Below are 57,671 nucleotides of genomic sequence, written 5' to 3' on the forward strand. Positions count from 1 at the left end.
TTGCGCCAGAAGCCGACAATGGCAGCGTGCGCTTCTTCGACCGAATCGGTGATCAGCACGCGGTCCAGGTCGTCAGGAGAGATGACACCCGCAGGCATCATGGTGTCACGAATGTAGTGTTCGAGGTTCTTCCAGAACACTCCCCCTGGCTCATCGAGCAACACAATCGGCACGGGCTCTGCCTTACCGGTCTGCTGCAACGTGAGCAGTTCAAACATTTCGTCGAGGGTTCCGAAGCCGCCGGGAACGCAAATGAAACCGGTCGATTCCTTCACCAGCATGAGCTTGCGAGTGAAGAAGTACTTCATCGCAACGTGCTTCGGGTCTTGTCCGATGATCTCGTTGGCCTTCTCCTCGAACGGCAGACGGATCGAGACACCGATCGACATGTCAGGGCCCGCACCCTCGGCTGCGGCCTGCATGATGCCGGGGCCAGCACCGGTGACGACCATCCAGCCGTCGCGCGCGAGGGCAGCGGCCGCATCGTGGGCGGCGCGGTAGGCGGCAGAATCTGGCTGCGTGCGAGCGGAACCAAAAATCGTCGCCTTGGCAACGTCGTGATACGGCGCGAAGAGTCGGAAAGCGTTGCGCATTTCGATGAGCGATGCCGACGTGATCTTGAGGTCGAGACGGTCGGTGTCGTCCGTGCCGAGCTGCAGGCCTGACGTCAGGATGCGGCGGATGAGCGTGCGGTTGTTGGAGATTCCCGCGTCACCGATGAGACGATCGATGTCGTCAATGAGTTCAGGTGTCAGGTCGTTCTCAGGGATATCCGTCGTGCTCATGCCTCCACCCTCTCACCCCCCAGGTGGCGAAGGGGTGAATGCTAGGGCGCGAGCGCGTCGATGAGTTGCTCAGCAACCCAGGTGAATTCGGTCGGCGCGAGCTCATGGGGTGCCGCGACCGCAACCGTGTTGGTTCCGTCGGTGGCAAAAATGCCCATGTTGCCCTCTGCGACAAACGGCATGACGACCTCCGCGGCTTCGCCGTTCGCGATCTGCACCGGCACACCCTTGCCCCTGATGACGCCGTCGTCGAAGGCGACGGCTCCTCCGGGTACGACCGTGACGCTGAACATCAGCTCGACACCCAAGCTCTCCGGATCGGAGCTGGGCATCGAGAAGGTGCAGAAGTTGCCGAGCGTTGCATAGAGCGGGGCCAGGAGCGATGAGTCTGCCGTGTCTTCGACCACCAGCGTGATCGGCGAGCCGTCGGGCGGAACGAGAAGCTCGGCAAGATCCGCGCAGGCAATGGGCGGTCTCGCCCATGTCGAAGCCGTCGCCTGCGGAACCACGGGTTGCGGCAGCGCGTCGCCGCGCTCCGCGGCTTGCGTAAGAAGGCCTTGAATGATGGCAGGGTCGTCGCTGGTCAGGCTTCCGAAGGTGACCATCGAGTACCAGCCCTGCGAAGTGAGCATGGTTGCTTCGCAATTGTTTTCTACACACTGCGCGGCATCAACGACAGAATCCGGTGCCGCTACCACGGGAAGGGCCGTCAAGACGACGACGGCGCCGAGATACATGTCGTCGGCCCACCATGTGCATTTCACGCCGCCAAGCGCTTCTTCTTGCCCAACCGACCAGTTCACGCCGAGGTCTGTCATGGCATGGTCGAAGGCAGTGGCCAGCTCGATGTTAGAGAACGCGTTCGTGCAATCGCCGTTGAACGCGTAAACCGGTTCGGTGTCGGTGGGCGACGGTGTGGGTGATGCGCTCTCCGATGGGGCGCTCGTGGTGGTGGGCGCTGCAGAGCTCGTGCTCGGTGTCGGGCTCGATGCGGGCCCGCACGCGACCAGTGACAACATCGCGACGAGCGCCGCCCCACTCCACACCAGTTTGCGCATTCGACTCACTCTCCCGAGTTAGACGAAAGTATGCGCGCTAGGGTGCAAGCCCGTCAATGAGTTGCTCTGCTACCCATCCGAAATCTGACGCCTCAGCATGCATCGCGACCTCAATCGCAACGGTGTTCGTTCCGTCTGTCGCAAAAACAGCCGAACTGCCCTCGTAGATGATTGGCATCAAAACTGCGGCGGCCTCGCCGTTAGTAATTTCCAGCGGCGTGCCTTTACCGCTGATGACTCCAGCGTCGAATGCGACGGCGCCTCCCGGCACGACGGTAACGGTGAAGCTGACCTCATTACTCGTGCCGTCCGGATCGGGGTTGGGCATAGAAAAGTTGCACTCCTTGCCGAGCAGATCATAGAGCGGCCGCAGGAGTGAGTCGCGCTTCGGGTTCTCGCCCTCGTTTGTGATCGGCGAGCCATCGGGTGCGGCGATCAGCACTCCCAGGTCGACACACTCAGGAGTCGGCCGTTCCCACGTCGCCGTCGTCACTGCAGGGATCACCGGCGCCGGCAGCGCATCGCCGCGGTGTGCTGCCATTTCGAGGAGAGACTGAGCAACGCCCGCCTCTTCGCTGGTCGCGCTCCCGGAGACGGTTATGGAGTACCACCCTTGCGCTGTGACCATGGTCGCTTCACAGAAATATCCGCCTGAGCATTCCACCCCTTCGACGACCTCGTCCGGAACAACTGCCGCAGGTAGCGCCGTGAGAACCACGATGGCACCCAGCTTCCCGTCGTCCGACCACCAGGTGCACTTCAAGCCTCCGTACGATTCCTCTTGACCGATCGACCAGTTCACGCCATGGTCGACCATCGCGACACCGAAGATCGCACCGAGTTCAGCGTCGGAGAATGCGTTCGTGCAGTCACCGTTGAACGAGTTGGTCGCGACAGCGGCGGTCGACGACGGCGTCGGTGACGCGCTCTCAGATGGCGCGCTCGTGGCTGTCGGCGCCACAGAACTTGCACCCGGTGCGGGGTTCGGTACTGGCCCACACGCAACCAACGACAACACCGCTAGGACGGTTCCGATACCCCACAAGCTTCTTCGCATAGCCAAATCATAGGGTCAACGGAACCGTTTGCGTGGGAATGAGAAAAGGGCGGTGTCAGCATGAGCTGACACCGCCCTTTTCAGACCTACTAAGCCCCGAACTGTGCGAGGGCTTCAGCCACCGGCATCGGCGTCTTGACGCCGGTGCGGCGGTCCCAGACCTCGACCTCACGGTCAGCCGCACCGCGGCCGACGATGATGATGTGGGGCACACCGAGCAGCTCGGCGTCGCCGAACTTCACACCGGGTGAGACCTTGCCAGCGCGGTCATCGATAAGCACTTCGCGGCCAGCGCCCTCGAGCGCAGCGGCAACTTCTTCGGCCAGTTCGAACGCCAGCGCGTCACGACCGGTCGCAACAACCTGCACGTCGAACGGCGCGATCGACTCGGGCCAAATCAGGCCGCGGTCGTCGTGGTTGAGCTCTGCCAGCACCGCGAGAATACGCGTTACGCCGATACCGTACGAACCCATCGTGACGGTCGTCAGCTTGCCGTTCTCGTCGAGCACCTTGAGGCCCAGCGATTCGGCGTACTTGCGGCCGAGCTGGAAGACGTGACCGATCTCCATGCCACGCTGCAGCGTGACGGGGCCGGAACCATCGGGAGCTTCGTCGCCTTCGCGCACGCTGGCGATTTCAACGATGCCGTCGGCGGCGAAGTCACGACCGGCAACCAGCGAGTGCACGTGCTTCTCGTCGATGTTGGCACCCGTGATCCAGGTGGTTCCCGGGGCCACACGCGGGTCAAGGAAGTAGCGGATGTTCGTCGCAGACTCCTCACCGAGCAGCGCGCCCTGCGGCGTCCACGGGCCGATGTAGCCCTTGACCAGCAGCGGGTTCTTCGCGAAGTCAGCGTCAGTAGCCTGCTCGACCTCGGCGGGTGCGAAGGCAACCTCGGCACGCTTTTCGTCAACCTCACGGTCACCGGGAATACCGACGATAACGATCTCGCGCGTGCCATCGAGGTGCGTGAGTGCCAGCACGACGTTCTTCAGCGTGTCAGCAGCCGTGTAGGTTCCGTCAAGCACCGTGTTGGTGTGTGCGACGAGCGTCTCAATCGACGGCGTGTTGGGCGAGTCGTAAATGACCGGCTCAGGCAGGCCCTCAATCGAACGGGGCTCGGGTGCGAGCGTCGCAAATGCCTCAACGTTGGCGGCGTAGCCACCGGCAGAGCGCACGTAGGTGTCTTCACCGATCGCGGTCGGGTGCAAGAACTCTTCTGAACGCGAACCACCCATGGCACCAGCGTCAGCCTGCACGATCGCGTACTCGATGCCGAGACGCTGGAAGATGCGCTCGTAGGCGTCACGCTGAGCCTGGTATGACGCGTCAAGGCCCGCGTCTGACGAGTCAAACGAGTAGGCGTCCTTCATCGTGAATTCGCGGCCACGCAGGAGGCCAGCACGCGGACGAGCCTCGTCGCGGTACTTGTCTTGGATCTGATAGATCGTCAGCGGCAGGTCTTTGTACGACGAGTACAGGTCTTTCACCATCAGGGTGAAGGCCTCTTCGTGCGTCGGCGCGAGCAGATAGTCGGCGCCCTTGCGGTCTTGCAGGCGGAACAGTGCGTCGCCGTACTCTTCCCACCGACCCGTCGCTTCGTACATGTCACGCGGGAGCAGCGCCGGGAAGTGCACCTCAAAGGCACCGGCGGCGGCCATCTCCTCGCGGATGATGTTCTCCAGCTTGCCCTTCACCCGAAGGCCAAGCGGCAGCCACGCAAAAATGCCTGGCGCCTGTCGACGGATGTAGCCGGCGCGCACAAGAAGCTTGTGCGAGATGGCTTCTGCGTCAGCAGGATCTTCACGGAGGGTGCGGACAAAGTAATTAGAGAGTCGTGTTACCACCCCTCAATTCTAGGGCGCGCGGTCGCATCAGCCGAACGCGTAGCCTGAATACGACGAGATTGTGAAAGGTTCTGACGTGACGACGATCCTGCTGACCGGCTTTGAGCCCTTCGGAAACGACACCGAAAACCCATCTGGCGATGCGGTTCGGCTTGTCGCCGAGACCTGGCAGGGGCCGGAACAATTGGTCACCGCCGTCCTTCCGGTCACCTTTGCTGGCGCCGGGGCGCAGCTTCGCGAGCTCATCGCCGAGCACTCCCCTGACCTCATCATGGCGACGGGTCTTGCAGGCAACCGCGCCGCCCTCAGCTTCGAACGCGTTGCCCTGAACCTCCGCGACGCGCGCATCCCCGACAACGCGGGCGATCAGCCGGTCGACACCCCCGTGGTTCCGGATGCCGCGAGCGCCCTCTTCGCGACGCTCCCCGTCAAGGCGATGACGCGCGCGGTCGCCGACGCGGGCGTGCCAGCCGAGCTGTCGCTCAGCGCCGGAACCTTTGTCTGCAATGACGTCATGTTCCAGGCGATCGATGCCGCCGGCCACGCCCGCGCTGGCTTCATTCATGTGCCATGGGCCGACGGACAAAAGCCCGCTCCAACGCCGACTCTGCCGTTGGCAGATATCGCATGCGGTATCGAGGTGGCCATTCGCACGGCTGTGGGAACCACCGATGACCTCGCCGTCGCGGGCGGAACCATCAGTTGAGAACGGCTTAGTCGGCCGCCGGAACCACGGTGGTCGTCATAACCAGGAGCTGCGGGTCGGTGAGATCGAGGGCGACCGTGATCTTCTCGAACACATCGAGGCTGTCGACGTGTGTGCCACCGCAGAGGAAGTGCGCTTCTCCTGCCGGCAATGCGCAATGCCATGTGCGACGGTCGGCGATCGTGTCACCTTCGGTTTCGATCCAGGAGCGGCCGGATGAAGCCACCCATGCGGCGAGGAGGTCGTTGATGCGTGCGTCGCGGTCGGCAAGCGACGCCGCCAGGTCATCGGGACGGAAGCCCGCCTTACGCAGGCTCTTGCCGAGGCGATAGGTGTCGACGCTGCCATCAGGGTGAATCTGGCTCGATGCTCCCGCGCGTGCTTCGAAGTTCGGGCTGCCGAGTGGGTCCACCCCGGGATCCTTATGCCACAGGTCAGCGAGCGCGGCATCAAGGGCAAGGGAGGCGAGGTGGCACGCGGTGTGTCCGCGGCTCAGCCCGGCACGCAGCTCTGCGTCAACGGATGCCTGCACCATGGTTCCAGCCGGCCATGCGACGGGCTCAGCGATGAGGTGGCCAACGTGCCAATCCCAGCCGTCGGTTCCACGCTTGACCGGAATATCTTCGCCAACCGCGAGCACACCCGCGTCATCAATGGCCACCATCACGGTGCTGAAAACGCGCACTGTGGTTCCGTCGGCGCTCAGCGTTCCGGTGTCTCCTGGCTGATCCGGCCAGGTGTGATCGACCGGATGAAACGGTGTCTGCGCGAGGATCACGACGGATCCGTTGCCGAGCGCTCGCACATCGGCGACGGTGGTTTCTTCAATGAGAGCGCCGGAAGGAAACGTGACGGTGGTGGGTTGCATGCGTCCATCTTCACACTACGCGCGCCATCGGGGAACAAAGGAAGGGCCGCTCCCCCGTGCCTGGTGGAGCGGCCCAGACCAAGCCTGCTGCGCTTGGTCGGTCTGTGTGCTTAGAGTGCGCGCAGGATGTCTTCGACGCGCGCCTTAGCGTCGCCGAACAGCATCGAGGCGTTCTCGCGGAAGAACAGCGGGTTCTGCACGCCCGCGTAACCGGCGGCCATCGAACGCTTGAACACGATCACGTTCTTGGCTTCCCACACGCGCAGCACCGGCATACCCGCAATCGGGCTCGACGGGTCTTCTGCGGCGGCGGGGTTGATCGTGTCGTTGGCGCCGATAACGAGCACGACGTCGGTGTCAGCCAGGTCGTCGTTGATCTCGTCCATTTCCAGCACGATGTCGTAAGGAACCTTCGCCTCGGCGAGGAGCACGTTCATGTGACCGGGCAGACGCCCAGCAACCGGGTGAATACCGAAGCGCACGTTGATGCCCTGATCGCGCAGCTTCTGCGTGAGCTCGGCGACCGGGTACTGTGCTTGCGCGACAGCCATGCCGTAGCCAGGCGTGATGACGACGGAAGACGCACCCTTGAGCATCGCGGCGGCGTCGTCGACGCTCACTTCGCGGTGTTCGCCGGTCTCCTCTTCGCCGTCCTTCTTGGGAGCTGCGATACCGAAGCCACCGGCGATGACGGAGATGAAGGAGCGGTTCATGGCCTTGCACATGATGTACGACAGGTATGCACCACTGGAACCAACGAGGGCACCGGTGACGATGAGCAGGTCGTTGTTGAGCAAGAAACCAGCGGCAGCTGCTGCCCAACCGGAGTACGAGTTCAGCATCGACACGACGACGGGCATGTCGCCGCCACCGATCGAGGCGACCAGGTGCCAACCCAGGGCGAGTGCCAGCACCGTGACAACGATGAGGAGCACGAGCGACGGGTCGATGACGTACCACACGGTGAGCGCGATGAAAGCGACCAGGGCACCGACGTTGAGCACGTTCTTGCCAGGCAGCATGAGCGGCTTGGACGACATCCGTCCGGAGAGCTTGCCGAACGCAACGATGGAACCGGTGAAGGTGACGGCACCGATGAAGACACCAATGAAGACTTCAGCGTGGTGGATATCGCGTAGCGCACCGGTGTAGTGCGGCGGCTGCAGGTGGCCGTTCCAGCCCACGATGACGGCGGCAAGACCGACAAAGCTGTGCAGCAGCGCGATGAGCTCGGGCATGCCCGTCATCTCGACGACGCGTGCACGCCAGAGGCCGATGATCGCACCAACGACGATGGCTGCAACAAGCAGTCCGATGCCGAGGATCGAGGGGTTTTCCGTCTGGAAGGACACCCACATGGTGGCGGCCAGAGCCAGCGCCATACCGATGATGCCGAAGCGCACACCGTTCTTGGCGGTCTCGTGCTTGCTGAGGCCAGCAAGGCTAAGGATGAAGAGTAGGGCGGCAACGATGTACGCGGCACCCGCGACGGCTGCGGCCGTCGAAGACAGGGATTCAAACACGAAAGTATTCCTTGTTCTGGCGGTGCCGGGTTAGCGCTCTGAGCGGGGGTCGCGGGAGAACATTGCGAGCATGCGCCGCGTCACCGCGAAGCCACCGAAGATGTTGATACTGGCCAACAGCACGGCTGTCGCCGCCAGAATCTGCACCAGCAGGTCGTCGGTATTGAGCTGCGTGATCGCACCGACCACGATGATGCCGCTGATCGCGTTGGTGACACTCATGAGCGGCGTGTGCAGGGCGTGCGCGACCTTGCCGATCACGTAGAAGCCGATGACTACCGAGAGCATCAGCACGGTGAAGTGCTGCGGCAACGGTGCGGGCGCAAACGCGTTCACGAGGAACAGCGCGGCAATACCTGCGGCGATGAAGCCGGTCTTTGCGCCTGCGCTCATCGTCTTCTTGACGGCAGCGGCCGGAACCTCGGTGGCTGCTGCAGCAGCAGGTGCGGCCGACACGTTGACGGGCGGCGGCGGGAACGTCACGGCACCGTCGCGGGTGACCGTCACGTTGCGCTGAACGACGTCGTCCCAATCAAGCGTGAGCTGACCGTCCTTAGCGGGCGTCAGCAGCTTCATCAGGTTGACGAGGTTCGTGCCGTACAGCTGCGAGGCCTGGGTAGGCAGGCGGCCGGCAAGATCCGTGTAGCCGAGGATGATGACGCCATTTTCGGTGACAACCTTCTCGCCTGCCACCGATCCCACGACGTTTCCGCCGGAGCCAGCAGCCATATCGACGATGACGGAACCAGACTTCATCGATGCGACATCGGCTGCGGTGATCAGCACGGGAGCGGCACGCCCCGGGATCTGCGCCGTGGTGATGATGATGTCAACATCAGCGGCCTGCTCGGAGTACAGCTCCGCAGCACGACGGTCATACGCCTCGCTCGTCGCCTTCGCGTAGCCATCGGTGGACTGCTCCACCTCAACTTCGACGGGCAGGTAGGTGCCACCGATGGACTTGACCTGGTCGGCGACCTCGGGGCGCGGGTCGGTGGCGCGCACAATGGCGCCGAGGCTCGATGCGGCACCAATCGCGGCAAGACCGGCAACGCCGGCGCCGGCGACGAGCACCTTGGCGGGCGGAACCTTGCCAGCAGCGGTGACCTGGCCGGTGAAGAAGCGTCCGAACTCGTGCGCTGCTTCCACGACGGCGCGGTAGCCGGCGATGTTGGCCATCGAGCTCAGCACGTCCATCGACTGGGCGCGCGAAATACGGGGAACGGAGTCCATCGCGAGAGCGGTGACACCGCGAGCGGCGAGGGCCGCGAGGAGTTCGGGGCTGAGCGCTGGCGCCAGGATGCCGACGAAGACAGCGCCGGCACGCATCTGGTCAATCTGCGCCTGCTCGGGAGCGGCGACGGCAAGCACGATGTCAGCACCCCACGCATCAGCCGCAGACACGATGCGCGCGCCAGCCTTCTCGTAGGCGGCGTTAGCGAAGCTCGAGCGCTCCCCTGCACCGTCGGCCACGGATACGTCGTATCCGAGACCGGCCAACTGGGTCACCGTAGCGGGCGTGGCGGAGACACGTGTCTCTGCGGGCCCCTCGGCAACAATGCCGATGATTGCCATGTTCTCTCCATCTCCGCAGCACTGCGGACGAACGATTCGCCTTCGCGAAATTCAACAGGGCGCCGGAGCGCCGCACAACGCCTTGTAGGCGCGGTACCCGGAAATCCGGGCGAATGTCGCTGGGGATGGAGCGACTCTGGGAACAGTAGCCGCTTTTCCGGTCAGAAATCCTCGATTAATGACCATTTTGAGAAATAAGTTCCCTAATTCTTTCGGAAATGGAAATATAACCAAGCGAGCGCTTGGTTGCGATCAGGGAATGTCGTCGGAACGAGCCACTCGCTCGACGGAGGGCGATTAGCCCGTCACGACCTGCGCGGTTCCGATCGACGCGTCTGGGCCCATTTCGTCGGCAATACGACGGGCCTCTTCGATGAGGGTGGCAACGATCTCAGACTCGGGAACCGTCTTGATGACTTCGCCCTTCACAAAGATCTGTCCCTTGCCGTTGCCGCTGGCAACACCCAGATCAGCTTCGCGAGCCTCGCCCGGGCCATTGACAACGCAACCCATCACGGCCACGCGAAGCGGAACCGTGACATCCTTCAGACCTTCGGTCACCTGATCGGCGAGCGTGTAGACGTCGACCTGGGCGCGACCACACGATGGGCACGACACGATCTCCAGCTTGCGCTCGCGCAGGTTGAGCGACTGCAAGATCTGCAGACCGACCTTGACCTCTTCTGCGGGCGGCGCAGACAGCGAAACACGGATCGTGTCTCCGATGCCCTCGGCCAGCAGAATGCCGAACGCGGTAGCCGACTTGATTGTGCCTTGGAAGGCGGGGCCCGCTTCGGTGACACCGAGGTGCAGCGGCCAGTCGCCCCGCTCAGCAAGCTGACGATAGGCCTTGACCATCACAATGGGGTCGTTGTGCTTGACCGAAATCTTGAAGTCGTGGAAGTCGTGCTCTTCAAATAGCGATGCTTCCCATACGGCGCTCTCCACGAGAGCCTCAGGCGTCGCCTTGCCGTACTTCTCCAGCAGGCGACGGTCAAGCGAACCCGCGTTGACTCCGATGCGCAACGACACACCCGCGTCTTTTGCGGCCTTCGCGATCGCGCCGACCTGGTCATCAAACTTGCGAATATTGCCGGGGTTCACGCGAACGGCAGCACACCCCGCATCGATCGCCTGGAAGACATACTTCGGCTGGAAGTGAATGTCAGCGATCACCGGAATCTGGCTCTTCTTCGCGATGATGTGCAGCACATCAGCGTCGTCCTGGCTGGGAACAGCCACGCGCACGATCTCGCAGCCAGACGCCGTGAGTTCGGCAATCTGCTGCAGGGTGGCGTTGATATCGGTGGTCGGCGTCGTCGTCATCGACTGCACGCTCACCGGGGCGTCGCCGCCGACAAGAACCTTGCCCACGCGAATCTGACGTGACTTACGTCGGGGCGCAAGAATTTCACGGGCGGTGGGGATTCCGAGATTAACTGCTGGCACGTGACCAGCCTACGCCGAACCGGGTGAGTGAGCGCTGAACAACGCTGAGCAATGCGTCGTCTTATTGGCACGGCGACCCGCATTCCTCTGGTAATCTCGCCCCATGATCGCGAACCTTTCCTGGTGGCCCGCCTCCTAGGCGGTGCGTTCGCGATTCTTCGAAGAGACCGTCCCCAATGGGCGGTTTTTTTGTCTATGCCGCCGTGAACAGGAGCAAGAAATTCATGTCTGGCCTGATGAACGCCCTCCCCGTCGACGCGCCGTTTGTGCTGTTGGCGCGGCAGGGGTCTGACGATGTTGAACTTCTCACTGGCGACGTTGTCGACGTCGATCTCCTCGGCGACATTCCGCTGACGGCAGCAGACGGGACCATGCGGCAAGTGTTCGCGATGGTTCCGTACCGCCAAGTGCGTGAACGCGGTTTCGAGGCGCACGATGACGGGGCGCCGCTGCGATGCCTCCTTGTTGCTGACCACCAGCACTTCGGCCGCGCCGATGCCCTCGAGAACCTGCCGACCGCACCGATCGCCCTCACCGACGCGGGCTTCGACATTTCGGATGAGGATTACGGCGACATCGTGCGTCAGGTGATTCGCGACGAAATTGGTCGTGGCGAAGGCGCCAACTTCGTCATCCGTCGCGACTATATTGCCGGTGTCGAAGCCGACCCCCGCATCGCGGCGCTCACCTGGTTCCATGCTCTTCTTGAACACGAGCGCGGCGCCTACTGGACCTTCGCTGTCGTCACCGACGACTACATCGCCGTCGGCGCCAGCCCCGAAGCACACGTGTCATCGCAGGGTGGCGTGGTGACCATGAACCCCATTTCGGGCACCTTCCGGCACCCCGCGGGCGGCGCGACGAAGGAAACCCTCTCCGAGTTCCTGCGCTCCACGAAAGAGACAGAAGAGCTCTTCATGGTCGTCGACGAAGAGCTGAAGATGATGAGCGCCATCTGCAGCGACGGTGGCCGCATCACCGGGCCACACCTCAAGGAGATGTCGCGCCTGACGCACACCGAATACATGTTGCGTGGCTCCAGTCGCCTGGACCCGCGCGATGTGCTGCGCGAAACGATGTTTGCGCCGACGGTTACCGGCTCGCCGATGCAAAATGCGTGCGCCGTTATTCGCCGCCACGAAACCTCGCCGCGCGGGTACTACTCGGGAGTCGCCGCACTCTTTACCCCCAATGCCGAGGGCGGGCACGACCTAGACGCGCCGATTCTAATTCGCACCGCCTACATTCAAAACGGCCGCCTGCGGGTACCCGTCGGTGCAACACTCGTGCGCCACTCCTCCCCCGAGGGGGAGGTCAGCGAAACGCATGGCAAGGCTGCCGGTGTGCTCGGCGCGATTGGCGCGATCGCCCGCGACACCCCCGTCGACCCTGATCAGCCAGCCGAGCGCCCGTCGCTCGCCGCTGACCCGGAGATCGCGGAGCTTCTCGAATCGCGCAACGAGCGGTTGGCACCGTTCTGGTTGAACGCGCAGTCGGCGGCTGGCGGTTCTTTCACCGGAACCTCGGTGCTGGTTGTCGACGCAGAAGACCGCTTCACGACGATGCTGGGTCACCAGTTGCACCACCTCGGCCTCGACGTCACGATCACGCCGTGGAGCGACGTCACTGACGACGCTGTGCGGGCAGCCGATCTCGTCGTTTCCGGTCCCGGCCCCGGCGACCCGCGCGATGGTTCCAGCCCTCGCATTCAGCGCATGCGCGAGGTTGTTGCGTTGCGCCGCGCCGAGGGTGCGCCGCTCGTCGCGGTGTGCCTCAGCCACCAGATTCTTGCCGACCAACTCGGCATCGATCTCGCACCGCTCGCGTCGCCCCACCAGGGCGTGCAGAAGAGCGTTGATGTGTTCGGTGAGCAGGCCACGATTGGCTTCTACAACACCTTCACCGCACGCGTCGCCCCGGGCACCGCGACGGTCGGCGACATTTCGGTGTCGGCCGATACCGCGACCGGTGATGTGTATGCGCTGCGCGGCCCGAAGGTCGCCTCCGTGCAGGGACACGTGGAATCGATCCTGTCGAAGGACGGCATCCACACGCTCGCACGTCTCGTGCGCTCAGCCCTCGCGTAACTGTTGGGGCGCCGATGAGGGCGCCCCAACAGCCTGCTTAAAACAGCTGAACCGGGTTGACGATGTCGGCGATGAGCAGCAGCGCTCCCATGCCGACGAGTGCGATCACGACAACGAAGGTGAGCGGAACCAGCTTGGTGGCGTCCACCGGCTTGGGCGCAGGGCGGCGGAACAGTTTCGCCCACCCGCGCTTAATCGCGTCCCAGAGCGCCACGACAACGTGACCGCCGTCGAGCGGCAGCAGTGGGATCAGGTTGAACACGAACAGCGCAATGTTCAGCGATGCCACCAGGCTCAGCACACCGGCAACACGCGTGGCAATCGGCGCATCGATCGCAGCAACTTCACCCGCAATGCGACCAACGCCAACAACACTGATCGGGCCGTTCGGGTCGCGCTCTGAGCCGGTCACGAGATCAACGGCCGTGTTGTAGAGCTTTACGGGCAACTCGACCATGATGCCGGCGACGGCGCCGACGTTCGAGACGGTCTGCTCAACGCCCGCCGAAAGCGGCTGCTTCGTGAGCACCTGTGTCGGCCCGAAGCCAACGAATCCGACGTCAACCATCTGCGTGGTTCCGTCTTCAGCCGTCACGATATTTCCGTCTGCATCAATCGCGGGGCGCTGCGCCAACATGGGCGTCACGATCAGGGTGAGCTGTTCCGCATCCTCGCTTGTGCTTGCGGGGCGCGTGACGCTGAACTCCAGGTCGGTGCCGGGGTTGTCACGAATGATCGTGGAAATTTCAACAAAGGTGGAAACCGGCTCGCCGTCGATCGCGGTGATCGTGTCGCCTGGCAACAGGCCGGCAGCCGCGGCGGGGGAAGCCGGGTCGCTCGGTGTGCACTCGGTCTGCGTGGACGATGCCGGGATGACGCACTCGTTGATCGTGGCGACGGTGTTGCTGGATTGTTGAATGCCGATGCCGCTCAGGATGACCGTGAACAAGACGCCAGCGAACAGCAGGTTCATCAGCGGGCCGCCCAGCATGATGATGACGCGCTTGTAGGTCGGCAGTTTGTAGAAAACCCGATCTTCGTCGGCGCCGATGGTCTCGTCGTTGGCGTCACGAGCGTCTTGCACCATGGTGCGGAAGAAGCCACCGCCGGCTTTTCCGGTCTTCGCGTCGCCAGCAGCCGGTGGATACATGCCCGCCATGGAGATGTATCCGCCCAGCGGAATCGCCTTAAAGCCGTACTCGGTCTCGCCGATTTTCTTCGACCACAGGGTCGGGCCGAACCCGATCATGTACTGCCCGACACGCACGTTGAAGAGCTTCGCGGGCGCCAAGTGCCCGATCTCATGCAGAGCGATGGATACGGCGAGTCCAACGACAATCACGAGGATGCCGATAATGAAGGCGAGCACAGTCACACGCCGAGGCTACAACGCTCACCTTTGTGACAGCCGCAAGGTGGGATGATTGATACGACATGTCTACCGACACCCCTACTTCGAACCTGCCTCCCGTCCTGCGCCCGGAAAACCCACCGCAGCAGGACCTCGGAGCCTTCGCCGAGCGTTTCGCCATCCGCACGATCGGCGACCTTGCCGACCGCACATTCTCCGGGCTGACCTTGGCCACGGCGGATCTGCGCTCAGGCGAGATCTTTGTTGCCATCAACGGCGTGAATGCGCACGGTGCATCATTCGCTCAGCGTGCCGCCGACACCGGCGCGATCGCTGTCGTGACCGATGAGGCCGGTGCCAGCATTGCCGCACCGAGCGGCCTCCCGATTCTCGTCGTGGATGACCCGCGGGCACTTCTCGGCGACATGAGCGCCTGGGTTTACGGTACGGGCGCGGATGACGCATTGCCTGTGCTGTTGGGAACCACCGGAACCAATGGCAAGACGAGCGTGTCACACCTGTTGGAGGGGATCCTGCGTCAGCTGGGCGTCACCTCCGGTCTGTCGTCAACCGCCGAACGCCACATCGCCGGACAGGTCATCGTGTCACGTTTGACGACACCCGAGGCGAGCGAAATGCATGCACTGCTCGCGCTCATGCGGGAGCGTCACGTTGAAGCTGTCGCCGTCGAAGTCTCGGCACAAGCGCTCAGCCGCCACCGCGTCGACGGCCTCATGTTCGATGTCGCCGGGTTCACCAACCTCAGCCACGATCACCTCGATGACTATGCCGACATGGAGGAGTACTTCGAAGCCAAGCTGGCGCTCTTCCACGCAGATCGCTCACATCGCGGCGTCGTCAGCCTTGACTCCGCGGCCGGAGCCGAAGTTGTTGCGCGCTCCGAGGTTCCGGTCGTCACCGTCGGCACCCCCCTCATCGCCGCCGACCCCGACGCTGCGCGTGCCGCACACTGGGTTGTCGATATCGTCGCTGAGCACCAGCAGGGCACGACCTTCACCCTCACGGCACGCGACGGTCGCTCACTGACCACCGTTGTTCCGGTTATTGGGCCACACATGGCGGCGAACGCGGGTCTTGCCATCGTGATGCTGTTGGAAGCCGGTTACGACTGGGATCGCATTGTGGCGGCCCTGCAGCGTGACGGCCGCATCACGGCGTACCTCCCCGGACGCACCGAGCTCGTTTCTGGCACCACCGGCCCCGCCGTCTACGTTGACTTTGGCCACTCCCCCGATGCTTTCGAAAAGACCCTCGCGGCCGTGCGCCGGGTGACACCCGGCCGTGTGCTTATGCTGTTTGGCGCTGACGGTGACCGCGATGCAACCAAACGTCTCGACATGGGTCGCGCCGGCGTGCTCGGTAGCGACATTCTGGTGATCACCGACCATCACCCCCGGTTCGAAGACCCGACGAGCATTCGGGCGACCCTCATTGCAGGTGCCCGGCTTGCACAGCCGGACGCCGAGATTCATGAGTTCTCACCCCCGGAAGACGCGATCATTGCGGCCGTCGGTATGGTCGGCGAGGGCGACGCGATCCTGTGGGCCGGCCCCGGTCATCAGGATTATCGTGACATCCGCGGTGTCCGCACCCCCTACTCGGCCCGCGAGTTGGCGCGACGAGCGTTGCGCGACGCGGGGTGGCCCGTTGGTGAACCCACGTGGCCCGTCCCCTACCAGGACTAACGCTGGCTACGGCTCGGCAGGCCAGGCGTTACCCGCGAGCGGCGATACGCTCATCGGCGGCGCGTCGGGCCCAGGATTCCGTTTCGGCGAGGCTTTCGCGCGTGAGTTCGTCTGGCGCCTCGTGCGCATCGACAACGGCCGCAATGGTATCGACGATGTCGAGGAACCCAATCCTCCCGGCGTGAAAAGCGTGCACCGCTTGCTCGTTTGCCGCGTTGTACACCGCAGGGAAGGTTCCGCCTGCGCGTCCGACGTCCTTCGCAAGGGCGACGGCTGGGAAGGTTTCGTGATCGAGCGGTTCAAACGTCCACTGCGTGGCCTTGGTCCAGTCAAGCGGAGTACCGACACCGCTGATCCGGGTCGGCCAGTCCAATCCGAGTGCAATCGGCAGGCGCATGTCGGGTGGTGAGGCCTGGGCCATCGTGGAGCCATCTGCGTACTCGACCATCGAGTGCACGATTGACTGCGGATGCACGACAACCTCGATCTTGCCGTATGACACGTTGAACAGCAGGTGAGCCTCGATGACTTCGAGGCCCTTGTTGACGAGCGTCGCGGAGTTTGTCGTCACGACCTTGCCCATATCCCACGTCGGGTGTGCGAGCGCCTGCTGCGGGGTCACCGTGGCAAGTTGCTCGCGCGTGTAACCGCGAAACGGACCGCCAGAAGCCGTCACGACAAGGCGACGCACGTCGGAGGGCAGGTTGCCCTTTAGGGCCTGCGCGAGGGCGGAGTGTTCGCTGTCAACCGGTACGATCTGCCCTGGCTCCGCAAGAGCGGTGACGAGATCGCCGCCGACGATGAGAGATTCCTTGTTTGCCAAGGCGAGAGTCTTGCCCGTTTCGAGCGCAGCAAGGGTCGGCCCGAGACCCACGGAACCGGTGATGCCGTTGATGACAACATCGGCATCCACGTCGCGGATGAGCTGTTCGGCGTCAACCGCACCGAGTGCGGTATCTTCAACACCGAACTCGTCTGCTTGCGCGCGAACGCCCGCTGCGTTGCTTCCGGCTGCCAGACCCACGACGTCAAAGCGCCCCGGATTGGAGCGAATGACGTCGAGGGCCTGCGTGCCGATAGAGCCAGTGGAACCGAGAATGATGACGCGACGCATGTCGCCCACCCTACGCGGCTGAGGCGACTACTGCGCGGACGGCGTTGCCGTTGCGAGGATGTCGACGACGAAGATCAGCGTTTCTTTCGCGAGCTCGTGGTCTGGGTTGGCACCGTATCCTGCGGCAGGCGGAACCACCACGAGAACCTGCGAACCGACCTTGTAGCCCTCGAGAGCCTGCTTGAAGCCCTCAACGACGCCGGTCGTCGGGAAGGACGTCGGCACAGCGCCTCGGCTCCACGAGCTGTCAAACTCGGTACCGTCAGACCACTTGACGCCCATGTACTGGACGGTGACCGTGTCACCGGGCGCGACGACGTCGCCGTCGCCCTCCTTCAGCGTGGCAAGCTTCACCTCGGTGGGAGCGTCGCCTTCGGGAACAGTGACCGTCGGCGTGCCGTCTTCAGCGAGCGTGACGATCGGCATGCCCTCAACGGCAGGCTGTGCTTCGCCCCATGCCGTGGTCGGGGTAATGCCCTGAATGTCGAAAATCCAGATGTATGCGGGGCGATCAGTGCTTGCCGGCGTGGTGACCGCGATGCGCGATCCGACCGTCGCGCAGCTAATAGCCTGCGCCATGCCGGTTTCGGCAACGATCGACTGCAGGATCGGGTCGCTCGTCCAGCCAGCCTCTGCGATCTTCTCGCCCGTTGAGGCGTCGAAAATCGTCTGAGCAACGTCAACGAGCTGACCGTATTTGATCTGCTCGCCGTCACCCTCGACAGTGACCACACGTTCAATGTCGGCGACCTCGAGCGGTGCCGTGAACGTTACCGTCGGCTCCTTCGAGATGTCGGTGTCTACCGTGACTGCTTCGATCGCCGGACCGCTCTCGTAGGCCGCACCACACAGATCGGTGGCGGGATCAACAGCGGTCGATTCGCCTCCGGCCGAGGTCTCCGTCGGCGTCGGAGTGGGGTTGCCACCTGACGATGAGCAACCGGCAAGGGCCAGAGCTGAGATCAGCAGAGTGGGAGCGATGAGGGAGAGTCGAGCGCGCACGGGTTTCCTTTGCAAGACAGACGAAACCACTATTGTGTCGTATACGGCTATGCCTCGCCTGAGAGAATGTCGTGGTCAGCCAGACACCGTCACACCCGCATGCCCGAGGCGGCATGCGGCGCGTAGTAAACTCGCTTAGTGACTTCTGACGAGCAGGAACCCGAATCGACTCCCACTCCGTCGAAGAACCGCCCGACTTTCATGTACTGGTTCGGTCGCGCCATTCTTACGCCGCTGGCCCGCTTCATCTACCGCCCGCGCATTGAGGGCAAAGACAACGTTCCGCTGACGGGCCCGGTCATCTTCGCGAGTAACCACCTGTCGTTCATCGACTCGATCGCCATTCCGGTGGTTGCTCCTCGTCCCGCACACTTCCTCGCGAAGTCCACGTACTTCGAAGGCACCGGCTTCAAAGGCTGGGCGCAGCGTTCGTTCTTCACCTCAATCGGCGCCATTGGTGTGCGCCGCGGCGCTGGTCAGGCCGCGCTCGACGCGCTTGATCAGCAGCGGCAGCTCCTGGAAGAAGGCCGCGCCGTCGCACTGTACCCGGAGGGCACACGCTCGCTGGATGGCCGCCTGTACAAGGGCCGCACTGGTGCCGCGTTCTTGGCGCTACAGACCGGAGCCCTCGTGGTTCCCGTCGGACTGATCGGCACCGACAAGGTCATGCCCAAGGGCGCCAAGATGCCCTCGCTGAAGGAACGCATCACGGTGAAGTTCGGCGAGCCGCTTGATCTCTCATCTCATGGCCCCGCGACCAGCGGTAAAGCGCGTCGTACGGCAACGGACGAGATCATGGCGGCCATTCACGCCCTGTCAGGTCAGGAGTTGGCTAACCAGTTCAACGAGGTTCCTGCAGCAACACCGATCGAACGTATCAAGCAGGTTCTCCCCCACGAGCGCCGATAGGCGCACGCGGAGCCAGCCGTTCCGCGGCAGCGTCAGCCGACGACTCGCACGACTGAGTCAGCCGACGGCCTGCACGACTAAGTCAGCCAACGACTCGCACGACCGAGTCAGCCGACGGTGACGGTTGGTACGTGACGCACCGGAAAGTTCACGCTTGACGCGATGAAGCACCATTCATTGGCGTCGTGATGCGCTGCGATGGCATCGCCAATCATGGATTCGTCGGCAACCGTCACACGCGGATGCAGCACCACTTCGCTGAAGTGACCACCGTTGCCCTCTTGCACCATGGTTCCGGTTGCTTCATCGCGATAGCTGGTGACCACGACGCCTCGTGTCACGCACGCGTGGAGATAGCTCAGCAGGTGGCATTCGGCGAGCGCCGAGATGAGCAGGTCTTCTGGATTCCATTTCGCACTGTCGCCGCGGAACGGGCGATCTGCGGAAGCGAGGACATCGGGCTTGCCTGCGACTTCGAGGGTGACGCTACGCGCATAGTCACGGTAGCCGCTCGTGCCTGACCCGCTGTTGCCCGTCCAGGTTGCCGTTACTGCGTAGTGGTGCTCAGCCATGCGCCTAGTTTGGCACGACGCGCGCGTTAGGCTTGATGTCGTGTCTGAAACTTTTGCCGTAACCGAAGCTGTTGAACTTGCCGTTGTGGAACGGAGCGGATTTGTTGAGTCGCGTCATGCGGGCTCAGCCGTTGTGCTCTCGCCCGATGGCGAGATCGTCGCGTCGTACGGCAACATCGATGCACCAGTATTGCCGCGATCAAGCATGAAGCCGCTGCAGTCGCTGGCGTGCGCGACGGCGGGCTTGGAGCTCACCGGCGAAGCACTCGCACTGTCGACGGCATCCCACTCCGGAACCGACCGCCACGTTGCCGTGGTGCGCTCCATGCTGCAGTCGGTGGGTCTGACCGAGGACGACCTCGAGTGCCCGGTCGCCTACCCCAGTGACACCGACACATACGCACACATGTTGCGCGACGCACTGCCGCAGGCACGCGTACGGATGAACTGCTCGGGCAAGCATGCCGCGATGCTGATGACGTGCGTGGCCAACGAGTGGCCGACGGCTGGATACCTTGACCCGCAGCACCCGCTCCAGGTTCACACCAGGGAACTTATTGAACGCCTCACCGGCGAGAAGATGACGATCACCGCAGTCGACGGCTGTGGCGCACCCGTGTACGGCATGAGCCTGCACGGTCTGGCGCGTGCTCTGCACCGCATCGGCACGGCGAGCGAGCGTTCACCGTTTGCCATGTACCGCTCAGCCGGTGCGCTCGTTCGTGCTGTGCGCGAGAACCCGTGGGCGATTTCCGGTCCTGGCCGCGATGACGCGATCGTGATTGAGACGCTCGGTGTCTTCTCTAAGGTTGGCGCCGAGGGCGTGCAGATCATGGTCGCCCCGAACGGTACCACCGTGGCGCTGAAGATGATCGACGGCAACCCGCGCGCAAACGCGATTGTCGCTGCGACGCTCCTTGCGCGTGCCGGAGCCTTCACTGACGCGCAGATCGCTGAACTCGAAGCGGCCTTGAACCTCGATGTCTTGGGAGCCGGCCACCCGGTGGGCCGCATCCGCGTCACGGCGGTCTGAGCGTCGGTTTTCTGCAACGGTGGACGGGCATGTCGTGTGTGCGTCCGCCGTTGTCCGTTAGGCATGCAGCCGTACCCGCCGCGGCCGCGCCCCACTGCGAAACACCCACCATCGTCCCGGGCGCGCAAACGGAGGCGTCGCACGCTCCCCGGTAAGCATGCGCACGTCTGCCAGACACTCCGCTGCAACCACAAGCGTTCCGGTGTTTCGCAATAGCTCCAGCGTCGCCCACGCGCGCTGAAACTGTTCCGGATCGCCCAGGAAGATCGTGTGGTCGAGCGCTTCTTGCGTGATCGCGGCCGCATCGCCGACCGAGACGAAGTTCCATCCTGTTCCCCACGCTTCGCGAAGCGCGTTGACGCGTTGTTGCATACCGCGTGCCACAACGCCAATCGGGCCACGGCGAGGGTGAAATATCGGGGCAGGGTCAGGATGTGGTTCTGCCTGGCGCGGGTCGCATACCGCGAACTGCACCTCAGCACCCGCCATCAGTGCACGACCGGGAGGTTTGCGCGGATCATGGTCGGTTGAGCTTCCTCCTGCCGCAATGTGGTCAAGCTTGCTGGGAACAGCGAGCAGCACGCGGCCGGGAAGCAGATCAGCGATCCGCGAGAGCACACCCGAGGCGCGTTGCGCTGTGAGAACCCATGTTTGTCCTCTGGAGCCTGCCGCCCGCACCAACTGTTCCACGCGTTCGCTTGCTTCACGCGAGAACGGCTCCGGCCATGCAGCGAGGGCCGAATCGACGTCATCCCAGACCACAAGCGTGGCCGGCAGCATCGCCAGCTCATCGAGGCAATCCCACGCCAGCTCCGCGTCGGAGGGTATGCGGACCGTGTCGTGGTGGCTCTGTACCAAGAGCTCGACGAGGGAAGTCTTGCCGCTCCGTGGGCCTCCCAAGACCCACCAGCCGCGTTCCACCCCGGGTTCAATCACAACCGGGACGCGGCGGAGGTTCTCCGTGTCATCTGCCACGCCGACCGCGATCCCCCTGGCCGGTGTCGGAAGGTCAGCGACCGCCACACGCGGCGGGAGCGGATCCCACCACGACTCCTCTTTTACCGGAGCCGGATACCGCTCACTGAGGCGAGCGATGTCGTCAGCCGTGCTCAGCGCGCTGCGGAACCGCTGGGGCGTAGCGTCGGCCGCACGCCGCACATATGCCACGCCTTTGCCCTCTCCGCCTCCGCTGATTTGGGCCGCATCGTCAGTACCGATAATGGTGCGCGCATCTGTCGAATCCGTCACCCGTAACGCGATGCGTAGCGGCGTATTTGCCAGCGTCGCATCGCGAATGGTTCCGGCCGCGCGCTGAGCACCGAGAATGAGGTGCATCCCCAACGCGCGACCACGGGCGGCGATGTCGGTAAAGACCGCGTCAAGTTCGGGCAGTTGTCGAAGCATGGCAGCAAACTCGTCGACGATGATGACGAGCCGCGACAAAATGACGCGCTCGTCGGTGATATCGCGCGCGCCGACGGATGCGATCGCCTGCTCACGACGACGAATCTCGGCCTGCAAACTGAGAACGGCACGACGAGCCAGCGCACCGTTGAGGTCGGTGAGTACCCCGGTGACATGCGGCAGCGCGAGCAACGGATCAAAGGCGGTACCGCCCTTGAAGTCGGCAAGCAGGAGAGTCACCTGATCAGGCGGATACGCCGCGCACAGCGCGAGCGCCCAGCTCACCAGCAGTTCGCTCTTACCTGAGCCCGTGGTTCCGACCACGACAGCGTGCGGTCCGTCCGACACAATATCGAGTGTCGTCTGAGCACTCCCCGAGCGGCCAATCACCACGGGCAGTTCGCGATGCGCCGCACCGGGGTGCTGAACCAAATCCGCGAAGTGCACGACGGGCTCACTCCCCCGCGTGTCTTCCGCTTTGCCTGCGAGTACCGCGGCAACCGCCAACGCCTGTTTCGCCGAGATCGCCTCGGCGCGAACGTCATGCTGCAGTGAATCGCGGCTGACCGTGCCACGCAGATCAGCGTCCACATCGATCACCGTGCGGCAGCCGGCTGGCAGCGCATCCGCTTGACGACACCACCCCATCGACAGCGCCGAAGGTGGCGGGTCGTTGGCTGCCACCGCGAGCACGCGCTCGGCGTTCGAGTACCGCACGTGCGGTAGCTGCGTCATCCACTCCTCGGCGTCCTCTCCGAGCACAAGCCGCAGCCTGTCGGGCGCGTGAGTGCAGCACACTTGCAGGACGAGGGCGCGCAAGACGGCCTTGGCAACCAGCGGGTCCGCGCGCACGCATATTCCTCCGTCCAACGGCAGCACGAGCGGTGCGCGCTCCAATGTCATCGCGTAGGCGCGAAGGCGCTGTGCTTCTTCACCCTCGACCCCGCGCGCGACGTCTAAAGCCACACCCATGGTTCCGGACCCCACGACCACCGTGCCCTCGCGTTGCGGGTGCACGCGCCATAACTCCTCTTCGTGGGTCGTCAAGCGCGCCACGTCAGGGTGGGTGTGCCACCGTAACGCACGTTCGGCCTCATGCTGCGCATCAATGTGCACCGTAAGGTCGGCAGACGCGCGCCGGATCTCCTTGCGGTAGCGGCGCGCGTCTGCACGCTTGCCGCGGGCGGCATCAAGCATCGTCGCGACCAACATCACGGGCCCGAGCGCCGCGAACATCAACGCAATGACCGACTGCGTGAGCGCGTACATGCCGAGGCCGCCGAGAATCGGAACCACGGCGGCAGCGAGCGGGATCGCCGAGCGCTTGCGTGGTTCAGGCGGCGCGGGAAGGGTGAGCGGTGCCTGTGCGGTCGGCTGAGGCGACGTCAGAACATAAGTCATGCCACCATCGTGCGGCGCGTGGCCGAGCGGTGTCGGGAAAATTCTCCGCCGGCGGAGAAACCGTGGGACTTACGCGGTTGTGGAGGAACGAGTGACGTCGACGACGATGATCGTCACGTTGTCACGACCGCCATTTTCCAGCGCAGCATGCAGCATCGCGTCAACGGCATCGCGAGGGTCAGGGTTCTGCGCGAGGAAGTGGCCGATCCCGTAGTCGGTGAGTTCTTTCGTGAGTCCGTCAGAGCAGATCACGAAGCGGTCGCCATCAACAATTTCGACGCGAACGTAGTCGGGTGACACGCTTTCACTCGGCCCGACGGCACGAGTAATGACGTTGCCGTACGGGTGGTTCTCTGCCTCTTCTGCGCTCAGGCGGCCGGCTGCCATCAGCTCTTGCACAACAGAGTGATCCGTCGTGAGCTGAGTGAGTCCGCCGTCACGAAGCAGATAGACCCGGGAGTCACCAATGTTGAGGGTGACCCATGACTCGGTGGCAACGTCAGTATCGAGGTAAATACCGGTCAGCGTTGTTCCGGTGCCTTCATCGGTCGTTTCCGGATGCGCCGCAATGTCAGCAACAGCTTTTGTCAGGGCCTTTTCGATCGTGATGGGCGATACTTCACCCTTTTTCACCATTGCACGCAAGCGATCGACGGTGCTGGCACTGGCAATCTCACCACCGATGTGGCCGCCCATGCCGTCGGCGACGACGAACAGCGGAAACGCGGTGAGGAAGGCGTCTTGGTTTGACTCGCGTCGGCGACCCGTGTCTGTGGTTCCGTACCACGACAGCGTGACCGCATCGCCACTGGCGAGCGTCAAGCTCTGGGTTGCGGTTGCGTCAACGGCGTTGGCCACGGCCGAAACCCCCATACTTTGTGTTGCCAGCGCGGGACTGCACCGGTCTCCCCATCCTAAAGGACACGCCGCTATCGCGTTCGTAACGACGTGGAGATTGGGGAGAGTTTGTTGCTAGGCAGCAACGAGTTGCCACTCGGGCTCGGCCGCTCGCAGTTCGATGCGGTGCAGCGACGCCCACTTCAAGAGCGCCTCGGGCGATGAAATCTCCGGCCCGGATTCAGCCAGCGCGCGTACAAGCGCACCCTTCGCGTGCTTATTGAAGTGGTTGAGTGCCCGCACCTGCCCACTTTCGGTGCGGCTCACGACGCGGACGAACGCGGAATTCGTCTCAGCAGGCACGGGGCCGAGCGCGACGTACGCCTCGCTACGAAGATCGAGCACAAAATCGGGGTTCGCCGCGGTCAGCGCAGCCGTGATCGGCTCACGCCAATGCTTCTTCATCGGCGCTAGCCCTGGAAGGCGAATACCAGCGCCCAATCGATACGACGGAATGTCGTCCCCGGCGCCGACCAGACCAAAAGGTGCCGAATGAATCATGACGTTTTTAGCCAGCCAGGCGCGGGCCCGGCTGTCGAGGGTTTTCGCGTCGAGAGCATCGAAGAGCACACCCGTGTAGCGATCCATCGCTGGCATCGTTGGCGCCGTCCACAGCGCAGCATTTGTCGCGATCTCCCCCAGTTGCCTGGGCGACAGCTTCAGGGTCCGCGCTGCTTGGGCTTCATCAGCACTCAGCGCGACGAGCGCGTCGATGACGGCGCGACGAGATGGTTCCAATTCCGAAAGCCGCAGACCCGAAAGATCAAGTGGGGCGCCGGAACCATCCGGGCGCTTGGTCTCGGAGGGCGGAAGAAGAATCAGCATGGCTTACCTTGTGATGCAAGAAGCCGCCCACCGGAATTCCGGCAGACGGCTTCTTGACTAGTCAATTAGGAGACGAGTGCAGCGTGACCCGCGACAATCGTGACGGTGGAGCCCTCCATGGAGAGGAATCCGTCCTTCGCAGTTGCGGTGACCTTCTCGCCGGCGGAGGTGGTGATACGCACCTGTCCCTCAGCGAGAATAGCCAGCACAGGCTCGTGGCCGGTCATGAACCCGATTTCGCCTTCGACGGTCTTGGCGACGACGAGCGAAGCCTCTCCCGTCCAGACCTCCGCGTCAGCAGAGACGAGGCTCACGTTGAGGGCCATCTCAGCCGTTCTCCTTCTGGATCTTCGCCCACTGCTCTTCGACGTCGGAGATACCACCGACGTTGAAGAATGCCTGCTCGGCTACGTGGTCGAACTCGCCCTTCACGATGGCATCGAAGGATTCGATGGTCTCCTTGATCGGAACCGTCGAGCCCTCAACACCGGTGAACTTCTTCGCCATGTAGGTGTTCTGCGAGAGGAACTGCTGGATGCGACGTGCACGCGAGACAACAATCTTGTCTTCTTCCGAGAGCTCGTCGACACCGAGGATGGCGATGATCTCCTGCAGTTCCTTGTTCTTCTGAAGGATCTGCTTAACCGCAGTTGCAACGCGGTAGTGGTCGTCACCGATGTAACGGGGGTCGAGAATACGCGACGTCGAGGTCAGCGGGTCAACGGCCGGGTACAGACCCTTCGACGCGATCTCACGGCTGAGCTCGGTCGTTGCGTCGAGGTGGGCGAACGTCGTTGCCGGCGCCGGGTCGGTGTAGTCATCAGCAGGAACGTAAATTGCCTGCAGCGACGTAATCGAGTGACCGCGGGTCGAGGTGATGCGCTCCTGGAGCACGCCCATCTCGTCAGCAAGGTTGGGCTGGTAACCCACGGCCGAAGGCATACGACCCAGCAGGGTCGAGACCTCGGAACCGGCTTGCGTGAAACGGAAGATGTTGTCGATGAAGAGCAGAACGTCCTGGCCCTGCACGTCACGGAAGTACTCCGCCATCGTCAATGCCGACAGAGCAACGCGCAGACGCGTTCCCGGCGGCTCGTCCATCTGGCCGAAGACAAGGGCGGTCTTGTCGAAGACGCCTGCTTCTTCCATTTCGTGGATCAGGTCGTTACCCTCACGGGTACGCTCACCAACACCGGCGAACACGGACACACCACCGTGGTCCTGTGCGACGCGCTGGATCATTTCCTGGATGAGCACGGTCTTACCGACACCTGCACCACCGAACAGACCGATCTTTCCACCCTGAACGTAGGGGGTCAGAAGGTCGATGACCTTGATACCGGTCTCGAACATGGTGGTCTTCGACTCAAGCTGGTCGAAGGCGGGTGCCTTGCGGTGGATGCCCCAACGCTCGGTGACCTCGATGGTCTCGCCGGGTGCGAGGTTCAGAACCTCACCCGTTGCGTTGAACACCTTTCCCTTGGTGACGTCACCGACCGGAACCATGATCGGCTCACCGGTGTCGCGCACCTCCTGGCCGCGGACAATGCCGTCGGTAGGCTTCAGGGCGATGGCACGAATAAGGTCGTCACCGAGGTGCTGCGCAACCTCGAGCGTGATCTCAGTCGACTCTTCGCCGATCGTGATGGTGGTCTTGAGTGCGTTGTAAATGCCGGGAATCGAGTCGTGCGGGAACTCGATATCGACAACCGGTCCCGTAACGCGTGCGACGCGCCCGACGACCGCAGTCTGAGCTGCCGTGGCGGTGTCAGTCATGGTCTTCTCTTTCGTGATGGTCTTTAGGACGCCAGAGCGTCCGCGCCGCCGACGATCTCGGCGATCTGCTGCGTAATCTCTGCCTGGCGCGCGTTGTTGCGGAGGCGGGTGTAGTCCGTGATGAGCTTGTCTGCGTTGTCACTTGCCGACTTCATCGCCTTCTGCGTGGCGGCGTGCTTTGCAGCAGCCGACTGCAGGAGCGCGTTGTAGACGCGGCTCTGGATGTAGACAGGCAGGATCGAGTCGAGAACCTGGTCAGCGTCCGGCTCGAATTCGTACAACGGGTACACCTGAGTCGACGCAGCTTCTGCTTCGTCGGCCTCCACGATCTCCAACGGGAGAAGGCGGACGTTCTCAGGCGACTGCGTCATCATGCTCACGAAGCGGTTGTAAACGAGGTGAATCTCGTCGACGCCGCCGTCAGCGTAGTCCTTGCGGAACGAGTCGAGGATGGCTGCCGAAATCGCTTCGGCAGTCTCAAACGCGGGGTTATCAGTGTCGCCAACCCAGTCGGCTTCCCAGCTCATCTTACGGAACTGGAAGTAACCGACGGCCTTGCGACCAACGAGGTAGTAAACCACCTCGCGGCCCTGGTCCTTGAGCATTTCAGCGACCTCGAGAGCCTCACGGAGGATCTGCGAGTTGAACGCGCCGGCCAGGCCGCGGTCTGCCGTGAAAACCACGACCGCAGAGCGGCGGATCTGCTCGGGCTCACGAGTCAGCGGGTGATCGACATTGGAGTTAGTGGCCACGGCGGAAACGGCACGCGTCACGGCTCGCGCGAAAGGCGAGGCCGCGCGAACGCGGGCCATGGCCTTCTGGATGCGCGAAGCCGCGATGAGTTCCATCGCCTTCGTGATCTTCTTCGTGGTCTGAGCAGAAGAAATCTTCTGCTTGTAGACCCGGAGTTGAGCGCCCATTATCGTTTCTTTCCGCCCGGCTTACGCCCGGCGACCCTTGACGATCTGCTCCTGGTTCACGTCTTCAGCAGAAGCAGCGTCGTACTCTTCACGGCCGAGACCGTCAATTGCCTGACCCTTGCCACCGTTGAACTCAAGAATGAACTTGTCTGTGACCGTGTTGAGCTCGTCGACCGTTGCGTCGTCGAGAACGTTCGTCTCACGCAGACGCGTCAGGATGTCGGTGTTACGACGCACGTAGTCCAGAAGCTCGCGCTCGAAGGGAAGAACGTCTTCCACCTCGACCGTGTCCAGCTTGCCGTTCGTGCCCGCCCAGATCGAGACAACCTGCTCTTCAACGGGGTACGGCGAGTACTGAGGCTGCTTCAGGAGCTCGGTGAGGCGAGCACCGCGGTCGAGCTGACGACGCGATGCTGCGTCAAGGTCAGATGCGAACATGGCGAATGCTTCGAGCGAGCGGTACTGAGCCAGCTCCAGCTTCAACGTTCCGGAGACCTTCTTGATCGACTTGACCTGAGCGTCACCACCAACACGCGAAACCGAGATACCAACGTCGACCGCGGGGCGCTGGTTAGCGTTGAAGAGGTCCGACTGGAGGAAGATCTGGCCGTCGGTGATCGAAATCACGTTGGTCGGAATGTACGCGGAGACGTCGTTTGCCTTGGTCTCAATGATCGGAAGACCGGTCATGGAACCTGCGCCCAGCTCGTCAGAGAGCTTTGCACAACGCTCGAGCAAGCGGGAGTGCAGGTAGAAGACGTCACCGGGGTAAGCCTCGCGGCCCGGCGGACGACGAAGGAGGAGCGAAACGGCGCGGTAGGCTTCAGCCTGCTTCGACAGGTCATCGAAGATGATCAGGACGTGCTTGCCGCCGTACATCCAGTGCTGACCGATGGCGGAACCCGTGTAGGGAGCCAGGTACTTGAAGCCGGCCGGGTCAGACGCGGGAGCTGCGACGATCGTCGTGTACTCCATGGCGCCAGCCTCTTCCAGCGCGCCCTTAACGGAGGCGATGGTCGAGCCCTTCTGGCCGATTGCGACGTAGATGCAGCGAACCTGCTTGTTTACGTCACCCGACTCCCAGTTGGCCTTCTGGTTGATGATGGTGTCGATCGCGATCGCGGTCTTACCGGTCTGGCGGTCACCAATGATGAGCTGACGCTGGCCACGGCCAACGGGGATCATCGCGTCAATTGCCTTGATACCGGTCTGCATCGGCTCGTGTACCGACTTACGCTGCATAACGCCAGGAGCCTGAAGCTCAAGCGCACGGCGTCCTTCGGATGCGATGTCGCCGAGGCCGTCGATCGGCTGACCCAGCGGGTCAACGACGCGGCCAAGGTAGCCGTCACCGACGGGAACCGAGAGGACTTCACCCGTACGGGTAACTTCCTGTCCTGCCACGATGCCCGCGAACTCGCCGAGCACAACAACACCGATCTCGTTCTCGTCCAGGTTCTGGGCGAGGCCGAGGGTGCCGTCGCCGAAGCGAACGAGCTCGTTAGCCATGACGCCGGGCAGGCCCTCAACGTGGGCGATACCGTCGGCAGCGTCAACGACGGTGCCAACCTCGGTCGCCGCAGCGCCTGCGGGCTCGTAGGCGGCGACAAAATCTTTCAGCGCGTCACGGATGACGTCGGGGCTGATGGAGAGGTCTGCCATTGTCTTCCTTCGTTTTGTGGGGCTTCACGCCCCGAAATTCTCCGCTTTCGCGGGAAGTCGTTTAGCCTGCGAGCTTCTGGCGCAGGTCCTCGATGCGCGACGAAATCGTGCCATCGATGACGTCATCGGCGATCTGCACACGCAGGCCTCCGACAACGGCGGGGTCGATTACGACGTTGAGCGAAACACGCCCGCCGTAGCTCTTCGACAGAGCAGCCGTGAGGCGCTCTTGCTGGTCAGCGGACAGTGCGGAAGCCGACGTCACCGTGGCGACGACACCTCCACGCTGCTGAGCGACCAGACCCATTGCGTGCGAGAGCATTGCGCGCACACGACGACCACGCGGGTTCTGAACCAGCGCCGAAACGATGGTCGTTGTCGCGTCGCTTGCCTTGCCAGCAATGAGCGTGCTTACCAGCGTGCCCTTTGCATCGTTTGCACCGAGGCGCGAGCCAAGAGCAAGTTCAAGGTCGGGGTTGTCTGCGATGAGTCGCGTCACGGAGAAGAGCTCCCCTTCGATGTCGACTCCCTCTGCGGCGCGCGATGCCGCGCGCACGGCGAGGTCTTCGATACCTGCGACGAGATCATCGGCGTTCGACCAGCGCTGCGATACCGCTGCGTTCAGTGCAGCAACCGTTGCCGGCTGAAACTGCGCACCGAACACGGTTGCAACGACCTGCGAACGCGACTCGACCGAAGCCGTGGGGTCAGCAAGCGCTCCGCCCAGCTGCTTCGAGGATCCGAGCACGTTGGCGGCTGCGAACAGCTCGCGTGCGGTGTTCAGATCAACGGTCTGCGCGTCGAGAGCTACTGCTGACGCCGCGAGTGCCTGAGTGGTAGCGCTACCCATTATCGGGTTGCCTTCTCAGAAGCCTCGAGGTCAGCCAGGAAGCGGTCAACCACGCCCTGAGCCTTCTTGTCGTCTCCGAGCGTTTCGCCGATGACGTTACCTGCGAGGTCAAGAGCGAGCGTGCCGACCTCGCTACGGAGCGAAACGAGAGCGGTCTGACGCTCTGCCTCGATCTGCGCGTGAGCCGTGGCCTGGATGCGAGCTGCCTCAGTGGAAGCTGCGTCCTTTGCCTCTGCAACGATCTTCTTGCCGTCTTCGCGTGCAGCGTCGCGGATGTCTCCCGCTTCCTTGCGCGCGCTAGCGAGCTGAGCCGTGTACTCCTCCAGCGCGGCTTCCGCCTGGCGCTGTGCTTCGTCTGCCTTGGCAATGTTGCCCTCGATGGCAGCCGAGCGTGCGTCGAGCAGCGCGGCCATCTTCGGGAGAGCAACCTTCCAAACAACGAAGAGGATGATCACGAAGCAGACGGCCGACCAGATGATGTCGTACCACGCGGGGATCAGCGGGTTAGGCGCTGCTTCCTCTGCGGCTAGGACAAGAGCGTTAAGCATCCTGTCTCCTTACCTGTCTGAAGTCGAGTGAATTACGCGGCGAAGATGAAGTGCGTGGCGATACCGATGAAGGCGAGCGCCTCGGTGAAGGCGATACCGATCCACATCATGACCTGCAGGCGACCCTGCAGCTCAGGCTGACGTGCAACACCCTCGATCGTCTTGCCGACGACGATACCCACACCGATAGCGGGGCCGATTGCCGCGAGGCCGTAGCCCACGGTCGAGATCGAGCCGGTAACTTCAGCGAGAACCGTAGTTGCGTCCACGGGGTTTTTCCTTTCGTTGGGAGGAACGGCTTATGCCGCTCCGCTCAGTGCTCTTCCGCGACTGCGAGCTGGATGTAGACCGCAGTCAGGATCGTGAAGACGTACGCCTGGAGGAAAGCCACCAGGATTTCAAAGAGGGTGTATGCGAAACCGGCTGCCAGCGTACCGACACCAAGAATCGGGAACCATGACCCTGCAGAGAAGAAGAAGAAGTGCGTCGCCGCGAAGAACAGGACGAGCATCAGGTGACCGACGATCATGTTCATCAGAAGACGCAGCGTCAGCGTGACGGGGCGGATGATGAACGTCGAGATGAACTCGAGCGGCGTCACGATCAGGTAAAGCGCCTTGGGCACACCGGCCGGGAACAGCGAGTTCTTGACGAAGCCCAGCGGGCTCTTCTTGATACCCGCGTAGATGAACGTCACGTAGGAGATCACCGCGAGCAGCAACGGAACGGCGATGATCGAGGTTCCGGCGATGTTCATGAAGGGGATCACACCGGTGAGGTTCATGAACAGGATCATGAAGAACATCGTGGTGAGGATCGGAAGGAAGCGGTTGCCGTCCTTCTTACCCAGGAGGTCGTGCGCGATGTTGACGCGCACGAAGTCAAGGCCCATCTCGACAATCGACTGGAAGCGGCCGGGAACGACGCGCATCTTGCGAGTGCCAAGAACCAGCAGCAACACGACAACGGCGGTCGCGAAAAACTGGATCAGGTGAATGCGGGTAATAACCAGCTCACCGATTTGGAAGACCGGCGCAGGGAAGAATTCCCAAATCGACGGTGAGTGGAAGCCATCGCCTTCAGCGGCGGCAGCGGCGATAAGACTCGCGGCGTGGTTCAACGGTGCGGCTCCAACTTCGGGGCAACATACATGTGCTGCGACGATGGGTGAGACTGGATCATCCCGGCTCAGGTCGCGTGCAGAGCACTGCGCACAGCCGAGGGGAACTCTCCTACCCTAGCAATACTTCGTAATTCTCACGAATCGAGAGCAAGATTATTTAGGGTCATTTGACGGGGAATCTGACCCGTCAATTTCTTCTCGCTTTGAGTCATGCGGCGTGTCGTTTTGTTCGCCCGCTTCCTCAAGCGTTTCTGGCAGTGCAATCTCAATCGGGATGCGCATTTTCTGCATGACAACGACGTCGACGATGAGCGATGCGAGTACGGTCACGACGAGCGCAACGTAGAAGACTTGGCTGTTCAGCCACGGCTGATCCTTGATCAGGAAGAACCCGACAAGGAAGATCACGAACTTGACCAGCCAGCCACCCAACACAATGGCAAAGAACAGCGTGGCGTACAGATCGGTTCCGTTCCACCGGTTGGCGATCAAGATCGACGCCGCGGTAATAGCAAGAAACACGAAGCCAAACAGCACGCCGACGACGGCGCTCCACATGCCATCCTGCGATGCGATCAGGTAGCCGACGACGCCGGCGATAACGGCGATGACAGCGTTGACGATGCCGCCAACGATGAGGGTCATTCGCAGAACGGGGTTACTCGCTACGGGTGCGGGCGTGGTCATGAGGCGTCCTCCATGTCGGGCGCGAGGGTTGGGCGGCGGCGCGACGGAATGATTGTCACGACGAGGCAGGCAAGGATTCCGACGACGCCGAAGATGACGCCAACCCACCACAGCCCCGGCCAACGTTCACGGGTCGCAATGTACATAAGCAGCACAGACAGGCAGACGACTGCCGTCCATGCGTAAAAAATCAGCACGGCTTCCATGGCGGTGTGGCCATGATCAAGCATGCGGTGGTGCAGGTGCTTGCGGTCGGGTGCGAATGGCGATTTGCCTGCCTTCAAACGGCGCAAGATAGCGAGGCCGAAGTCGGTGAGCGGCAGCATCACGACGACGATCGGCAACAGAATCGGAATGAATGCACCGAGCAGCTGCGACTCCCCCAGCCGGTCATCACTGATGGCGTCGCTGAGCGCCTCGGGGTTTGCCTCACCCGTAATCGCAATTGCACTGGTTGCCATCAAGAGGCCAAGTAACAGCGCACCGGAGTCACCCATGAACATGCGTGCAGGGCGCCAGTTCAGTGGGAGGAAGCCGATGCACGCACCGATGATCGCGGCGGCGATGAAGGTCGCGAGCGATGAGTTCGTCGAGGTGCCAAAATCGCGCACGAACATGTAGGAGTACAGGAAGAACACGACGTTCGAGATCAGTACGACGCCCGCAACGAGGCCGTCGAGACCATCGATGAAGTTGACCGCGTTCATGACGACGACGATGACAAGCACCGTGAGGCCGAACAGGACCCAGCTCGACAGCACCGTGATGCCACCAAGCGGCAGGTAATAGATCTGCAGGCCGCCGTAAGCGATGATGCTCGCGGTGATGAACTGTGCCGCGAGCTTGATCATCCAGTCGAGATCCCACAGATCATCGGCAATACCGACAAGAACGATGAGCGTCGATGCAATGACGATGGCCCAAATGGCCGTTGGCTTTTCCCAAAAGATCGCGAAGAACGGAACCTGGCTAGAGATCGCGATAGCGATCATGATTCCGACGAACATCGCGATGCCGCCAATGCGCGGCGTCGGCGTCGTGTGCACGTCTCGTTCGCGAATGCCCGGGTAAATCTTGAACCGGTGGCTCAGGTGCCACACCACCCAGCCGACGATGAAGGTCACCGCGGCGGTCAGAATGATGATGAAGAGGTACTGCCTCAAGACGTGCCGCCGGCTTCGGGTTCCGCAGCCGCGGGATCCGGCTCCAGCACGTCTCCGAGCACCTCACGAAGCTGGGCGCGAGAAACGCCGCCTTCACGGAGAACGCGCACGATGCGGTCGCCCTCGGTTGCGGTGACCAGCTGGGTGGCATCGATGATCGTCGAGCTGACGCCTGCCCCCGCCTGCCCACCGTCGAGATAGACACCGATACTTTCGGCCAACATGTTCTGCGCTTCAGCCACCGTGTTTGCGGCGGGCTGTCCGGTCAGGTTGGCACTGGACACCGCAAGCGGACCCGTCTCTTGCAACAGTTCGCGAGCGATCACGTTGTCTGGCATACGAACGGCCACCGTGCCCTTGGTGTCACCCAAATCCCACGTCAGCGACGGCTGGGCTGGCAACACGATGGTGAGCGCACCCGGCCAAAAGCGTTCGACGAGTGCGGTCACTTCACCAGGCACCTCGGCAACCAGCGCACGCATCGCGTCCGTGGTTCCGACGAGAACGGGCGGTGGTTGGTTGCGACCACGACCTTTCGCCTCCAACAGCCGCTTCACCGCTGCGGGCGAAAACGCATCAGCACCAACGCCGTAAACGGTGTCGGTGGGCAACACAATGAGCTCGCCGCGGGCGATGGTGGTGCGCGCGGCACGCATCGCAGGCAGGAGCTGGGAAGAATCGAGGCAGTCAAAGACGGAAGACATGACCTCGCTATTCTAGGGCGCGCGGCTGGCGATTACGGGTGAACGGCGGTGGTTACGCGATCGCGCATCGTGAGATCTTGGTGGGTTGCCGCTGACATCCAGCCGTCCGCGGTGAGGATTTCGCGGATATCCGCCCCCTGCCATTCCCCGTGTTCCAGCACGATGCTTGAGCCTGGATAGCCAAGGCGCAGACCCACGCCACTGATGACGCGGATGTCGTCGAGACCATCTGCGCCGCTGTAAAGCGCCTCTTTCGGGTCATACAGTCGAACCTCGAGATCGCGCGGTATCGCCTCGGCTGGCACATACGGCGGGTTCGAAGCGATGACCGCAACGGTTCCGGCAAGGTCATCGAGCGCGCTGGCAAAATCGCCATTGCGCAGTTCCATGTTGGTCGCACCCACATGCGCGACGTTCTTGGCAGCCCACGCGTGTGCGTCGACGGACCGTTCGACCGCGATGACGCGGGAGTGCGGAACCTCGGTGGCCATCGCGAGGGCGATCGCGCCGGATCCGGTTCCGAGGTCGACGGCGACAGGGGCAGGATTTGCCACCGCCCACAGCGCGTCGATCGCATACTGAGCGACGATCTCCGTCTCGGGCCGCGGAACGAAGACACCGGGGCCGACAAGCAGCTCCATGTAACGGAACGGCGCTGTCCCGGTGATGTGCTGGAGGGGTTCGCGCGCGGCACGGCGCGACAGCACCGCGGCAAACGCTTCACCCTCATCAGAGGTCAGCGAATATCCCAGCGATTCTTTGAGCTGAATGTCGCCGCGCGACGTGCCGAGCACGTGCGCGAGAAGCAATGTTGCATCAACGCCGGGGTCGGCGACGCCCGCTTCGGCGAGGGTCTGACGGGCATTCGCCAGTACGACGGGAACGGTGGCATCGGAGGCTGGCTGCTCAGTCATCGTCCCCAGTTTACCGACGGCGCTTTTCGCGACGGGGCCAATGGTTCCGGCGCCTCGTGCCCTTCGACGACGTAATTCGTCACATGCCTATCGTCCGGTCAGCGAGACGCCCTATTCTGAACCCGCATTTGTCGTCACCACGAAAGGGCAATCATGGCTGGAATCCACGCCGATATCACCACGGCATTCGGAAACACTCCCCTCGTTCGCCTGAACGCTGTCACCGAGGGCGTGGGCGCTACCGTGCTTGCCAAGCTCGAGTATTACAACCCGGGATCCTCGGTGAAGGACCGTCTCGGTATCGCGTTGGTCAACGCGGCAGAGGCCTCGGGAGATCTGAAGCCCCGTGGCACCCTGGTCGAGTCGACGTCGGGAAACACCGGCATTGCACTCGCCCTGGTCGGCGCGGCCCGCGGCTACCGCGTGATCTTGACGATGCCCGCATCGATGTCGAAGGAGCGCCGTCTGCTGCTGAAGGCATTTGGTGCTGAGCTCGTGCTGACTGACCCGACGAAGGGTATGACGGGCGCGGTTGAAGAAGCCAAGCAGATCGTCGCCAACACGCCTGGTGCCATCTGGGCTCGCCAGTTTGAGAATGAGGCGAACCCGGCCATTCACCGCACCACGACCGCGGAAGAAATTCTGCGCGACACCGAGGGCAACGTGGATATTTTCGTGGCGGGCATCGGAACCGGTGGCACGATCACCGGTGTGGGGCAGGTGCTGAAAGAAAAGGTTCCGGGCGTGCAGGTGATCGCAGTGGAGCCCAAGGACTCCCCGATCCTCACCGAGGGGCACCCTGGTCCGCACAAGATTCAGGGCATTGGTCCGAACTTTGTGCCTGAGATTCTTGATCGCGGCGTCATCGATGAGGTCGTCGATGTTGAGTTTGACGACTCGTTGCGCGTTGCCCGCGAAGTCGCGGCACGCGAAGGCCTATTGGTCGGGATGTCATCGGGTGCGGCGATTTGGGCGGCACTTGAGGTTGCGAAGCGTCCGGAGAATGCGGGCAAGACGATCGTTGTGATCGTGCCAGACACCGGCGAGCGTTACCTCTCGACGGCCCTGTTCGAGGATTTACGCGAAGATTGATGCATGAGCATCATTTCTCGACTCCGTGAGGACCTGCAGGCGGCGAAGCTTCGCGACCCTGCCGCCCGAAACGGGGTGGAGATTGCGATTCTCTATCCGGGCTTGCATGCAATTTGGGCACACCGGGTCAACCATTGGCTGTGGCGACACAACGTGCGTTTTCTCGCGCGCGCAGGGTCGCAGTTCACCCGTTTTTTGACCGGGATTGAGATTCACCCGGGGGCGACGATCGGGCGACGCTTCTTCATCGACCACGGCGCAGGCATTGTGATCGGTGAAACCGCTGAGGTGGGTGACGACGTGATGCTGTATCACGGCGTCACCCTCGGCGGTCGCACCACGTCAGCCCCAGGCAAACGCCACCCCACGATTGGCGATGGCGTCGCCATCGGTGCTGGCGCCAAGGTGCTTGGCCCCATTGTGATTGGGCCGCACTCTGTCATCGGCGCGAATGCCGTTGTGACGAAGGATGCTCCGGCCGCGTCGGTCTTGGTGGGCATTCCCGCGAAAGCGCGCCCCCGCCACCCCGGCGAAGACACGAAGGCGCTCATGGCGCCCGAGTACTCCATTTAATCCCCGCGCCCCCGCCGGCTCCCGCTCCGGCCAGTCTGCGAGCCTGCCACACCGGCGAGACACATTTTGGTCGGCGAGACACATGGAACCACGTGGTGTTTCGCCGACCAGATTGTGTTTCGCGGTCAGTGGCGGCGCCGTGGAGACACACGGGGTCGGGGCGCCGTGGTGCTCACGTAGGCTCGAAGTATGAGTGCAATCCATGACATTTCTGCGCGCGGGCTCGCCCGGCAACTCAACCAGCGCTCGGCCTCGCCGCGCATCGTCACGGAACACTATCTGCGCCGCATCGCGTCTCACAATGACACGGTCGGCGCATTCGTCGAAGTGACTCCAGACGCCGCGCTTGCGCGACTCGACACGGTTCTTCGCGAAGCTACCCGCGGCCCGCTCTGGGCGGTTCCGTTCGCCGACAAGGATCTCTCCGCACGCGCAGGAATTGCGACCCGCTACGGCTCCGCCGCATTCCGCTCCTACGTCCCGGACGCTTCTGACCCGCTGGTCACAGCACTAGACGCGACGGGCGGCGTCAGCCTCGGCAAGACGGCGACGCCGGAGTTCGGCATGACCGGGTACACCGAATCTGCCGTATCTGCACCAACACGCAACCCGTGGAACCTTGCCACCGGAGCCGGTGGTTCCAGTGGCGGCGCGGCAGCCGCCGTTGCCGCGGGTCTGCTCCCCTGGGCGCCAGGGTCAGATGGTGGCGGTTCCATTCGCATTCCCGCCGCAACCGTTGGTGTCGTGGGACTCAAACCTTCCCGCGGACGGATGCCCTTCGGTTCCGGTCTCGACTCCGCCGATGGGCTCGCCGTCTCTGGCCCGCTGGCACGCAGCGTCGGCGACATTCGCTTTCTCTATGGCGTGATGCGCTCACTTGCACCGCTCCCCTACGCTGTTGCGGCACCCGAGGTTCCGTTGCCCACCACACTCCGCGTAGGCGTGACGACGGTGTCACCGTGGGACGACGACACCGAGATCACGCTTGACGCGGATGCCGCGGCAGCTGTGGCGTGGGCGGCTGACGTGTTGGCTGGCGCCGCTGATGTTTCGGAGGCACGCTGGCAGCCAGTCGGATACGCCGACCTGTTTCGCACGCTGTGGCGATCCAGCGCCGCCCGTATTCCGGTGCATGGCGCCGACCTGGCAAACGTCGAGCCGATCACGCGCTGGCTCATCGATGAGGGTCGTGCGCTCTCATCCGAAGACGTGCTGTCAGCGCTGGCTGCCGCTCGTGTTTTTGAGAAGCAGACAATCGGCGCGTTCCGCGATTACGATGCGGTTCTGACGCCGGTGATCGCGCAGTCGCCGCGTCCGATCGGCTGGTTCGATGCCGAAGACGCTGAAAAGAACTTCACCCAACAGGTGCAGTACGCGCCGTACACGAGCTGGGTCAATGTGGCCGGGCTTCCGGCGATTTCGGTGCCGGTGACGATGTCGGCGACAGGCCAACCCGTCTCTGTACAACTCGTTGGGCACCCGGGTGGCGAAGAGGCGCTGTTTGCTCTCGCCGAAGTTCTCGAGCAAGCCCGCGGACCGCTCCCCCACCCGCCTCTCTGGTACGAGGGCTAGGGGCGCGCGGCTTTGGTTCCGCTCGCCCCGAAAAGGAACCAGATGCGGCGGAACCTCGCCGCCGTCGAGCGCGACACCAGATGCGGCGGAACCTCGAGCTAGGGGGCGTCGAGGGGTGCGCGGAGGGAGTGCTCGCAGAGGGGGCAGTACGTCACTTCAGCGGGCAAAACCAGACCAAAGCGGAAGCTGATCGGCAGGGGTTTGCCGCACGATGGGCATTTCCACATGCGGGAAACGATCGCGCCAGACCACGCCGGAAAAGCAAGCACAATGGCGACCAGCACCATCATCACGATGACGAGCGAATACCAGCGCAAGCTGTAGCCCACGATCGACAAAGCCAGTGCGATGAGGCACATGACGGGCACGCGCACCACGGCGCGCATCACGTCTTCGTACCTCACCGCACCCTCACTTAGTCGTTGTCGCCGATAGCGGCGAGGCGCTCCTCTTCATCGGCCGAAATACACGACTCGATGATCGGTTCGATCGCGCCGTCCAACACCTGATCCAGGTTGTACGCCTTGTATCCGGTGCGGTGATCCGCGATGCGGTTCTCCGGGAAGTTATACGTGCGGATGCGCTCGGAACGGTCCATGCCACGAATCTGCGATTTGCGGACGTCAGACGCCGCCGCCGCAAGTTCTTCCTGCTGACGTGCGAGCAAGCGGGCACGAAGCACACGCATACCGGCTTCACGGTTCTGCAGCTGGCTCTTCTCGTTCTGCATCGACACCACAATTCCGGTGGGAACGTGCGTGATTCGAACGGCCGAGTCGGTCGTGTTCACCGACTGACCACCGGGGCCAGACGAACGGTACACGTCGATCTTCAGATCATTCTGGTCGATGTGAATCTCTTCGGGCTCGTCAACCTCAGGGAACACCAGCACACCCGTCGTCGACGTGTGGATGCGGCCCTGCGACTCGGTCGCAGGCACACGCTGCACGCGGTGCACGCCACCCTCGTACTTGAGGTGCGCCCACACGCCCTGCGAAGGGTCAGTGGAGTTGCCCTTGATCGCGATCTGAACGTCCTTGTAGCCGCCTAGGTCGCTTTCGTTGTGCTCAAGTAGCTCGGTCTTCCAGCCGCGGTGTGCCGCATACTGCGAATACATGCGCAGCAGATCGGCGGCGAACAGGGCGCTTTCGGCGCCACCTTCACCAGCCTTGATCTCCATGATCACGTCGCGCGCATCATCCGGGTCGCGCGGGATCAGCAGTCGGCGCAGTTTTTCCTGCGCCTGAGCCAGCCCCTCTTCCAGCGACGGAAGCTCTTCGGCAAATGCCTCGTCTTCCTTCGCCAGCTCGCGCGCGGCTTCCAGATCGTCACCGGCTGCGTTCCATGCGTCGTACGCGTGCACGATCTTGTTCAGCTCGGCATAGCGACGGTTGACGCGCTTAGCGCGCGCAGCATCGGCGTGAACTTCAGGGTCAGACAGTTCCTTCTCGACAAGCTTGTGCTCGTCGAGAAGGGCCTGAACAGACTCGAACATTAGCGAATGTTGTTCTCGTGAGCGTGCGATGCGCCGCCAGCCGGAGCCGGCATCGACTTCTGCATCTGCACCAAAAACTCAACGTTTGACTGAGTGTCGCTGAGCTTGCCGAGCACGACCTCGAGGGCCTGCTGCGTGTCGAGACCCGCAAGGGCGCGACGCAGCTTCCACGTGATCTTGACCTCGTCGGGCGAGAGCAGCATTTCTTCACGGCGGGTGGACGACGCGTTGACGTCGACGGCCGGGAAGATGCGCTTGTCAGCAAGCTGACGGCTCAAGCGCAGCTCAGAGTTGCCCGTGCCCTTGAACTCTTCGAAGATGACCTCGTCCATCTTGGAACCAGTCTCCACGAGCGCGGTCGCAAGAATCGTCAGCGAGCCACCGTTTTCGATGTTGCGTGCAGCACCGAAGAAGCGCTTCGGCGGGTACAGCGCCGAAGCGTCAACGCCACCAGAAAGCACGCGACCCGAGGTGGGAGCAGCCAGGTTGTATGCACGACCAAGGCGCGTAATCGAGTCGAGCAGCACGACGACGTCGCGGCCGAGCTCAACGAGACGCTTCGCGCGCTCAATGGCAAGCTCAGCAACCGTGGTGTGGTCTTCAGCCGGACGGTCAAAGGTCGAGGCGATGACCTCACCCTTCACCGTGCGCTGCATGTCGGTGACCTCTTCGGGGCGCTCATCTACGAGCACGACCATGAGGTGAACCTCGGGGTTGTTCGTGGCAATCGCGTTCGCAATCTGCTGCAGCACGATCGTCTTACCGGCCTTCGGCGGCGCAACGATCAGGCCACGCTGGCCCTTTCCGATGGGAGCAACGAGGTCGATAATGCGCTGCGTGAGCTTCTCCGCACCCGTCTCCAGGCGCAGGCGCTCCTGCGGGTACAGCGGCGTCAGCTTGCCGAACTCCACGCGGTTGGCTGCGTCTTCGACCGAAAGGCCGTTGATCGAGTCAACCTTGACCAGCGCGTTGTACTTCTGACGTCCGGACTGCTCGCCCTCGCGCGGCTGCTTGATCGCACCGACGATGGCGTCACCCTTGCGCAGGTTGTACTTCTTTACCTGACCGAGCGAAACATAAACGTCGCTCGTGCCTGGCAGGTAACCCGACGTACGCACGAACGCGTAGTTGTCGAGAACGTCAAGCACACCGGCGATCGGAATCAGAACGTCGTCTTCGCCGATCTCGGGCTCGAACTCGTCGTTCTGCGTGTTCGTGCGGCGCTTGTTGCGCTGACGGTTGCGGTTTGAGCCGCCCTCGTCGTCCTGGTGGTTGTTGCTGTTGTTGCGGTCGTTGCCGCCGTTGGTCTGGCCGCTGTTGTTCTGAGCGCCGTTGTTCTGGGAACCGTTGTTGTTGGTTCCGGAACCATTGCTTCCGCCGTCACGCTCGTTGCGGTTGCGATTGCGGTTGCGGCTACGGCTGCGGCTGCGGTTGCCTTCGGAGTCGCTGCCATCAGTCGATGCGTGCTCTCCGTCAGTGGCAGTCGTCTCCGCACTCGACTCAGCGGGAGCATCGGCCGATGTGTCCGCCGATGCCTGTGCCGTCTCGGCCGCTTTGTCAGCGGGAGCTTCGGAGGTCTCGGCAGCGACCGGCTTCTTGCGTGAACGCGTCGGGCGCTTCACCGGTGCGGCTTCTTCGGTTGCGGCACCATCCGTCGCGGCTTCCGTTGCGGGAGCAGCAGGAGCGTCGGTCGTAGCGGCAGCAGCGGCAGCAGCCGACGCCTTCGTTGCGCGCTTCACCGGAGCTGCAGGAGCATCCGTTGCGTCGGCCGAAGCCTCCGCTACCGGAGCGTCAGCGGCCGGGGCCTCAGCATCTACGGTTGCCTTGGCGGCCGTCTTACGCACGGGACGCTTGCGCGGTGCCTTGGCCGGAGCCTCGCCCGATGCGTCCGATGCGGCAGGCGCAGCAGCCGTAGCCTCAGCCGCGGGGGCCGACGCCACGTCAGCGGCCGGTGCCTCTGCCGTTGCCTCTGTGGTCTTTACCGTGGCGGTTGATGCACGCCGCGGTGCACGCTTCTTCACGGGTGCAGCTTCTGCTGCCACCTGCGGAGCCGCAGGTGTGGTTTCGATCTCGGAGTTTGACTCCACGAGTTCTCCTCTAATTGGGATTAGCTTTCATCTGCCTACAGCCTTCTCGACACACGACGAAGTCTGGTGTTCCAGGGGTAGTGCAGAGGTTCGCAGATTGCGATGGGGGTCAGATCACGCAGTGAGCGCGGAATCCCCCGTTACGTCCCTCACTGTACCACCTTTAAAATCGACGGCGAGCATGAGTGGCTCCCATGTCGCGCCAGAAACGTTGTTTGCGATTTCCGCTGCGGCCTGACGTTTACCAGGGCCGTCTGCCAAAACCAGCACCGAGGGGCCCGCCCCCGACACCACCGCCGCATACCCTTCAGCACGCAGCGCCTGCACCAGCGCGATCGTCGGCAACATTGCCTGCGCGCGGTAGTCCTGGTGCAGCCTGTCTTCGGTCGCTGCCAACAACAGCTCAGGTGATTGCGTCAGTGCCGCAATCAGTAGCGCCGAACGCGACACGTTAAAGACGGCATCTTCACGCGGCACCGAGTCGGGCTGCAGGCTACGAGCCAGCTTCGTCGACATGGTGTAGTCAGGCACGAATACCAGTGGCGAGACACCGCGGTGCACGAGCAGCTTCTTGTGCATCGGACCGTCTGGCGTTGTCCAGGCGATCGTCAGACCACCAAACAGCGCAGGCGCCACGTTGTCTGGGTGGCCTTCCATCTCCGTGGCGATACGCAACAGGTCTTCGTCGCTGAAGGCGATGTCGCCTTCGAGAAGCCCCTTGGCTGCCAAAATGCCTGCGACAACTGCGGCACCAGATGACCCCATACCGCGACCGTGCGGAATGACGTTGTGCGCGGTGAGTTTCAGGCCAGGCATCGTGCGCCCGACGGACTCATACGTGTACGCGATGGCACGCACGACGAGGTGCGATGCATCGCGCGGAACATCGTCGGCACCGGAACCAGTCACGTCGATTTCGAGAACGCCCGCGGGCGCCGCCTCAACCGTGAGCTCGTCGTACACGCTCAGCGCGAGGCCGAGGGTGTCAAAGCCCGGACCCAGGTTGGCGCTCGTCGCGGGTACCCGCACAGCAACGGTGCGTCCGATCACGTCAGTCTCCTTCAACGCGTAGCACCGAGACCACGCGACGAACCACAGCGCTGGCAGCCAACGCTTCAACGGTGCTGCTCAAGTGCGACTCCTGCGCCGTGTGCGTGCCGATCACCAGGCGTGCGGTTCCGCCACCCGGCTCAACCGACTGCTCAACTGTGGCAACCGAGACGCCGCCATCGCTCAGGATGCTCGCGACGGTCGCGAGAACGCCCGCTTCGTCAGTGACTTCGAGCGTGACCTGGTAGCGCGTGGTGACGCGGCCGATCGGAACAATGGGCAGGTTGGCGCGGGTCGACTCACCGACGCCGACACCGCCAGCAACGTGGCGGCGGGCGGCCGAAACAACGTCACCGAGCACAGCCGATGCGGTCTGCACGCCACCGGCGCCTGCGCCGTAGAACATCAACGATCCAGCGGCCTCCGCCTCAACGAAAACAGCGTTGTTGGCGCCGTGCACGCTGGCGAGCGGGTGCGAGCGATGAATCAGCGCCGGGTACACGCGCACCGAAATCGATTCGCCTTCGTCGTCAGTACCGGCAAGGCGCTCGCATACCGCGAGAAGCTTGATGACCATGTTGGCCTTGCGCGCCGACTCAATCATGGCGGCGTCAATCGACGTGATGCCCTCGCGGTGCACAGCTTCAAGCGGCACCGTCGTGTGAAACGCCAGGCTTGCGAGGATCGCCGCCTTTTGCGCGGCGTCGTACGCCTCAATGTCGGCGGTCGGGTCGGCTTCTGCGTAGCCCAACTCCTGCGCCTGCTTCAGCACGTCGCCGAAGTCGGCACCCTCGGTGTCCATCCGGTCAAGGATGTAGTTCGTGGTGCCGTTGACGATGCCCATGATGCGGTTGACGCGGTCCCCGGCAAGCGAGTCACGCAGCGGGCGAATGATCGGAATTGCGCCAGCGGCAGCCGCCTCGTAGTACACCGATGCGCCGACCTGATCGGCAGCGTCGAAAATCTCCGAGCCGTGGGTGGCCAGCAGCGCCTTGTTTGCGGTGACGATGTCAGCACCGGAGTTGATGGCCTGAAGAATGTTGCTGCGGGCAGGCTCGATGCCACCCATCAGCTCGATCACAATGTCGGCACCAAGAATCAGTGACTCGGCGTCGGTCGTGAACAGTTCCTGCGGCAGCTCCACATCGCGTGGTGCGGTGGTGTCACGAACGGCGATACCCACCAGTTCGAGGTCTGCTCCGGCACGGTCTGCGAGCTCAGCGCGGTGCTTGAGCAGGAGTCCGGCGACCTGTGACCCTACGGCTCCAGCACCGAGCAGGGCAACACGCAATCGTCGGTAGTCGATCATGCTTCTCCTTCATCTGCGCCAGCGTCACGCGCCAGCAGATCATCAATCGTTTCGCCGCGCACCAAGATTCGGGATTCGCCATCGCGCACGGCGACGACGGGCGGGCGGGGAACGTGGTTGTAGTTACTTGCCAGCGCCGCGCAGTATGCGCCGGTTGCTGGCACCGCGACGACGTCACCGCGCGTCGCGTCAGCTGGCAGGTACTCGTGGTCGACAACGATGTCGCCAGATTCGCAGTGCATGCCGACAACGCGAGAGAGCTGCGGGGCGGAACCAGAGGTGCGGTTGGCAAGGCGGGCCGAGTACTGCGCGCCGTACAGCGCGGTACGTGCGTTGTCGCTCATGCCGCCGTCGACGCTGATGTAGCGGCGCACCTTTTCGCCCTCAGGGGTGTCAACGGTGACTTCTTTTGTGGTTCCGACGCGGTACAGGGTGACGCCAGCTGTTCCGACGATGCTGCGACCCGGTTCAAACGACAGGTGCGGAATGGCGATGCCGCGGGTAGCGCACTCATCGGCAACAGCGTCGACGATGTCGCGTGCCAGGTCGGCGATCGGGGCCGGGTCATCGATAGAGGTGTAGGCGATGCCAAAGCCGCCGCCAAGGTTTAGCTGGGGGATCTCTCCCCCGGCCAGCAGATCGGCGTGAGCTGCCACAACGCGGCGCGCAGACTCGCGGAATCCGCTGGCTCCGAAGATCTGCGAACCGATGTGGCAGTGCAGGCCCCGGAACTCGAGCGACGCGTGAGCGCGGATCGCGGCGACCACGGCGGGCGCGTCAGCCAGCGTGATGCCAAACTTTTGGTCTTCGTGAGCGGTTGCCAAAAAGTCGTGGGTCTCCGCGTGCACACCGCTGTTGACTCGTACGAGCACGCGCTGGCGGGTCCCGGCTGCCGCGGCTGCTTCGGCAACGCGGTCAACCTCTTCGCGGGAGTCGATGATGATGGTTCCGACGCCGACAGTCACCGCACGGGCGATTTCAGCATCGGACTTGTTGTTGCCGTGAAAGCCGAGGCGAGCGGGCGGGGCACCTGCCGCGAGCGCGACGGCGAGTTCGCCACCGGAGCAGACGTCGACGTTGAGTCCGGCCTCGAGCATCCACCGAGCGATGTGCGTCGAGAGGAACGCCTTGCCCGCGTAGTACACCGTGACGTCAGCGTTGTGTGCGGCGGCCGCCGTCTGGAACGCGGCTACTGTCTCGGCTGCGCGGTCACGCACCTCAGCTTCGTCGAGAACGAGCACCGGGGTTCCATGCTTCGCGACGAGCTCCGTTGCGGTCGCGCCGCCCACGGTGATGTCACCGGATTCGCTGCGCTTCGTGCGGCGGGGCCAGACCTGTGCAGGCAACTCGTTGACATCGGCGGGCACAGCCAGCCAGTCAGGGGCAAAGGTCGCGGGCATAGCGGATGACACGGGCTACCAATCGTGGGAGGGGCCGATGCGGAGTGTGCACTCACGCGCAGGTGAAGCAAGTCTAGGACAGATGAGATACCGGCTTGAATCGCATGACGCGTACCGACTCGGTGAGCGGAACACGGTGGGGACGACGAAGGGGCCAGACGACTCGCCTGGCCCCTTCGTGAGATTCAGTTACATGCGCTCTGGCGCGCTGACTCCGAGGAGGGTCAGACCGTTGCGCAGCACCTGGCCTGCGGCGTCATTCAGCCACAGGCGGGTGTGGTGCACCGGCTCGATGGGGTCATCGCCCTGCGGCGTGACACGGCAGTTGTCGTACCAGCGGTGGTAGAGACCGGCAACCTCTTCGAGGTAGCGGGCAACGCGGTGCGGTTCGCGGGATTCTGCGGCGTACGAAACCACCCGCGGGAACTCCTGCAGTGCGCCGAGGAGGGCAGCTTCCGTCTCGTGCGTGAGCGTCTCGGGTGCGAAGACGGAACGGTCAACGCCGGAGTCTGCGGCGTTGCGAGCCACGTTGTGCGTGCGGGCGTGGGCGTACTGCACGTAGAACACCGGGTTGTCGTTGGTGCGCTTCTGCAGCTGATCGAGGTCAATGTCGAGGTTCGAGTCGGTGCTGGAGCGCACGAGCGCGTAGCGGGCAGCGTCAACGCCAACAATTTCCACGAGGTCTTCGAGAGTGACGACGGTGCCTGCACGCTTCGACATGCGAACGGCTTCACCGTCACGCACCAGGTTGACCATCTGACCAATGAGGATCTGGTGGTTGACGTAGGGCTCATCGCCGAACGCTGCGGTCATCGCCATCAGGCGCTGCACGTAGCCGTGGTGGTCGGCACCGAGCATGATGATGCACCGGTTAAAGCCACGCTCGCGCTTGTTCAGGTAGTAGGCGATGTCACCCGAAATGTAGGCGGGGTTGCCGTCGCTCTTAATGACGACGCGGTCTTTATCGTCACCGAAGTCGGTGGAACGCAGCCACAGCGCGCCATCCTGCTCGAACATGTGACCGGCATCCTTGAGGCGCTGGATCGCGCGCTCGACGGCACCGGTTTCGTGCAGTTCGTTTTCGTGGAAGTACACGTCGAAGTCGACGCCGAACTCGTGCAGTGAGGTCTTAATGTCGGTGAACATCAGCTCGACGCCCTCGTGGCGGAAGGCTTCCTGAAGGTCCTCGGGACTCAGCGTCGACAGGTCGCCAGTGTAGCCAGCGACAACGCGGTCTTTGATGTCAGAAATGTACTCCCCGCCATAGCCGTCTTCCGGCGTCGGCTCGCCGAGGTAGCTGGCGACAAGTGAGCGCGCGAAGCGGTCGATCTGCGCACCGTGGTCGTTGAAGTAGTACTCCCGCGTCACTTGTGCACCGCTGGCCTGCAGCAGACGGGCGAGCGAGTCACCGACGGCTGCCCAACGCGTGCCACCGAGGTGAATCGGGCCGGTCGGGTTTGCCGACACGAACTCGAGGTTGATGTTCTCACCAACGCGCGAGTCATTGGTTCCGAAGGCCGCACCGGCGGTCACAATCGTGTGCGCCAGCTGGCCGGCGGTGGCAGCGTCCAAACGCAGGTTAATGAAGCCGGGGCCAGCCACATCAACGGAAGCGATGCCGTCAAGCTTCACAGCCTCATCGGCGATGCCCTGCGCCAGCTCGCGCGGGTTCATGCCGACGCGCTTGGCAAGCTTCATGGCGATGTTGGTCGACCAGTCACCGTGGTCACGGTTCTTCGGACGCTCCAGAATGATGTCATCCGGGGTCAACAGCAGGTCTTCACCGCCCGGTCGCTGACGCACGATCGGGGCGACGACGGCGAGAAGGGCGGAGGAAAGATCTGCAGGGCTCATAGTCTTTCCATTCTAAGCCGTCGCTACCTGCGGCCGACGCCCTGGTTCCGCGTCAACAGATCCGTGCCAGTTGCGTGCGGTCGTACGCGTGCGGCGAGGGATCGATGCGCTCGTCGCCGGACTGCAGCCAGGCGTCAATACGCATGCGCTTGAGACGGGCGGAACCACCATGGAACGTCAGAAAGGCGCAGTCTGCTGCGTCACGCCCAGAGGCGATGCGCACGAGGTGCGTCGGGTCAGCGAGCCCTGTTGTGTCAACAACGTGCCATGCCCCCTCGACGAAAGCTTCGGTGACCGCGTGGAAATCCATCGGCACGAGGCCGGGCGCATAGCACGCGACATAGCGGGCGGGCACGTCCATCGCCCGCAGCAACGCGATCGTGAGGTGGGAGAAGTCGCGGCACACGCCGTGCGCGGTGTTAAGTGTCGTCACAGCCGAGTCGGTGGGCGTGGTGTTTGCTGGCGAGTAGGTCAGCGTCGTATTGACGTATTCGGCGACGGCATGCAGCAGAGCGGAACCAGTGAGCCCGGTGAAGAGGGAGCGCGCGTGACGAAACAGCACGTCAGATTCGGCGTACCGGCTCGGGCGCTGATACTGCATGAGCCCGATCTCGGTGAACGGCTCTGGCGCGGCAGGATAGCCGACTGTTGCTTCGTACTCGATATCGAGCAGGCCGCCGGGTGCCACAACACGGTGCAAACGACCACCGTCGACGTTGATAAGTTCGCGAACTGGCACGGCTTCGCCCGCCATCGTGAACGTCAAAGACTCGCTCTCAATGCGATGCGAGGGGTGCACAGCGATCGAGAAAATCATGTCGACGTTGGGGCCGACCTCCTGCACCATCGAGCACCGTACCAAGCGAGTCACCGCACGATCCTTTCACACTCTTTTGTGGTTCCGGTGCGCGATGATGTGTCGCTATTGATGCATGCGTGTTTCTGGCGAGAAGTAGTCGATGTAGACCTGAAACGAGTCGTTGTGCTCAACCTCGCCGTAGACCTCGATGGCCACCCCCGTGGCGTCAGCGCCGTCGTTGCCGTCGAGGTAATAGACGTTGGTTCCGTAGTATGCCTCGTCTGGCGGCACGGCGGGATCAAACGATGAGTGGGTGAGAACGTAGCCCGAGGCTTCGAGGGATTCCCCAAGAGCCCAGATCTTCTCGGCGGGCACAAAGTCCACCATCGCGGTAAGGAGCGACTCCGACGACCCTCGCGATGTAAGCCACAGCTCGGCGCAGTCTGGATACAGGCCGTTGTCTTCCATCTCCCCTGCCGGGAAGCCGTCAACCCATTCCCACTTAACGCCGTATTCATGCCCGCACGGTTCAAACGTCTCCCAGCCGTCGTAGGCCCCGCTGGAACTCTGCGTCGGTTTTGTCGCTGGCGCTGTCGGCTTGTCAGTGTTCGTGTTCGCCGGTTGTGATGTGGCTGGCGGCTTTGCGCCACTTGAAGGTTCGGGAATTTGTGCAGACATGCATCCGGACAGCATCGTGACGCCCATAATGGCGACCATTCCGATTGTGATGAGTCTGCGTCCCCCTGTCATGCCCTGAAGATAGCGACAGTTCGCGCGTTTATCTACCCATCCTCGTGCAACTGCTGATGCGTCTAGGGCGATGGTTGCATGATGACAAAAATGCAGATGGCTGAGGCAACCAGTGTCACCAGCGTCGCAATGGCCGCGAGAATGAGCCGCAGATCGAAAGACTTAACGACGGCTGCAATGCCGTAGAGGAACAGCGAAATCGCCAGCATCACGGTGGCGAGCGTCAGTTGATCGCCGAGTTCGTTGTAGACGGCGGCATCAGCGATCGCTTGATTCGCAGCCTGTTTCGTATCGGTATACCCGGAGAACAGGGAGGCGAGGTACTCGTCACTCTCTTGCGGCGAGACATAGGACTCCGGATTGAGGTCGTTTTCGGCGTTTGACCAATCGATCGCGGCAAGTAAGTCGTCTGACACCGATTGGAAGAGCAGAACGGTGAGGGTCTCCCTCGCGATATCGGCGGTGTAGCTATCGCCGTATTCTTCTTGCACCGTCAGCTCGGTGATGCGAGAGAAAGTGGCGGCATCGGTCAAGAACGTGGAGTTCGCTTCGAGATACATCGACTCGGCCTCAGCGGCGAGGATGCCCGCCAATGCGTTCTTCTCCGCCATCTTTCCGTCGTAGAGGGAGGCTTGAAATGACGCCCACGCCGTCACGATAGAAGCAATACCAAGCAAGACGGCCAGCGTGACCCCGAAATTGGATTCAAGACGGCTCGTCTTCTTCGCCCGCGCCGGCGGGGCCGGAGCGCCGACATCGGCCGGGTGCTCCAACGTCGACTCGGGGCGGGGTGGTTGGGGGTGCTGGTGAGGAGGTGGCTGCTGTGGCCACGATTGCGGAGGGTGCCCTGGTTGCTGTCGCGATTGCTCAGGCCCAGACGGCGGCTGGTCAGGGTTGGGCGGTTGGGTCATCATCATTGATCCCCTCGATTGGCGACTCACGGCGAGTCGCAGTTGAGGCCTATTGTGCCGCGAAAACATGAGGTCAGGGGTACTTCTTTGGCAACCCCGGAGCGACGCCCTTTTCTGCATACGATGGAATGGTTCCGCACCCCCTGGAGGCCATCATGCATTCACCCGTCGACGTGGTCACCGGATGGGAGCGCGCATGGAACGCAGGCGACGCCGATGCCCTTGCCGCGCTGTTTGCCGAGGATGCGGAGTTCGTGAACGTTGTCGGGTTGTGGTGGCACGACCGCGGGAGCATTCGCCAGGCACACGCCTACGGATTCTCGACGATATTCACGGGGTCGGTGATCACGATGGGCGCGCCCAGGGTGCGCATGCTCGGCGAAAGCGCTGCGGTGGTTCACTCACGCTGGCACATCGTCGGTCAGGTGGCTCCCGCCGGCGAAGTGGCGGGGCCTCGCAATGGCGTCTTTACGTTTGTGCTGGAGCGGCGAGAAGACACGTGGATCGCGGTGGCTGCACACAACACCGACATCGCGCCCGGCATGGAGACGCACATCAATACGGGATCGGGTCAGCGCGCCATCGATTATCGGGCCTCCTGAAGTTGATCCAGATCGCCACGTGACCTTTGTCCCGTGCCAACGCGACTTCCTCGTCGACGCCAAACCCGGCCATCATCTACCCGTAGTTGACATTCCAGGCCACACACGGCGGCGCCATCCAAGTCGAAGGCTCCTGGTACTGCCCCGCAATGCCAAAGCAACTCGTCAACGCGTCACATGTCACCCGCAGCGCCGAAGACGCCACCGACCTGAACAGACCGTGCCGCGAGCGCGTCGCACGAGCACGTGAAATCGCGTTGCAACGACGCCGAGACACCGAAGCACGCGCCCCCTACCTCCTCGGCGCAAAAGAAAAGATGGATACGCGCGGCACAACCCCGATGATGTGCCCAGCAGTCGGGCCTTCCGCCACAGCCACCTGCGCGGCCTCGACGCGACGCGTCTCTGCCATCCCCGCCGGTAAGGTCGCCCTCACCGTCATCACGAACCCGCCCAAAGAACTTCCCCGCGTCTGCAGCAACAAGTCCAGCATCGCCATCCCCCTCGAAGCCGGCGCAAAACACGCCCAGCATTACCAGTACCGGTCCGAAGAATGGCAGGCTCACTACGGTCACGGCCGCAACACCGTCGAAGGCTTCAACGCCTACCTAAAAGACGGCGCGACATTCAATCTCGCTGACCCCCGCCGACCCTGCCTCCGCGGAGCCACCGCCCAATTCTTGCTCGCCACCATTACCGTCGTCGCCGCAAACATCAAGAAAATCAGTGACTTCATCAACAAGAGAGCCGAGCGTACACCTAGCTCCGCCGACAAACAGTCGGCACCCGAAGCTCAGAAAAACCGCACGCGCCGCTCCAGTACCGCACAGCGCATTCACGAACAGGAACGCGGCCGAGGCCGCCTCCGCCCACAGAACTCACCACTGCGCACCTAAAGCACACCGCAATCCACATACGCTAACAAAGCCCTGCGCCAGCCTGCCCAAAAACAGGCGACGCAGGGCTTTCCGCGTCCATTAACCGCGCGCTCACGCGGCCAACCGACCAAAACACCCGAAAACACAGACTCGCAGCTCCAAAGACGAGCCACAAACCAAAAAATCCCGTCCAACCGGACGGGATTCTTTTTCACTACGAGGTTATGCGGACGTACACACGGTGGTTACGCGTACATCCCATTGTGCCCCTGACAGGAGTCGAACCTGCGACCTACGGTACCGGAAACCGGCGCTCTATCCACTGAGCTACAGAGGCGTACCGATCGAGACTATCACCCGCGAGCCCGCGCCCACGCCAGCTCGCGCCAGGGCGGTAGCCCGGGCGTGTCCCCGCCATGCGCCCGCCGCCGCGTGCTTGTCGGCCGCCTCATGGTTCCGGAGCCCTCAGCTCACCCCACACTCACCAAATGTCGAACAAACTCCGGGGATACCCCGCAAACCTGGCGTTTTGATGCCACCGCCGATGCGCTCGTTCGACATTCGGTGACTCACGAAGGTCAGCAGGTGGTTGCGGAACCAGCGGCGCGGGCACGGAACCACGGGCACGGTACCGGAACCACAGGCACGGAACCACGGGCCCGGAACCGGAACCACGGATGCGGCCCGCGCGGAAGAAGGGCGCGGCGGGGTGGAGAACCCGCGGCGCCGCCCCCTACCGGGCCTTGCGAATGTACGTCAGGTCGCGAATGTCGCGGCCGACGCGCAGGCCCTTCTTCTCGAACGCGGTGAGGATGCGGCCGTCGAATCGCTCGGCCCACTCCCCCTCGAATCCACGCTCGAAGTCAGGCTCAGCATCGAGCACCTCAACCATCTGGTCAGCGTAGTCTTGCCAGTCCGTCGCGAGACGAAGCACGCCACCGTCTTTCAGCGCACGTGCGACGAGCGGGCCGAAGCCCGGGCGCACGAGGCGACGCTTGGCGTGACGCTTCTTGTGCCACGGGTCAGAGAAGAACACCCACACTTCAGAAACCGAACCCTCAGGCAGTAGATGTTCAAGCACCTCGGGGGCGTTCGCCTCAATGACGCGAACGTTGGTGAGACCAGCGGTGTTGGCGTCGAGCATCGTGCGCGCAAGACCCGCGCGGAACACCTCGACGGCGAGAAAGTTTTTCTCCGGAGCCTGCGTGGCTGCGTGAATAATCGCGTGGCCCTGGCCAGAACCAATCTCAACGATCAGTTCAGCATCGCGACCAAAGAACTCGGTCGGGTTCAGGCGCTGGTCAGGGTGCACGCTGGTTGCCGCAGCGTCACGCTCGACCGGAAACATGTAGGTGTCGCTCAGCGTCTCCCATGCGGCTTCTTGACCGTCAGACATGCGGCCAGAACGGCGAACAAAGGAGACAGGTTCTTCACGAAAGCGGCGTTCAGGAGCATCAGACACCCATCAAGGCTACGAGAGCACCCGCCAAGTCGCGAACTCACGGCTCACAAAGCTCAGCCGATAGCAGCGCTATTCCGGCGCGGTTACGTAGTCGATCAGCTCTTCCACGCGCCCGATCAGCGATGGCTCGAGATCACGAAAAGTTGTGACGCGACTCAAAATGCGTTGCCAGGCAGCGGCAATGTCGGCCTGATCAGCATGCGGCCAACCGAAGGCCTGGCAAATGCCCACCTTCCACTCAATCCCGCGCGGAATCTGCGGCCACGCCGCAATGCCCATGGCCTTCGGCGTCACCGTCTGCCAAACATCGACATAGGGGTGGCCGACAAACTTCATGAACCGTCCGTGCGGGCCTCGCATGAACTGTTCCACCATGCGGGTCTCTTTGGAACCCGGAACCAGGTGGTCAACGAGAATGCCGTAGCGGCTTGTTGCGCTCGGGGGCGCTTCGCGCAAAACCTCATCAAGCACATCAATGCCCTGCAGGTATTCGACAACAACGCCCTCAACGCGCAGGTCGGCACCCCACACCTTTTCAACCAGCTCCGCGTCGTGGCGGCCCTCAACCAAGATGCGGCTGGGCAGCGCTACACGTGCACGCTGGTCGGCCGGCGCGAACGACCCCGAAGCGGTGCGCTTCGTCGGCTGGCGCGACACGGTTGGTGCCGGTGCGATCAGTTCAACGGGCTTGCCATCGATCAAAAACCCATGACCCAACGGGAAAAGGCGCTTTCGGCCGACTCGGTCTTCGAGCTCCACCTCACGCGCATTCGCTTTGGTGACAGCACCGCAGTAGCCGTCGTCAGCGACCTCAACAACGAGATCCAGCTCAGCGGCCACCTTCGCGACCCGGGGATTTCCCCGCTGTCGCCAGCCCGTGGCCAGTACATCTGATCCGTACCGATCATCCATAGCAAGACTCCATCAGAAAACCCTATGCGGGCGCGCCCACTTTTGAGCGCAACCGCACCATGTGGCGTGCACAACCGGTTCCGGAACCAGAGAATTGGCTGATATCTCGGATTGCGGTTCATGAAGTGGCTGTTTTACGGCCGTCCCTCCCCCTAGAGTATGGATCGTGACAGTGATGTGGACTCAGCATTCGCCAGTTACGAGGGGGAAGGGGATCTTTACCCTCGCGTTCAGTGCCGCCTTGGTGTGCGCGGGTCTCGCCGCGTCCACAGCGGCGCACGCCGTAGATCCGGGGTCGCTCACCGGCGCTGGCTATGTTCATGACCTCGCCGACGTGCTCACCCCCGCTCAAGAGTCAACGGTTTCTGATCGCCTCGAAACGCTCCTGATAGAAACGAGCGCCGAGCTCTTCGTGGTGTACGTCGACGATTTCACCAATCCGTCTGACCCCGAGCAGTGGGCAAACACCGTAGCCAAAGAGAGCAGCTTGGGGCCGACGCAATACCTCCTTGCGATTTCGGTTGACGGCCGCGCGATGTACCTCTCCGCTGATTCCGCCGGGCCGCTATCTCAAACAGAGGTTGTCGATGCCGAGAACGCAGCACTAGACGCCCTCCGTGGCGAGGATTGGGCGGGTGCTCCCGTCGCCGCCGCCGACGACATGACCGCGGCTCTCGCGGGGCCATCGTCGCCGACCTCTCCTGGCACCAAACCCGCCACTGACTACTCCTGGGTCCTGTATGCCGTCATTGGCATCGTCGTCGTCGGGCTCGTCTTCTTCGTGATGCAGCGTCGTAAGAAGAGCAAGCAAGGCCTCAGCGGAGGCGCACCGTCGCTGCCCGAGCTGGAACGCGCAGCCGGTTCCGCACTCGTGCAGACCGATGATGCCATCAAGACCAGCACCGACGAACTCGGTTTTGCCCGCGCACAATTCGGTGATGAAGCGACCGCCGAATACGAAAAAGTGGTCGCCGCCGCGAAAAAGCACCTTGATGATGCCTTTGGCATTAAGCAGAAGCTCGACGATGATGTGCCCGACAGCCAAGAGCAGAAGGTCGCGTGGAACCAGCAGATCATTCAGCTGCTCAACGAGGCGAACGGCTGGCTCGACGAAAAGGCAAAGGCGTTCGACGAGCTCCGCGGGCTGGAACAGAACGCCCCGGCGGCCTTGAAAGCGGTCTCCGCTGCGCGTGATGAGCGTCGCACCGAACACGCAACAGCGACGAGCGTTTGGCAGCAGCTTCAGCAGAGCTATGCGCCGGCCGCACTCGACGCCGTTGACCAGAACCTGTCTGAAGCTGAGCTCCGGTTGCAGTTCGCCGATGAACAGATTGCACACGCAACGACGGCGATCGCCGAGGGCAACTCAGCAGCTGCCGCCGTTGCCATCCGCGCCGCCGAAGATGCTGCTACGCAGGCCGGACAATTGCACGGTGCATTGCAGACCATGGCTCTCAACCTTGCAGAAGCCGCTAAACGAAGCACTGAGCTGGTGGCTGAACTCAAGGGTGACATCATCACGGCGCAGTCCCTCCCAGACACCGATGGACGCATCGCGCAGGTCGTGGCTTCCACCCAAGCTCAGATCAGCACTGCCCAGGCAGCACTCGAGCAGTCGCAGGCCAACCCCATCCAGGCCGTTGAACTACTCGAGACGGCCAACACGGCAATCGACGCGGTTGTCAAAGACGCCCGCGACGCGCTCGCGCGCGCCGAACACGCGCGACGCCAGCTCTCTGACGCGATGATGACGGCACAAGCGAAGCTGTCAGCCGCTCAAGACTTCATTGCCACGCGGCGCGGTGCCATCGGAGCCACGGCACGCACGCGCGTTGCTGAAGCCGACGCTTCGCTGATGCGAGCACGCAGCCTGGAGTCCTCAGACCCGGAGCGCGCTCTCAGCGATGCACAGCGTGCTATCCAGCTGGCTGGCGAGGCAATGAACGCCGCACAGCAAGATGTCGGCATGTTCAACCAGCCGTCCTATGGCGGCGGCAACGGTAACAACGACGTACTCAGTGCCGTGCTCGGGGGCATTGTGCTCAACCAGGTTCTCGGCGGTGGCGGACGACGTTCGTCCTCCGGCGGCGGGTACGGCGGCTTTGGCGGCCGTATCGGCGGTGGCGGCGGCAGCGGCGGGTTCCGACCGGGCAGCTTCGGTGGCGGCGGAACCCGCTCGCGCCGCGGCGGTGGCCGCTTCTAACAAACTTCATATTCCGATCTTCAGAACCACTCCAGGAAGGAAAACCGATGGCTAAGCAGTCCATTTTCGGTCGTATCTCAACCCTCGTTCGCGCGAACATCAACGCGCTCCTCGACTCGGCCGAGGACCCGCAGAAAATGCTCGACCAGCTCGTGCGCGACTACACCAACAGCATTGCTGACGCTGAGTCGGCTATCGCAGAAACGATCGGCAACCTGCGCCTGCTCGAGCGCGACCACGCTGAAGATGTCAAGGCCGCTGGCGAGTGGGGCAACAAGGCCCTCGCGGCCAGCCGCAAGGCAGATCAGTTGCGTGCTGACGGCCACACGGCCGATGCGGACAAGTTCGACAACCTCGCCAAGATCGCGTTGCAGCGTCAGATTGGTGCGGAAGCTGAAGCTAAGCAGGCCGAGCCCACGATCGCGTCGCAGACGGAGGTCGTCGACAAGCTCAAGGACGGCCTCAACGGCATGAAGGTCAAGCTCGAGCAGCTCAAGGGCAAGCGCTCAGAGCTGGTTGCTCGCGCGAAGACCGCCGAGGCGCAGTCGCGCGTTCACGACGCCGTGAAGTCGATCGACGTTCTCGACCCGACGAGCGACCTCGGTCGCTTCGAAGAGAAGGTGCGCCGTCAGGAGGCTATTGCTCAGGGCAAGCAGGAGATCGCCGCATCGTCGCTTGACATGCAGTTCAACGAACTCGAAGACATGGGTGAGCTGACCGAGGTGGAGGCTCGCCTCGCGGCTCTCAAGCACGGCGGCCAGGCCGCGATCACGGACTAAGCGCGCCATCGCTCGCACAGGGGCGTCGGCTTCGGCCGGCGCCCCTGTTGCATTCGCTGAGAGCACGTCTCGTAACCTCCCATAGGCCGCCACACGGTGAGAAGATGAGAATATGACCCGCTTTGTGATTGTTCCGCAGTGGCAGGGCTCACCCTCCTCTCGCGCCATGGCGCTCGCCGATGGCGCTGAGGCGATCTCAGGTGACCTCCCCCGTGCGTCGGTGGTTCGCGTCAGCGTTCCCATTGAGGCTGGCGAGTCACTTGACAGTGGAGTCCTCCGCGCAAGCTCGCTACATAAGGTGCGCCGCAGCATCGCCGACGTGCTGGCGTCAGAGACTGACCGTTGTGTCCTCATCGGGGGTGACTGCAGCATTGCCGTCGCCGGTATCGACCACGTCTACCACCCAGATCTGGCAGTCATCTGGTTC

52 protein-coding genes and 1 tRNA gene (2 of these 53 cut by a window edge) are annotated in these 57,671 nt (G+C 63.0%); 13 read left to right on the forward strand and 40 right to left on the reverse strand.

Features of this window, described 5'->3' with window-relative positions; all coding sequences use genetic code 11:
* The 4 genes from KTJ77_RS08340 to KTJ77_RS08355 all read right to left on the reverse strand — a co-directional run.
* Nucleotides 1–785 carry the 5' portion of a TIGR00730 family Rossman fold protein gene (locus tag KTJ77_RS08340; RefSeq protein WP_217337938.1) on the reverse strand. Its footprint begins 268 nt before the window's first position, so only the first 785 of its 1,053 coding nucleotides appear in the window; the start codon lies at nucleotides 783–785; the stop codon falls past the left edge of the window.
* 41 nt (nucleotides 786–826) lie between these two features.
* Entirely contained in the window at nucleotides 827–1,843 is a 1,017-nt protein-coding gene (locus tag KTJ77_RS08345) for a hypothetical protein (RefSeq protein ID WP_217337939.1), read from the reverse strand.
* A 37-nt stretch (nucleotides 1,844–1,880) separates the two neighbouring features.
* Nucleotides 1,881–2,900: a hypothetical protein gene (locus tag KTJ77_RS08350; protein WP_217337940.1), complete on the reverse strand. Its 1,020-nt coding sequence runs from the start codon at nucleotides 2,898–2,900 to the stop codon at nucleotides 1,881–1,883.
* An 89-nt stretch (nucleotides 2,901–2,989) separates the two neighbouring features.
* Nucleotides 2,990–4,747 carry a proline--tRNA ligase gene (locus KTJ77_RS08355; RefSeq protein WP_217337941.1) on the reverse strand — a complete coding sequence of 586 codons (1,758 nt, stop codon included), beginning with the start codon at nucleotides 4,745–4,747 and terminating at the stop codon, nucleotides 2,990–2,992.
* A 76-nt stretch (nucleotides 4,748–4,823) separates the two neighbouring features.
* On the opposite strand from KTJ77_RS08355, the gene pcp reads away from it, so the two are divergent.
* Entirely contained in the window at nucleotides 4,824–5,453 is a 630-nt protein-coding gene (pcp, locus tag KTJ77_RS08360; protein WP_217337942.1) for a pyroglutamyl-peptidase I, read from the forward strand.
* A 7-nt stretch (nucleotides 5,454–5,460) separates the two neighbouring features.
* On the opposite strand, the gene KTJ77_RS08365 is transcribed toward pcp, so the two are convergent.
* The 4 genes from KTJ77_RS08365 to ispG form a co-directional block, all read right to left on the reverse strand.
* Entirely contained in the window at nucleotides 5,461–6,321 is an 861-nt protein-coding gene (locus KTJ77_RS08365; protein WP_217337943.1) for a hypothetical protein, read from the reverse strand.
* 110 nt (nucleotides 6,322–6,431) lie between these two features.
* On the reverse strand, nucleotides 6,432–7,844 hold the full coding sequence (pntB, locus tag KTJ77_RS08370; protein WP_367948870.1) for a Re/Si-specific NAD(P)(+) transhydrogenase subunit beta: 1,413 nt from the start codon (nucleotides 7,842–7,844) through the stop codon (nucleotides 6,432–6,434).
* 30 nt (nucleotides 7,845–7,874) lie between these two features.
* On the reverse strand, nucleotides 7,875–9,419 hold the full coding sequence (locus tag KTJ77_RS08375; protein WP_217337944.1) for a Re/Si-specific NAD(P)(+) transhydrogenase subunit alpha: 1,545 nt from the start codon (nucleotides 9,417–9,419) through the stop codon (nucleotides 7,875–7,877).
* Between the two features lie 297 nt (nucleotides 9,420–9,716).
* Entirely contained in the window at nucleotides 9,717–10,847 is a 1,131-nt protein-coding gene (gene ispG / locus KTJ77_RS08380) for a flavodoxin-dependent (E)-4-hydroxy-3-methylbut-2-enyl-diphosphate synthase (RefSeq protein ID WP_217338409.1), read from the reverse strand.
* A gap of 245 nt (nucleotides 10,848–11,092) precedes the next feature.
* On the opposite strand from ispG, the gene KTJ77_RS08385 reads away from it, so the two are divergent.
* Complete coding sequence (locus tag KTJ77_RS08385) at nucleotides 11,093–12,955, forward strand: chorismate-binding protein (RefSeq protein WP_217337945.1); 1,863 nt, start codon at nucleotides 11,093–11,095, stop codon at nucleotides 12,953–12,955.
* 37 nt (nucleotides 12,956–12,992) lie between these two features.
* On the opposite strand, the gene KTJ77_RS08390 is transcribed toward KTJ77_RS08385, so the two are convergent.
* The gene (locus KTJ77_RS08390) at nucleotides 12,993–14,330 is read right to left on the reverse strand and encodes a site-2 protease family protein (protein WP_217337946.1); all 1,338 of its coding nucleotides are present in this window, start codon (nucleotides 14,328–14,330) and stop codon (nucleotides 12,993–12,995) included.
* Between the two features lie 59 nt (nucleotides 14,331–14,389).
* On the opposite strand from KTJ77_RS08390, the gene KTJ77_RS08395 reads away from it, so the two are divergent.
* Nucleotides 14,390–16,012, forward strand: coding sequence for a Mur ligase family protein (locus KTJ77_RS08395; RefSeq protein ID WP_217337947.1), 1,623 nt, complete (start codon nucleotides 14,390–14,392; stop codon nucleotides 16,010–16,012).
* 28 nt (nucleotides 16,013–16,040) lie between these two features.
* Here KTJ77_RS08395 and dxr read toward each other — a convergent pair whose 3' ends face one another.
* Entirely contained in the window at nucleotides 16,041–17,126 is a 1,086-nt protein-coding gene (dxr, locus tag KTJ77_RS08400) for a 1-deoxy-D-xylulose-5-phosphate reductoisomerase (RefSeq protein ID WP_217337948.1), read from the reverse strand.
* A gap of 27 nt (nucleotides 17,127–17,153) precedes the next feature.
* The gene (locus KTJ77_RS13705) at nucleotides 17,154–18,128 is read right to left on the reverse strand and encodes an FKBP-type peptidyl-prolyl cis-trans isomerase (RefSeq protein WP_217337949.1); all 975 of its coding nucleotides are present in this window, start codon (nucleotides 18,126–18,128) and stop codon (nucleotides 17,154–17,156) included.
* A 201-nt stretch (nucleotides 18,129–18,329) separates the two neighbouring features.
* Between KTJ77_RS13705 and KTJ77_RS08410 the strand changes: the two genes are divergently transcribed.
* The gene (locus KTJ77_RS08410) at nucleotides 18,330–19,037 is read left to right on the forward strand and encodes a 1-acyl-sn-glycerol-3-phosphate acyltransferase (protein WP_217338410.1); all 708 of its coding nucleotides are present in this window, start codon (nucleotides 18,330–18,332) and stop codon (nucleotides 19,035–19,037) included.
* Nucleotides 19,038–19,144: 107 nt separating this feature from the next.
* Here the strand turns inward: KTJ77_RS08410 and KTJ77_RS08415 are convergent, their stop codons facing one another.
* Nucleotides 19,145–19,609 carry an OsmC family protein gene (locus KTJ77_RS08415; RefSeq protein ID WP_217337950.1) on the reverse strand — a complete coding sequence of 155 codons (465 nt, stop codon included), beginning with the start codon at nucleotides 19,607–19,609 and terminating at the stop codon, nucleotides 19,145–19,147.
* Between the two features lie 40 nt (nucleotides 19,610–19,649).
* Here KTJ77_RS08415 and KTJ77_RS08420 point away from each other — a divergent pair, with 40 nt between their 5' ends.
* Nucleotides 19,650–20,642, forward strand: a complete 993-nt coding sequence (locus KTJ77_RS08420; protein WP_367948871.1) for an asparaginase — start codon at nucleotides 19,650–19,652, stop codon at nucleotides 20,640–20,642.
* A gap of 57 nt (nucleotides 20,643–20,699) precedes the next feature.
* Here the strand turns inward: KTJ77_RS08420 and KTJ77_RS08425 are convergent, their stop codons facing one another.
* From KTJ77_RS08425 to prmC, 15 genes are all read right to left on the reverse strand, one after another.
* Nucleotides 20,700–23,447, reverse strand: coding sequence for an FtsK/SpoIIIE domain-containing protein (locus KTJ77_RS08425; protein WP_217337952.1), 2,748 nt, complete (start codon nucleotides 23,445–23,447; stop codon nucleotides 20,700–20,702).
* Between the two features lie 69 nt (nucleotides 23,448–23,516).
* Complete coding sequence (locus tag KTJ77_RS08430; RefSeq protein WP_254367710.1) at nucleotides 23,517–24,269, reverse strand: PP2C family serine/threonine-protein phosphatase; 753 nt, start codon at nucleotides 24,267–24,269, stop codon at nucleotides 23,517–23,519.
* Between the two features lie 150 nt (nucleotides 24,270–24,419).
* A complete protein-coding gene (yaaA, locus tag KTJ77_RS08435; RefSeq protein WP_217337954.1) occupies nucleotides 24,420–25,169 on the reverse strand; it encodes a YaaA family protein in 750 nt (249 codons plus the stop codon).
* A gap of 65 nt (nucleotides 25,170–25,234) precedes the next feature.
* Complete coding sequence (locus tag KTJ77_RS08440) at nucleotides 25,235–25,495, reverse strand: F0F1 ATP synthase subunit epsilon (protein ID WP_217337955.1); 261 nt, start codon at nucleotides 25,493–25,495, stop codon at nucleotides 25,235–25,237.
* A 1-nt stretch (nucleotide 25,496) separates the two neighbouring features.
* On the reverse strand, nucleotides 25,497–26,945 hold the full coding sequence (gene atpD / locus KTJ77_RS08445) for a F0F1 ATP synthase subunit beta (protein ID WP_217337956.1): 1,449 nt from the start codon (nucleotides 26,943–26,945) through the stop codon (nucleotides 25,497–25,499).
* A gap of 23 nt (nucleotides 26,946–26,968) precedes the next feature.
* The gene (locus KTJ77_RS08450; RefSeq protein ID WP_217337957.1) at nucleotides 26,969–27,865 is read right to left on the reverse strand and encodes a F0F1 ATP synthase subunit gamma; all 897 of its coding nucleotides are present in this window, start codon (nucleotides 27,863–27,865) and stop codon (nucleotides 26,969–26,971) included.
* A 21-nt stretch (nucleotides 27,866–27,886) separates the two neighbouring features.
* On the reverse strand, nucleotides 27,887–29,527 hold the full coding sequence (gene atpA, locus KTJ77_RS08455) for a F0F1 ATP synthase subunit alpha (RefSeq protein ID WP_217337958.1): 1,641 nt from the start codon (nucleotides 29,525–29,527) through the stop codon (nucleotides 27,887–27,889).
* A 61-nt stretch (nucleotides 29,528–29,588) separates the two neighbouring features.
* Nucleotides 29,589–30,377: a F0F1 ATP synthase subunit delta gene (locus KTJ77_RS08460; protein ID WP_217337959.1), complete on the reverse strand. Its 789-nt coding sequence runs from the start codon at nucleotides 30,375–30,377 to the stop codon at nucleotides 29,589–29,591.
* Nucleotides 30,377–30,925, reverse strand: coding sequence for a F0F1 ATP synthase subunit B (locus tag KTJ77_RS08465; RefSeq protein WP_217337960.1), 549 nt, complete (start codon nucleotides 30,923–30,925; stop codon nucleotides 30,377–30,379). The genes KTJ77_RS08460 and KTJ77_RS08465 overlap by 1 nt, the downstream gene beginning before the upstream one ends.
* Nucleotides 30,926–30,957: 32 nt before the next feature.
* Entirely contained in the window at nucleotides 30,958–31,194 is a 237-nt protein-coding gene (gene atpE, locus KTJ77_RS08470; RefSeq protein WP_217337961.1) for an ATP synthase F0 subunit C, read from the reverse strand.
* A 44-nt stretch (nucleotides 31,195–31,238) separates the two neighbouring features.
* The gene (gene atpB / locus KTJ77_RS08475) at nucleotides 31,239–32,045 is read right to left on the reverse strand and encodes a F0F1 ATP synthase subunit A (RefSeq protein ID WP_254367399.1); all 807 of its coding nucleotides are present in this window, start codon (nucleotides 32,043–32,045) and stop codon (nucleotides 31,239–31,241) included.
* A 156-nt stretch (nucleotides 32,046–32,201) separates the two neighbouring features.
* Nucleotides 32,202–32,735 (reverse strand): hypothetical protein, encoded by a 534-nt coding sequence (locus KTJ77_RS08480; protein WP_217337962.1) that lies wholly within the window; start codon nucleotides 32,733–32,735, stop codon nucleotides 32,202–32,204.
* A complete protein-coding gene (locus KTJ77_RS08485; RefSeq protein ID WP_217337963.1) occupies nucleotides 32,732–33,898 on the reverse strand; it encodes an MraY family glycosyltransferase in 1,167 nt (388 codons plus the stop codon). The genes KTJ77_RS08480 and KTJ77_RS08485 overlap by 4 nt, the downstream gene beginning before the upstream one ends.
* Complete coding sequence (locus tag KTJ77_RS08490) at nucleotides 33,895–34,602, reverse strand: L-threonylcarbamoyladenylate synthase (RefSeq protein ID WP_217337964.1); 708 nt, start codon at nucleotides 34,600–34,602, stop codon at nucleotides 33,895–33,897. Before KTJ77_RS08490 ends, KTJ77_RS08485 begins: the two co-directional genes overlap by 4 nt.
* A gap of 32 nt (nucleotides 34,603–34,634) precedes the next feature.
* On the reverse strand, nucleotides 34,635–35,516 hold the full coding sequence (gene prmC, locus KTJ77_RS08495) for a peptide chain release factor N(5)-glutamine methyltransferase (protein ID WP_217337965.1): 882 nt from the start codon (nucleotides 35,514–35,516) through the stop codon (nucleotides 34,635–34,637).
* Between the two features lie 153 nt (nucleotides 35,517–35,669).
* On the opposite strand from prmC, the gene cysK reads away from it, so the two are divergent.
* From cysK to KTJ77_RS08510, 3 genes are all read left to right on the forward strand, one after another.
* On the forward strand, nucleotides 35,670–36,608 hold the full coding sequence (cysK, locus tag KTJ77_RS08500) for a cysteine synthase A (RefSeq protein WP_217337966.1): 939 nt from the start codon (nucleotides 35,670–35,672) through the stop codon (nucleotides 36,606–36,608).
* Nucleotides 36,609–36,611: 3 nt separating this feature from the next.
* A complete protein-coding gene (gene epsC, locus KTJ77_RS08505; protein ID WP_217337967.1) occupies nucleotides 36,612–37,181 on the forward strand; it encodes a serine O-acetyltransferase EpsC in 570 nt (189 codons plus the stop codon).
* A 189-nt stretch (nucleotides 37,182–37,370) separates the two neighbouring features.
* On the forward strand, nucleotides 37,371–38,753 hold the full coding sequence (locus tag KTJ77_RS08510; protein ID WP_217337968.1) for an amidase: 1,383 nt from the start codon (nucleotides 37,371–37,373) through the stop codon (nucleotides 38,751–38,753).
* A gap of 98 nt (nucleotides 38,754–38,851) precedes the next feature.
* Here KTJ77_RS08510 and KTJ77_RS08515 read toward each other — a convergent pair whose 3' ends face one another.
* From KTJ77_RS08515 to KTJ77_RS08560, 10 genes are all read right to left on the reverse strand, one after another.
* Nucleotides 38,852–39,157, reverse strand: coding sequence for a hypothetical protein (locus tag KTJ77_RS08515; protein WP_217337969.1), 306 nt, complete (start codon nucleotides 39,155–39,157; stop codon nucleotides 38,852–38,854).
* Between the two features lie 11 nt (nucleotides 39,158–39,168).
* A complete protein-coding gene (gene prfA, locus KTJ77_RS08520) occupies nucleotides 39,169–40,248 on the reverse strand; it encodes a peptide chain release factor 1 (protein WP_217337970.1) in 1,080 nt (359 codons plus the stop codon).
* Nucleotides 40,248–42,335 carry a transcription termination factor Rho gene (gene rho / locus KTJ77_RS13710; protein WP_217337971.1) on the reverse strand — a complete coding sequence of 696 codons (2,088 nt, stop codon included), beginning with the start codon at nucleotides 42,333–42,335 and terminating at the stop codon, nucleotides 40,248–40,250. The genes prfA and rho overlap by 1 nt, the downstream gene beginning before the upstream one ends.
* Nucleotides 42,336–42,449: 114 nt before the next feature.
* A complete protein-coding gene (gene thrB / locus KTJ77_RS08530) occupies nucleotides 42,450–43,385 on the reverse strand; it encodes a homoserine kinase (protein ID WP_367948872.1) in 936 nt (311 codons plus the stop codon).
* 1 nt (nucleotide 43,386) lies between these two features.
* A complete protein-coding gene (locus KTJ77_RS08535) occupies nucleotides 43,387–44,694 on the reverse strand; it encodes a homoserine dehydrogenase (RefSeq protein ID WP_217337973.1) in 1,308 nt (435 codons plus the stop codon).
* The gene (gene lysA / locus KTJ77_RS08540) at nucleotides 44,691–46,094 is read right to left on the reverse strand and encodes a diaminopimelate decarboxylase (protein WP_217337974.1); all 1,404 of its coding nucleotides are present in this window, start codon (nucleotides 46,092–46,094) and stop codon (nucleotides 44,691–44,693) included. Before lysA ends, KTJ77_RS08535 begins: the two co-directional genes overlap by 4 nt.
* A 189-nt stretch (nucleotides 46,095–46,283) precedes the next feature.
* The gene (gene argS / locus KTJ77_RS08545; protein ID WP_217337975.1) at nucleotides 46,284–47,948 is read right to left on the reverse strand and encodes an arginine--tRNA ligase; all 1,665 of its coding nucleotides are present in this window, start codon (nucleotides 47,946–47,948) and stop codon (nucleotides 46,284–46,286) included.
* A gap of 52 nt (nucleotides 47,949–48,000) precedes the next feature.
* Nucleotides 48,001–48,819 (reverse strand): transglutaminase family protein, encoded by an 819-nt coding sequence (locus KTJ77_RS08550; RefSeq protein ID WP_367948873.1) that lies wholly within the window; start codon nucleotides 48,817–48,819, stop codon nucleotides 48,001–48,003.
* 51 nt (nucleotides 48,820–48,870) lie between these two features.
* A complete protein-coding gene (locus KTJ77_RS08555; RefSeq protein WP_217337976.1) occupies nucleotides 48,871–49,497 on the reverse strand; it encodes a hypothetical protein in 627 nt (208 codons plus the stop codon).
* Between the two features lie 62 nt (nucleotides 49,498–49,559).
* Nucleotides 49,560–50,174, reverse strand: a complete 615-nt coding sequence (locus tag KTJ77_RS08560; protein ID WP_217337977.1) for a hypothetical protein — start codon at nucleotides 50,172–50,174, stop codon at nucleotides 49,560–49,562.
* A 389-nt stretch (nucleotides 50,175–50,563) separates the two neighbouring features.
* On the opposite strand from KTJ77_RS08560, the gene KTJ77_RS08565 reads away from it, so the two are divergent.
* Nucleotides 50,564–51,010: an SgcJ/EcaC family oxidoreductase gene (locus KTJ77_RS08565; protein WP_254367400.1), complete on the forward strand. Its 447-nt coding sequence runs from the start codon at nucleotides 50,564–50,566 to the stop codon at nucleotides 51,008–51,010.
* A gap of 149 nt (nucleotides 51,011–51,159) precedes the next feature.
* Nucleotides 51,160–51,906: a hypothetical protein gene (locus tag KTJ77_RS08570; RefSeq protein ID WP_217337978.1), complete on the forward strand. Its 747-nt coding sequence runs from the start codon at nucleotides 51,160–51,162 to the stop codon at nucleotides 51,904–51,906.
* A 246-nt stretch (nucleotides 51,907–52,152) separates the two neighbouring features.
* Here the strand turns inward: KTJ77_RS08570 and KTJ77_RS08575 are convergent.
* The 3 genes from KTJ77_RS08575 to KTJ77_RS08585 all read right to left on the reverse strand — a co-directional run bounded on the left by KTJ77_RS08575 (nucleotide 52,153) and on the right by KTJ77_RS08585 (nucleotide 54,262).
* Nucleotides 52,153–52,225 (reverse strand) — tRNA-Arg (locus KTJ77_RS08575).
* Nucleotides 52,226–52,621: 396 nt separating this feature from the next.
* The gene (gene trmB / locus KTJ77_RS08580; RefSeq protein WP_217338414.1) at nucleotides 52,622–53,284 is read right to left on the reverse strand and encodes a tRNA (guanosine(46)-N7)-methyltransferase TrmB; all 663 of its coding nucleotides are present in this window, start codon (nucleotides 53,282–53,284) and stop codon (nucleotides 52,622–52,624) included.
* Nucleotides 53,285–53,419: 135 nt separating this feature from the next.
* Complete coding sequence (locus tag KTJ77_RS08585; protein WP_217337979.1) at nucleotides 53,420–54,262, reverse strand: DUF3097 domain-containing protein; 843 nt, start codon at nucleotides 54,260–54,262, stop codon at nucleotides 53,420–53,422.
* Between the two features lie 175 nt (nucleotides 54,263–54,437).
* On the opposite strand from KTJ77_RS08585, the gene KTJ77_RS08590 reads away from it, so the two are divergent.
* From KTJ77_RS08590 to KTJ77_RS08600, 3 genes are all read left to right on the forward strand, one after another.
* Complete coding sequence (locus tag KTJ77_RS08590; RefSeq protein ID WP_217338415.1) at nucleotides 54,438–56,465, forward strand: YgcG family protein; 2,028 nt, start codon at nucleotides 54,438–54,440, stop codon at nucleotides 56,463–56,465.
* 47 nt (nucleotides 56,466–56,512) lie between these two features.
* On the forward strand, nucleotides 56,513–57,244 hold the full coding sequence (locus KTJ77_RS08595) for a PspA/IM30 family protein (protein WP_217337980.1): 732 nt from the start codon (nucleotides 56,513–56,515) through the stop codon (nucleotides 57,242–57,244).
* Nucleotides 57,245–57,356: 112 nt separating this feature from the next.
* On the forward strand, nucleotides 57,357–57,671 hold the beginning of the coding sequence (locus KTJ77_RS08600; RefSeq protein ID WP_217337981.1) for an arginase family protein. The gene runs 507 nt beyond the window's last position; 315 of the gene's 822 nt are visible here — the first part of the coding sequence; the start codon lies at nucleotides 57,357–57,359; the stop codon falls past the right edge of the window.

This window comes from Microbacterium sp. NC79 (genome assembly GCF_019061125.1).
GTDB lineage: Bacteria > Actinomycetota > Actinomycetes > Actinomycetales > Microbacteriaceae > Microbacterium.

What these genes read in the sequence shown, in the direction of transcription:
- KTJ77_RS08345 (WP_217337939.1), bottom strand. Translation starts at nt 1,843, where the DNA reads ATGCGCAAACTGGTGTGGAGTGGGGCGGCGCTCGTCGCGATGTTGTCA.
- KTJ77_RS08350 (WP_217337940.1), bottom strand. Translation starts at nt 2,900, where the DNA reads ATGCGAAGAAGCTTGTGGGGTATCGGAACCGTCCTAGCGGTGTTGTCG.
- KTJ77_RS08365 (WP_217337943.1), bottom strand. Translation starts at nt 6,321, where the DNA reads ATGCAACCCACCACCGTCACGTTTCCTTCCGGCGCTCTCATTGAAGAA.
- KTJ77_RS08375 (WP_217337944.1), bottom strand. Translation starts at nt 9,419, where the DNA reads ATGGCAATCATCGGCATTGTTGCCGAGGGGCCCGCAGAGACACGTGTC.
- KTJ77_RS08385 (WP_217337945.1), top strand. Translation starts at nt 11,093, where the DNA reads ATGTCTGGCCTGATGAACGCCCTCCCCGTCGACGCGCCGTTTGTGCTG.
- KTJ77_RS08395 (WP_217337947.1), top strand. Translation starts at nt 14,390, where the DNA reads ATGTCTACCGACACCCCTACTTCGAACCTGCCTCCCGTCCTGCGCCCG.
- dxr (WP_217337948.1), bottom strand. Translation starts at nt 17,126, where the DNA reads ATGCGTCGCGTCATCATTCTCGGTTCCACTGGCTCTATCGGCACGCAG.
- KTJ77_RS08410 (WP_217338410.1), top strand. Translation starts at nt 18,330, where the DNA reads ATGTACTGGTTCGGTCGCGCCATTCTTACGCCGCTGGCCCGCTTCATC.
- KTJ77_RS08415 (WP_217337950.1), bottom strand. Translation starts at nt 19,609, where the DNA reads ATGGCTGAGCACCACTACGCAGTAACGGCAACCTGGACGGGCAACAGC.
- KTJ77_RS08425 (WP_217337952.1), bottom strand. Translation starts at nt 23,447, where the DNA reads ATGACTTATGTTCTGACGTCGCCTCAGCCGACCGCACAGGCACCGCTC.
- yaaA (WP_217337954.1), bottom strand. Translation starts at nt 25,169, where the DNA reads ATGCTGATTCTTCTTCCGCCCTCCGAGACCAAGCGCCCGGATGGTTCC.
- KTJ77_RS08440 (WP_217337955.1), bottom strand. Translation starts at nt 25,495, where the DNA reads ATGGCCCTCAACGTGAGCCTCGTCTCTGCTGACGCGGAGGTCTGGACG.
- atpD (WP_217337956.1), bottom strand. Translation starts at nt 26,945, where the DNA reads ATGACTGACACCGCCACGGCAGCTCAGACTGCGGTCGTCGGGCGCGTC.
- KTJ77_RS08450 (WP_217337957.1), bottom strand. Translation starts at nt 27,865, where the DNA reads ATGGGCGCTCAACTCCGGGTCTACAAGCAGAAGATTTCTTCTGCTCAG.
- atpA (WP_217337958.1), bottom strand. Translation starts at nt 29,527, where the DNA reads ATGGCAGACCTCTCCATCAGCCCCGACGTCATCCGTGACGCGCTGAAA.
- KTJ77_RS08460 (WP_217337959.1), bottom strand. Translation starts at nt 30,377, where the DNA reads ATGGGTAGCGCTACCACTCAGGCACTCGCGGCGTCAGCAGTAGCTCTC.
- KTJ77_RS08465 (WP_217337960.1), bottom strand. Translation starts at nt 30,925, where the DNA reads ATGCTTAACGCTCTTGTCCTAGCCGCAGAGGAAGCAGCGCCTAACCCG.
- KTJ77_RS08480 (WP_217337962.1), bottom strand. Translation starts at nt 32,735, where the DNA reads ATGACCACGCCCGCACCCGTAGCGAGTAACCCCGTTCTGCGAATGACC.
- KTJ77_RS08490 (WP_217337964.1), bottom strand. Translation starts at nt 34,602, where the DNA reads ATGTCTTCCGTCTTTGACTGCCTCGATTCTTCCCAGCTCCTGCCTGCG.
- prmC (WP_217337965.1), bottom strand. Translation starts at nt 35,516, where the DNA reads ATGACTGAGCAGCCAGCCTCCGATGCCACCGTTCCCGTCGTACTGGCG.
- cysK (WP_217337966.1), top strand. Translation starts at nt 35,670, where the DNA reads ATGGCTGGAATCCACGCCGATATCACCACGGCATTCGGAAACACTCCC.
- epsC (WP_217337967.1), top strand. Translation starts at nt 36,612, where the DNA reads ATGAGCATCATTTCTCGACTCCGTGAGGACCTGCAGGCGGCGAAGCTT.
- KTJ77_RS08510 (WP_217337968.1), top strand. Translation starts at nt 37,371, where the DNA reads ATGAGTGCAATCCATGACATTTCTGCGCGCGGGCTCGCCCGGCAACTC.
- prfA (WP_217337970.1), bottom strand. Translation starts at nt 40,248, where the DNA reads ATGTTCGAGTCTGTTCAGGCCCTTCTCGACGAGCACAAGCTTGTCGAG.
- KTJ77_RS08535 (WP_217337973.1), bottom strand. Translation starts at nt 44,694, where the DNA reads ATGATCGACTACCGACGATTGCGTGTTGCCCTGCTCGGTGCTGGAGCC.
- lysA (WP_217337974.1), bottom strand. Translation starts at nt 46,094, where the DNA reads ATGCCCGCGACCTTTGCCCCTGACTGGCTGGCTGTGCCCGCCGATGTC.
- argS (WP_217337975.1), bottom strand. Translation starts at nt 47,948, where the DNA reads ATGAGCCCTGCAGATCTTTCCTCCGCCCTTCTCGCCGTCGTCGCCCCG.
- KTJ77_RS08555 (WP_217337976.1), bottom strand. Translation starts at nt 49,497, where the DNA reads ATGACAGGGGGACGCAGACTCATCACAATCGGAATGGTCGCCATTATG.
- KTJ77_RS08565 (WP_254367400.1), top strand. Translation starts at nt 50,564, where the DNA reads ATGCATTCACCCGTCGACGTGGTCACCGGATGGGAGCGCGCATGGAAC.
- KTJ77_RS08570 (WP_217337978.1), top strand. Translation starts at nt 51,160, where the DNA reads ATGCCAAAGCAACTCGTCAACGCGTCACATGTCACCCGCAGCGCCGAA.
- trmB (WP_217338414.1), bottom strand. Translation starts at nt 53,284, where the DNA reads ATGTCTGACGGTCAAGAAGCCGCATGGGAGACGCTGAGCGACACCTAC.
- KTJ77_RS08585 (WP_217337979.1), bottom strand. Translation starts at nt 54,262, where the DNA reads ATGGATGATCGGTACGGATCAGATGTACTGGCCACGGGCTGGCGACAG.
- KTJ77_RS08590 (WP_217338415.1), top strand. Translation starts at nt 54,438, where the DNA reads ATGTGGACTCAGCATTCGCCAGTTACGAGGGGGAAGGGGATCTTTACC.
- KTJ77_RS08595 (WP_217337980.1), top strand. Translation starts at nt 56,513, where the DNA reads ATGGCTAAGCAGTCCATTTTCGGTCGTATCTCAACCCTCGTTCGCGCG.